This window comes from Halomonas sp. PAMB 3264 (assembly GCF_031954245.1).
Taxonomy (GTDB): Bacteria; Pseudomonadota; Gammaproteobacteria; order Pseudomonadales; family Halomonadaceae; genus Vreelandella.
Window position 1 is genome coordinate 1,369,991 of record NZ_CP134866.1, and the last position, 57,671, is coordinate 1,427,661.

45 protein-coding genes, 1 tRNA gene and 3 pseudogenes are annotated in these 57,671 nt (G+C 56.1%); 37 read left to right on the forward strand and 12 right to left on the reverse strand.

Translation table 11 applies throughout. The features are described from left to right. Positions 1 to 439: 439 nt before the first annotated feature. A complete protein-coding gene (gene nudE / locus RN347_RS06135; protein WP_263584475.1) occupies positions 440 to 1,024 on the reverse strand; it encodes an ADP compounds hydrolase NudE in 585 nt (194 codons plus the stop codon). Between the two features lie 83 nt (positions 1,025 to 1,107). Here nudE and yrfG point away from each other — a divergent pair, with 83 nt between their 5' ends. The 8 genes from yrfG (at position 1,108) to rsd (ending at position 10,413) form a co-directional block, all read left to right on the forward strand. Continuing rightward, positions 1,108 to 1,785 (forward strand): GMP/IMP nucleotidase, encoded by a 678-nt coding sequence (gene yrfG / locus RN347_RS06140; RefSeq protein WP_311960552.1) that lies wholly within the window; start codon positions 1,108 to 1,110, stop codon positions 1,783 to 1,785. Continuing rightward, positions 1,785 to 2,174 (forward strand): S4 domain-containing protein, encoded by a 390-nt coding sequence (locus tag RN347_RS06145; RefSeq protein ID WP_311960553.1) that lies wholly within the window; start codon positions 1,785 to 1,787, stop codon positions 2,172 to 2,174. The genes yrfG and RN347_RS06145 overlap by 1 nt, the downstream gene beginning before the upstream one ends. A gap of 87 nt (positions 2,175 to 2,261) precedes the next feature. Next, entirely contained in the window at positions 2,262 to 3,137 is an 876-nt protein-coding gene (gene hslO, locus RN347_RS06150) for an Hsp33 family molecular chaperone HslO (protein ID WP_311960554.1), read from the forward strand. Positions 3,138 to 3,480: 343 nt separating this feature from the next. Continuing rightward, positions 3,481 to 5,037 (forward strand): phosphoenolpyruvate carboxykinase, encoded by a 1,557-nt coding sequence (locus RN347_RS06155; RefSeq protein WP_311960555.1) that lies wholly within the window; start codon positions 3,481 to 3,483, stop codon positions 5,035 to 5,037. 168 nt (positions 5,038 to 5,205) lie between these two features. Further along, entirely contained in the window at positions 5,206 to 7,545 is a 2,340-nt protein-coding gene (locus RN347_RS06160) for a Tex family protein (RefSeq protein WP_311960556.1), read from the forward strand. A 124-nt stretch (positions 7,546 to 7,669) separates the two neighbouring features. Then, positions 7,670 to 9,310: a glutamate--cysteine ligase gene (gshA, locus tag RN347_RS06165; RefSeq protein WP_311960557.1), complete on the forward strand. Its 1,641-nt coding sequence runs from the start codon at positions 7,670 to 7,672 to the stop codon at positions 9,308 to 9,310. After that, positions 9,307 to 9,807 (forward strand): disulfide bond formation protein B, encoded by a 501-nt coding sequence (locus RN347_RS06170; protein ID WP_311960558.1) that lies wholly within the window; start codon positions 9,307 to 9,309, stop codon positions 9,805 to 9,807. The genes gshA and RN347_RS06170 overlap by 4 nt, the downstream gene beginning before the upstream one ends. 129 nt (positions 9,808 to 9,936) lie before the next feature. After that, the gene (rsd, locus tag RN347_RS06175; RefSeq protein WP_311960559.1) at positions 9,937 to 10,413 is read left to right on the forward strand and encodes a sigma D regulator; all 477 of its coding nucleotides are present in this window, start codon (positions 9,937 to 9,939) and stop codon (positions 10,411 to 10,413) included. Positions 10,414 to 10,505: 92 nt separating this feature from the next. Here the strand turns inward: rsd and RN347_RS06180 are convergent, their stop codons facing one another. After that, positions 10,506 to 13,586 carry an efflux RND transporter permease subunit gene (locus RN347_RS06180; RefSeq protein WP_311960560.1) on the reverse strand — a complete coding sequence of 1,027 codons (3,081 nt, stop codon included), beginning with the start codon at positions 13,584 to 13,586 and terminating at the stop codon, positions 10,506 to 10,508. After that, positions 13,587 to 14,702, reverse strand: a complete 1,116-nt coding sequence (locus RN347_RS06185) for an efflux RND transporter periplasmic adaptor subunit (RefSeq protein WP_311960561.1) — start codon at positions 14,700 to 14,702, stop codon at positions 13,587 to 13,589. A gap of 201 nt (positions 14,703 to 14,903) precedes the next feature. On the opposite strand from RN347_RS06185, the gene RN347_RS06190 reads away from it, so the two are divergent. Next, positions 14,904 to 15,878: a malate dehydrogenase gene (locus RN347_RS06190; RefSeq protein ID WP_311960562.1), complete on the forward strand. Its 975-nt coding sequence runs from the start codon at positions 14,904 to 14,906 to the stop codon at positions 15,876 to 15,878. Between the two features lie 426 nt (positions 15,879 to 16,304). Here RN347_RS06190 and RN347_RS06195 read toward each other — a convergent pair whose 3' ends face one another. Continuing rightward, complete coding sequence (locus RN347_RS06195) at positions 16,305 to 16,961, reverse strand: HAD family hydrolase (protein ID WP_311960563.1); 657 nt, start codon at positions 16,959 to 16,961, stop codon at positions 16,305 to 16,307. Between the two features lie 200 nt (positions 16,962 to 17,161). Between RN347_RS06195 and RN347_RS06200 the strand changes: the two genes are divergently transcribed. Together RN347_RS06200 and ptsP are read left to right on the forward strand one after the other, a co-directional pair. Beyond that, positions 17,162 to 17,653 (forward strand): RNA pyrophosphohydrolase, encoded by a 492-nt coding sequence (locus tag RN347_RS06200; protein ID WP_263584462.1) that lies wholly within the window; start codon positions 17,162 to 17,164, stop codon positions 17,651 to 17,653. 100 nt (positions 17,654 to 17,753) lie between these two features. Beyond that, positions 17,754 to 20,015, forward strand: coding sequence for a phosphoenolpyruvate--protein phosphotransferase (ptsP, locus tag RN347_RS06205; protein WP_311960823.1), 2,262 nt, complete (start codon positions 17,754 to 17,756; stop codon positions 20,013 to 20,015). Positions 20,016 to 20,023: 8 nt separating this feature from the next. Here ptsP and RN347_RS06210 read toward each other — a convergent pair whose 3' ends face one another. Beyond that, positions 20,024 to 20,794 carry an NRDE family protein gene (locus RN347_RS06210; protein ID WP_311960564.1) on the reverse strand — a complete coding sequence of 257 codons (771 nt, stop codon included), beginning with the start codon at positions 20,792 to 20,794 and terminating at the stop codon, positions 20,024 to 20,026. 214 nt (positions 20,795 to 21,008) lie between these two features. Here RN347_RS06210 and RN347_RS06215 point away from each other — a divergent pair, with 214 nt between their 5' ends. The 13 genes and pseudogenes from RN347_RS06215 (at position 21,009) to RN347_RS06275 (ending at position 35,766) form a co-directional block, all read left to right on the forward strand. Then, complete coding sequence (locus RN347_RS06215) at positions 21,009 to 21,806, forward strand: sulfite exporter TauE/SafE family protein (protein ID WP_311960565.1); 798 nt, start codon at positions 21,009 to 21,011, stop codon at positions 21,804 to 21,806. A 51-nt stretch (positions 21,807 to 21,857) separates the two neighbouring features. Continuing rightward, entirely contained in the window at positions 21,858 to 22,649 is a 792-nt protein-coding gene (gene lgt / locus RN347_RS06220; protein WP_263584459.1) for a prolipoprotein diacylglyceryl transferase, read from the forward strand. Positions 22,650 to 23,291: 642 nt separating this feature from the next. Continuing rightward, entirely contained in the window at positions 23,292 to 24,068 is a 777-nt protein-coding gene (locus RN347_RS06225) for a thymidylate synthase (RefSeq protein ID WP_311960824.1), read from the forward strand. Then, a complete protein-coding gene (locus tag RN347_RS06230) occupies positions 24,065 to 24,601 on the forward strand; it encodes a dihydrofolate reductase (protein WP_263584458.1) in 537 nt (178 codons plus the stop codon). The genes RN347_RS06225 and RN347_RS06230 overlap by 4 nt, the downstream gene beginning before the upstream one ends. Positions 24,602 to 24,621: 20 nt before the next feature. Beyond that, complete coding sequence (locus tag RN347_RS06235; protein ID WP_311960566.1) at positions 24,622 to 25,452, forward strand: ProQ/FINO family protein; 831 nt, start codon at positions 24,622 to 24,624, stop codon at positions 25,450 to 25,452. A gap of 261 nt (positions 25,453 to 25,713) precedes the next feature. After that, positions 25,714 to 26,835, forward strand: a complete 1,122-nt coding sequence (locus RN347_RS06240) for a porin (protein ID WP_263584456.1) — start codon at positions 25,714 to 25,716, stop codon at positions 26,833 to 26,835. A gap of 218 nt (positions 26,836 to 27,053) precedes the next feature. After that, positions 27,054 to 28,079, forward strand: coding sequence for a porin (locus tag RN347_RS06245; protein ID WP_311960567.1), 1,026 nt, complete (start codon positions 27,054 to 27,056; stop codon positions 28,077 to 28,079). 216 nt (positions 28,080 to 28,295) lie between these two features. Beyond that, complete coding sequence (gene pgm / locus RN347_RS06250) at positions 28,296 to 29,903, forward strand: phosphoglucomutase (alpha-D-glucose-1,6-bisphosphate-dependent) (RefSeq protein ID WP_409365773.1); 1,608 nt, start codon at positions 28,296 to 28,298, stop codon at positions 29,901 to 29,903. A gap of 109 nt (positions 29,904 to 30,012) precedes the next feature. Continuing rightward, positions 30,013 to 30,867, forward strand: coding sequence for a UTP--glucose-1-phosphate uridylyltransferase (locus RN347_RS06255; protein ID WP_263584454.1), 855 nt, complete (start codon positions 30,013 to 30,015; stop codon positions 30,865 to 30,867). A gap of 587 nt (positions 30,868 to 31,454) precedes the next feature. Further along, positions 31,455 to 33,440: a diguanylate cyclase domain-containing protein gene (locus RN347_RS06260; protein WP_311960826.1), complete on the forward strand. Its 1,986-nt coding sequence runs from the start codon at positions 31,455 to 31,457 to the stop codon at positions 33,438 to 33,440. A 72-nt stretch (positions 33,441 to 33,512) separates the two neighbouring features. Continuing rightward, positions 33,513 to 34,460 carry an AEC family transporter gene (locus tag RN347_RS06265; RefSeq protein ID WP_311960568.1) on the forward strand — a complete coding sequence of 316 codons (948 nt, stop codon included), beginning with the start codon at positions 33,513 to 33,515 and terminating at the stop codon, positions 34,458 to 34,460. A 60-nt stretch (positions 34,461 to 34,520) separates the two neighbouring features. Beyond that, positions 34,521 to 34,597: transfer RNA gene (locus RN347_RS06270), tRNA-Arg, on the forward strand. Positions 34,598 to 34,892: 295 nt separating this feature from the next. Next, positions 34,893 to 35,766 (forward strand): annotated as a pseudogene (locus RN347_RS06275) (IS5 family transposase). A 288-nt stretch (positions 35,767 to 36,054) separates the two neighbouring features. Here RN347_RS06275 and RN347_RS06280 read toward each other — a convergent pair. From RN347_RS06280 to RN347_RS06295, 4 genes are all read right to left on the reverse strand, one after another. Beyond that, positions 36,055 to 36,558, reverse strand: a complete 504-nt coding sequence (locus tag RN347_RS06280; RefSeq protein WP_311960569.1) for an opioid growth factor receptor-related protein — start codon at positions 36,556 to 36,558, stop codon at positions 36,055 to 36,057. A gap of 161 nt (positions 36,559 to 36,719) precedes the next feature. Next, positions 36,720 to 37,079: a gamma-glutamylcyclotransferase family protein gene (locus RN347_RS06285; RefSeq protein ID WP_311960570.1), complete on the reverse strand. Its 360-nt coding sequence runs from the start codon at positions 37,077 to 37,079 to the stop codon at positions 36,720 to 36,722. A 93-nt stretch (positions 37,080 to 37,172) separates the two neighbouring features. Then, complete coding sequence (locus tag RN347_RS06290; RefSeq protein WP_311960571.1) at positions 37,173 to 38,204, reverse strand: WYL domain-containing protein; 1,032 nt, start codon at positions 38,202 to 38,204, stop codon at positions 37,173 to 37,175. 40 nt (positions 38,205 to 38,244) lie between these two features. After that, the gene (locus RN347_RS06295; RefSeq protein ID WP_311960572.1) at positions 38,245 to 38,862 is read right to left on the reverse strand and encodes a DUF2201 family putative metallopeptidase; all 618 of its coding nucleotides are present in this window, start codon (positions 38,860 to 38,862) and stop codon (positions 38,245 to 38,247) included. Positions 38,863 to 39,550: 688 nt separating this feature from the next. On the opposite strand from RN347_RS06295, the gene RN347_RS06300 reads away from it, so the two are divergent. From RN347_RS06300 to RN347_RS06320, 5 genes are all read left to right on the forward strand, one after another. Beyond that, positions 39,551 to 40,711, forward strand: a complete 1,161-nt coding sequence (locus RN347_RS06300; protein ID WP_311960573.1) for a MoxR family ATPase — start codon at positions 39,551 to 39,553, stop codon at positions 40,709 to 40,711. Further along, positions 40,708 to 41,991, forward strand: coding sequence for a DUF2201 family putative metallopeptidase (locus tag RN347_RS06305; RefSeq protein ID WP_311960574.1), 1,284 nt, complete (start codon positions 40,708 to 40,710; stop codon positions 41,989 to 41,991). Before RN347_RS06300 ends, RN347_RS06305 begins: the two co-directional genes overlap by 4 nt. A 309-nt stretch (positions 41,992 to 42,300) precedes the next feature. Beyond that, on the forward strand, positions 42,301 to 42,504 hold the full coding sequence (locus RN347_RS06310; protein ID WP_311960575.1) for a hypothetical protein: 204 nt from the start codon (positions 42,301 to 42,303) through the stop codon (positions 42,502 to 42,504). Then, complete coding sequence (locus RN347_RS06315; RefSeq protein ID WP_311960576.1) at positions 42,501 to 43,055, forward strand: hypothetical protein; 555 nt, start codon at positions 42,501 to 42,503, stop codon at positions 43,053 to 43,055. Before RN347_RS06310 ends, RN347_RS06315 begins: the two co-directional genes overlap by 4 nt. Next, a complete protein-coding gene (locus tag RN347_RS06320; protein WP_311960577.1) occupies positions 43,052 to 44,548 on the forward strand; it encodes a DEAD/DEAH box helicase family protein in 1,497 nt (498 codons plus the stop codon). Before RN347_RS06315 ends, RN347_RS06320 begins: the two co-directional genes overlap by 4 nt. 356 nt (positions 44,549 to 44,904) lie before the next feature. On the opposite strand, the gene RN347_RS06325 is transcribed toward RN347_RS06320, so the two are convergent. Next, complete coding sequence (locus RN347_RS06325) at positions 44,905 to 45,327, reverse strand: DUF4113 domain-containing protein (protein WP_311960827.1); 423 nt, start codon at positions 45,325 to 45,327, stop codon at positions 44,905 to 44,907. A gap of 54 nt (positions 45,328 to 45,381) precedes the next feature. Next, positions 45,382 to 45,960 (reverse strand): annotated as a pseudogene (locus RN347_RS06330) (IS5 family transposase); the annotation flags it as partial. 1,235 nt (positions 45,961 to 47,195) lie between these two features. On the opposite strand from RN347_RS06330, the pseudogene RN347_RS17110 reads away from it, so the two are divergent. Both RN347_RS17110 and RN347_RS06340 read left to right on the forward strand, forming a co-directional pair. Next, positions 47,196 to 47,360 (forward strand): annotated as a pseudogene (locus RN347_RS17110) (hypothetical protein); the annotation flags it as partial. Positions 47,361 to 47,899: 539 nt separating this feature from the next. Continuing rightward, on the forward strand, positions 47,900 to 48,583 hold the full coding sequence (locus RN347_RS06340; protein ID WP_311960579.1) for a hypothetical protein: 684 nt from the start codon (positions 47,900 to 47,902) through the stop codon (positions 48,581 to 48,583). 524 nt (positions 48,584 to 49,107) lie between these two features. Here the strand turns inward: RN347_RS06340 and RN347_RS06345 are convergent. Further along, a complete protein-coding gene (locus tag RN347_RS06345; protein WP_311960580.1) occupies positions 49,108 to 49,542 on the reverse strand; it encodes a metallophosphoesterase in 435 nt (144 codons plus the stop codon). 108 nt (positions 49,543 to 49,650) lie between these two features. Between RN347_RS06345 and RN347_RS06350 the strand changes: the two genes are divergently transcribed. The 6 genes from RN347_RS06350 to RN347_RS06375 all read left to right on the forward strand — a co-directional run bounded on the left by RN347_RS06350 (position 49,651) and on the right by RN347_RS06375 (position 57,642). After that, positions 49,651 to 50,601 (forward strand): ADP-ribosylglycohydrolase family protein, encoded by a 951-nt coding sequence (locus tag RN347_RS06350; protein WP_311960581.1) that lies wholly within the window; start codon positions 49,651 to 49,653, stop codon positions 50,599 to 50,601. Positions 50,602 to 50,604: 3 nt separating this feature from the next. Beyond that, on the forward strand, positions 50,605 to 50,985 hold the full coding sequence (locus tag RN347_RS06355) for a hypothetical protein (RefSeq protein WP_311960582.1): 381 nt from the start codon (positions 50,605 to 50,607) through the stop codon (positions 50,983 to 50,985). Between the two features lie 137 nt (positions 50,986 to 51,122). Then, positions 51,123 to 52,775 (forward strand): AAA family ATPase, encoded by a 1,653-nt coding sequence (locus tag RN347_RS06360; protein ID WP_311960583.1) that lies wholly within the window; start codon positions 51,123 to 51,125, stop codon positions 52,773 to 52,775. A 71-nt stretch (positions 52,776 to 52,846) separates the two neighbouring features. Continuing rightward, positions 52,847 to 53,488 carry a hypothetical protein gene (locus RN347_RS06365; protein WP_311960584.1) on the forward strand — a complete coding sequence of 214 codons (642 nt, stop codon included), beginning with the start codon at positions 52,847 to 52,849 and terminating at the stop codon, positions 53,486 to 53,488. After that, positions 53,454 to 55,091, forward strand: coding sequence for an Eco57I restriction-modification methylase domain-containing protein (locus tag RN347_RS06370; protein WP_311960585.1), 1,638 nt, complete (start codon positions 53,454 to 53,456; stop codon positions 55,089 to 55,091). Before RN347_RS06365 ends, RN347_RS06370 begins: the two co-directional genes overlap by 35 nt. 4 nt (positions 55,092 to 55,095) lie before the next feature. Beyond that, positions 55,096 to 57,642: a DEAD/DEAH box helicase family protein gene (locus tag RN347_RS06375; RefSeq protein WP_311960586.1), complete on the forward strand. Its 2,547-nt coding sequence runs from the start codon at positions 55,096 to 55,098 to the stop codon at positions 57,640 to 57,642. The last annotated feature ends 29 nt before the right edge of the window (positions 57,643 to 57,671 follow it).

Here is a 57,671-nt window from a genome sequence, read left to right on the forward strand (position 1 = left end):
CGTGCCCGGTTTGAGCCGGGCAGTAAGGGTGTGTGTCCGGTTCGAGAGATCGCTAGCTGGCGCTTGCTCCTACCAGGTTTCGTAACCCCGTGCTTTGGGACATTTTGAAGGCTTGCCGTCCCCTGTAGGAGCCCGCTTCAGCGGGCGAATGGCGCCAACAGGCGCCTTGGGTTAGGCAGGAAGCAAGCGCCTGGGTGCCCGATGCGAGAGGTCGCTAGCTGGCGCTTGCTCCTGCCAAGTTCGTAACCCTGTGCTTTGGGACATTTTGAAGGCTTGCCGTCCCGTGTAGGAGCCCGCTTCAGCGGGGGAATGGCGCCAACAGGCGCCTTGGGTAAAGCGGGTGCCTAAGGGCGAATGCTCGGTTCGAGAGAGCGCGAACTGTGGCTGTTCCACCCATACTCATGTTCAAAACCCGCCTGCAAAAATTGTAATGTGGGGTTTAAATCAGTTCCGTGCTGTCAAAGCGCTTTTCGTCACGCAGTTTATCGCGGGCGATGTAGAGCGCGGCGATGGCGCGGGCTTCGTGGAAATCCTCGCGCAGCAAAAGCGCGGGCAGCTCTTCGAGGGCGTGCGTTTCCACAATCAGCGGCTCCGGCTCGTCGCCGGGCAGGCGCTTTTCATACAAGTCGGTGGCCAGCACCACCTGGATACGGTGGCGCATGTAGTTCGGTGCTAAAGAGAGCTCGACCAGCGGCTCCAGCTGGTGTGCCCCGACGCCACACTCTTCCATCAGCTCGCGGTTGGCGGCGGTGAGGATGTCCTCGCCCGGGTCGACCAGCCCCTTGGGCAGCGTCAGCACGTACTCCTCGAAACCGGCGGCGTATTCGCGAATCAGCAGCACGTGATCCGGGTCCGGCATCGCGACGATCATCACGGCAGGGCGGTCGCTGCCGCTCAGGCGCTCGAAGCGGCGCTGTTCACCGTTGGAGAAGCGCAAATCCAGCGCCTCGACGTGAAAGAGCTGGCTTTTTGCGACGCTTTCGCGGCCCAGAATGTGCGGTTTGATGGGATCTTGACGGGACATGAGGCCTCCATGGCTGGACAAAACGCCGTGCGCTACAATAGCACGCTTACCGTTTCGACTCTCTTTTCAACACCGGAGTGGCCATGATTAATTGGCGCGAGATCGACACCGTCCTGCTCGATATGGACGGCACGCTGCTGGACTTGCACTTTGACAGCCACTTCTGGCTCGAGCATCTGCCCAAGCGCTACGGCGAGCTACACAAGCTCGACCAGGCCACTCAAGACACGCTCAAGGCGCGCATCATCGGCGAGCAGGGCACGCTCAACTGGTACAGTCTCGCTTACTGGAGCCAGGAGCTCGATGTCGACGTCGTGGCGCTCAAGCGCGAGATTCAGCATCTGATCGGTTTTCGCAGCGACGCGCTGGATTTTTTGACCTGGCTCAAGAACGCGCACCCCAGGGTGGTGCTGGCTACCAACGCCGACCGGGCCAGTTTAGGTCTGAAACTGCCGCTGACGGGGTTGGAAAAGTACCTCGACGCCATCATCTCATCGGAAGACGTGGGCGCGGCCAAGGAGGAGCAGGCGTTCTGGTTCGCGCTTCAAGAGCGCGAGCCGTTCGACCCGCAGCGGACGCTGTTCATCGACGACAACCCGAGCGTGCTCGAAAGCGCCCGGGAGTTCGGTATCAAGTACCTGATGGGGATCAAACAGCCCGACAGCCAGCGCCCCGAAAAAGCGCTTCAGGAGTTCGTTGCTTTGGACCGATTCGCCCAACTGCTTCCCGATGACTTACCGGCACAGCAAGGAGAGCCTTAATGAGTGATAGCGTTCGCCTGGACAAGTGGCTCTGGGCCGCGCGGTTTTTCAAGACCCGGGCACTGGCTAAAAAAGCCATCGAAGGTGGCAAGGTGCACTACGACGGCGACCGCGTGAAAACCAGCAAGAACGTGGAAGTTGGCGCGCTGATTCGCGTGCCCCAGGGCTGGGACATTTACGAGGTCGAGGTGGTAAAACTCTCGGATCAGCGCCGCGGCGCCCCGGAGGCGCAAACGCTTTACGCCGAAACCGAGCAGAGCCAGGCCAGACGCGCCAAGGAGACCGAAGCGCGCCGCCTCAATAACGAGGTCATGCAGCACCCCCTGAAGCGTCCGGACAAAAAGCAGCGCCGCGAGATCCAGCGTTTTCAGCGTCATCAGGGCGAGTAGCCCCTGGCGGCGCTCGTCCGCCCATCTCACCCATTGACGCTCTACTCTCTTTTTCCACTGTTTTAACCACTCCTTCGATGGCCTTTTATGTCTGATCAGATCCAGCGTTTCATGTTCGACCAAACCAACGTGCGCGGCGAAATCGTGACCCTTGCCGATACCTACCACGAAGTGCTGAGCCGCCACGCCTACCCGGACGCGGTCAACGCGCTGCTCGGCGAGCTTCTGGCCGCCGTGGCGCTATTGACCGATACGGTCAAACTCGACGGTACGCTCAGTATCGAAGTGCGCGGTCAGGGCGATCTGTCGCTTTTGATGGCAGAATCCAACCCCGGCGGCGAGCTGCGCGCCATTGCGCGCTTGAACGAAGAGGGCGCGCTGCCCGATGACTCGGCCGGCTTTCGCGATCTGGTCGGCGAAGGCCAGATCGTCATCACGCTGGACCCGAAAGAGGGCAAGCGTTACCAGGGCATCGTGGCGCTGGAGTTCGACACGCTGGCAAAGTGCCTGGAAGCCTACTTCAGCCAGTCCGAGCAGCTGCCCACGAGGCTGTGGCTCGCCGCCGACGGCGAACGCGCGGGCGGGCTTTTGCTTCAGCGTCTGCCGGACGCTTCGCAGAATCAGGATATCGATGCCTGGGAGCGCAGCGTACATTTGGCCGACACGATCAAGCGAGAAGAGCTTCTAGGGCTCGAGCAGCGCGAGGTGCTCTACCGGCTCTATCACGAAGAGACGGTGCGTGTGTTCGACCCCAAGGCCCTGCGCTTTGGCTGCACCTGCTCGCGTGAGCGCATGAGCCATGCGCTTTACTCCCTGGGCGAGGCGGAGCTCAAGGATATTCTAAAAGAGCAGGGCTCGATCGAGACGCAGTGCCACTTCTGCCACACGAAATATCACTACACTGCGGCAGAAATCGAGGCGTTGATCGACGATCCCGGCAGCTCGGCGCCGGTCATTCACTGATCGTGTAGTCGCCGCGCTTTAAACGCGTTGGCTCGGTTGATCGGCGCCGGCCCAGTCAGCAAGCGGGGTTTGTGACCAGAGGCGAACGTGCGTTTGAAAAGTTACTGCAGTGCAGCACGAAAATGGCCCGGATTGTAGTAGTTTAACTACAAAAAAGGCATGCCAAGCCCCCGTTTGACGGGGGCTTTCTTTTTGCCATAATGCGCCGGTCTTCAGCGCTCGGCCCGCTCGCTGAGCGGCGACGCGACCCCTTTCAGCGCAAGGTCCAGCCCCCGTTGGCTGTGTATCGAGCACTCGCGCCGAGCATTCATATCGAGAATCGGCCCTTGGCCCAGGAACTGACATGACCACGACTCAAGCCGCCCCCCACGCCCACATCAACCTTGGCAGCGCCGAACTGATCGAGCGCGCCGTGGCCCGGGGTGAAGGCCGCCTCTCGGCGGACGGCGCCCTGGTCGTCAACACCGGCGAACGTACCGGACGCTCACCCAAGGACCGCTTCATCGTCGATGAGCCGACCACCCGCGATGACATCGACTGGGGCAGCGTCAACCGTCCCTTCGATGCCGACAAGTTCGACGCGCTCTGGGCGCGGGTGGAAGAGTACCTGGGCGGTGACGAGCACTTCGTCGCCGAGCTTCACGTGGGCAGCGACACCACCCACTATCTGCCGGTACGCATTACCACCGAAACCGCCTGGCAGAACCTGTTTGGCCGCACCATGTTCGTTCGCCCCACCGCCTACAACCCGGCGGGCAAGGAGGCCTGGACGATTCTCAACGCCGCAGGCTTCGAGTGCGACCCGAGCCGCGACGGTACCAACTCCGACGGCACCGTGATCATCAATTTCGCCCAGAAGAAGGTGCTGATCGCCGGCATGCGCTACGCCGGTGAAATGAAAAAGGCGATGTTCTCGGTGCAGAACTTCCTGCTGCCGGCCTCCGACGTGCTGCCGATGCACTGCTCGGCCAACGTGGGCGAGGATGGCGAGACGTGCCTGTTCTTCGGCCTTTCCGGTACCGGCAAGACCACGCTCTCCGCCGACCAGGGCCGCTACCTGATCGGCGACGACGAGCACGCCTGGGGCGACGACATCGTCTTCAACATGGAAGGCGGCTGCTACGCCAAGTGCATCGATCTCTCCGAGAAGAACGAGCCGGTGATCTGGAACGCCATCAAGTTCGGCACCGTGCTCGAAAACGTGGTGCTCGATGACCGCCGCACGCCTGACTATGCCGACGACAGCCTGACCCAGAACTCCCGCGCCGCCTACCCGCTGGAGCACGTCGAGAAGCGCGTGCCGGAGAATCTGGCCGGTGAGCCGAGCGCCATCGTGTTTCTGACTTGCGACATGTCCGGGGTGCTGCCGCCGGTATCAGTCCTCTCCAAGGAAGCCGCGGCGTACCACTTCCTTTCCGGCTACACCGCCAAGGTCGGCTCGACCGAGATGGGGTCTTCTGAGGGCCTGGCCGCGACGTTCTCCACCTGCTTCGGTGCGCCGTTCTTCCCGCGCCCGGCGCGTGAATACGCCGATCTTCTGATCAAGCGCGTCGAGAAGAAGGACGCTCAGGTCTATCTGGTCAACACCGGTTGGACGGGTGGCGCTTACGGTGAAGGCGGCTCGCGCTTCTCGATCCCGACCACCCGCGCGATCATCAGTGCGATTCAGTCCGGCGTGCTGCGCGATATCGAAACCCGCCACATCGACGGCTTGAACCTCGCCGTGCCTACCGCCGTTCCTGGCGTCGACTCGAGCCTTCTGAACCCGCGCGACACCTGGGAAGATCAGAGTGCCTTCGATCGCCACCAGCAGGAACTCGCCACCAAGTTCGTCGAAAACTTCAAGAAGTTCGAAGGCGTGGACGAGGCAATCATCAAGGCCGGCCCGCAGCTGACCTGATCGATGTGAGGTAGCGGTGTTGAGGTAGAAAAGGGGCAGCGCGCAGGCGCTGCCCCTTTTCGTTGGGCGCTTGAGAAGCCTTGCTCAGCGGCGCGACATTTCATGCCAGCGCCATGGCTTTGTGATACCGTGTCGGCATTTAAAAGCCGGCATGAGTTAGTGGCACGTATGGATGTGAATCAACGGATTATTTCGCGCCTGGCCGACGAGCTCGGCGTGAAAACGCAGCAGGTCAGCGCCACGGTGGCGCTGTTGGACGAAGGCGCGACGGTTCCCTTTATCGCCCGCTACCGCAAGGAAGTCACCGGGGCGCTGGACGACAGCCAGCTTCGAAATCTCGACGAGCGGCTTCGCTACCTGCGCGAGCTTGAGGAGCGCCGAGCCGCGGTGATCAGTGCCATCGATGAGCAGGGTAAGCTCGATGGCCCGCTGAAAGCGCGCATCGACGCCGCTGACACCAAGCAGCGCCTGGAAGACTTGTACCTGCCGTTCAAGAAAAAGCGGCGCACCAAGGCGCAGATCGCCCGCGAAGCCGGGCTCGAGCCGCTGGCAAACGCGCTGCTGGCCGACCCGACACTCGACCCCGAGCGAGAGGCGCAGGGCTATCTGCGCGCCGCCGAGGGCGACACGCCGGCCATCGAAGACGCCAAGGCCGCACTCGACGGCGCCAAGCAGATTCTCATGGAGCGCTTCGCCGAGGACCCGGAGCTGATCGGCCGGCTGCGTGAGCGGCTCTGGGACGAGGGCGAGCTGAGCGCGCGGATGTTGGACGGCAAGGCCAACGAAGGTGCCAAGTTCTCGGATTACTTCGAACACGATGAAAAACTGGCAAAAGTGCCTTCACACCGGGCGCTGGCGATGTTTCGCGGGCGCAACGAAGGCGTGCTGAGCCTGGCCATTCGCCTGCCGGGTGAGGAGGAGGCGCCGGTGCACCCGGCCCAGGTCGCCATCGCCAAACAGGTCGGCGTTCGTGACGAAGGGCGCGCGGCGGACAAGTGGCTGATGGAAGTAGTCCGCTGGACTTGGCGGGTGAAGCTCTACACGGCGCTGGAGACCGAGCTTCTGGGCCGGCTTCGCGAGCAGGCCGAGCAGACCGCCATCGACGTGTTCGCCGCCAACCTCAAGGACTTGCTGTTGGCCGCCCCGGCGGGCCAGAAGGTCACGCTGGCGCTGGACCCGGGCCTGCGCACCGGCTGCAAGGTCGCGGTGGTGGACGCCACGGGCCAGTTCGTCGACCAGGCCACCGTCTATCCTCATGCGCCGCAAAACCGCTGGGATGAGTCACTTTCCGAACTCACTAAACTGATCAAGCGCCATAACGTCGAGCTGATCGCCGTGGGTAACGGCACCGCCAGCCGCGAAACCGATAAGCTCGCCGGCGAGTTGGTGAAAGCCCTGGCCCCGGAGCAGCGCCTGAGCAAGGTGATGGTGTCCGAGGCGGGCGCTTCGGTCTATTCGGCCTCCGAGTACGCCTCCCGCGAGCTTCCGGATCTCGACGTCACCGTGCGCGGCGCGGTCTCCATCGCCCGGCGCCTGCAGGACCCGCTCGCGGAGCTGGTGAAGATCGAGCCGAAGTCGATCGGCGTGGGCCAGTACCAGCACGACGTGTCTCAGGTTCAGCTTTCCAGAAGCCTGGAGGCCGTGATCGAGGACTGCGTGAACGCGGTCGGGGTGGATCTCAATACCGCCTCCAGCGCGCTTTTATCGCGCGTGGCGGGGCTCTCGGCGGTGATCGCAGAGAACATCGTCGCCCAGCGTAACCAGCACGGGGCGTTCAAGAGCCGCAAGGCGCTTCTGGACGTCAGCCGGCTGGGGCCGAAAACCTTCGAGCAGTGCGCCGGCTTTCTGCGTATTCACGACGCCGAGAACCCGCTGGATGCAAGCGGCGTTCACCCGGAAGCCTACCCGGTGGTCGGGCGCATCGCGCGCGAAAGCGGGCGAGAGGTGAAGGGCCTGATCGGCGATAGCCAGACGCTCAAGGGGCTGAACCCGGCGACGTTCGCCGACGAGCGCTTCGGTGTGCCGACGATCAGCGACATCTTCAAGGAGCTGGACAAGCCCGGCCGCGACCCGCGCCCGGAGTTCAAGGCCGCGGAGTTCCGTGAAGGCGTCGAGAAACTCAGCGACCTGCGCCTTGCCATGGTGCTCGAAGGCACGGTCACCAACGTCACCCACTTCGGCGCGTTCGTGGATATCGGCGTGCACCAGGATGGGCTGGTGCATATCTCGGCGCTGTCGGATAAATACGTCGAAGACCCCAGAACCGTCGTGAAGGCCGGCGATATCGTCACGGTGAAAGTGATGAGCGTGGATATACCGCGCAAGCGCGTTGGGCTCTCCATGCGGCTAAGCGATGAAATCGAAAGTGAGGGTAGCGCGAGCGAGCTGCGCGATAAAAAAGCCTCGAGGGCGCCAAAAGGCGGGCGCAATCAACGCGATAAGCCTGACGCCGGGAATTCGATGGGGGCGCTCGGGGCGGCGCTCTTGAAAGCGAAGCAGGGCAAATAGTCGCGCGCCTTGAATAATTCGCGCATCGCGCCATATTCTTGGTGCTATTGAGGGCTAGCCTGATGGCAATACCCGTAGACTTTACTAGGGCCCGACTAGGGCCTTTTGACAAGGAGTGTTCGTTTTGGCTGAGCCACTCACTGTGCCTACCTCGCTGACCGCCCAGATCGAGCGCCTGCTGCCAAGCGCACGTTTGGGCCGGTTGGGGCGGCTGCGGCGTGGACTGGAAAAAGAAGGGCTGCGGGTCGACAAAGCGGGTCATATCGCCCAGACGCCGCACCCGGCCGGGCTTGGCTCGAAGCTGACCCACCCGCACATCACCACCGACTACTCCGAATCGCTTCTGGAGTACATCACGCCGGTCTATACCGAGCCGCGTGAGGCGCTGGCGTTCTTATCCGATCTGCATACCTTTACCTACCAGCATCTGGACGACGAATGGATCTGGCCGGGCAGCATGCCGTCCAGGCTCTCGGGTAACGACAGCGTCCCCATTGCCGATTACGGCACCTCGAACGTCGGCACGATGAAGCATGTCTATCGCAAGGGCCTCGATGTGCGCTACGGGCGTATCATGCAGGCTATTGCCGGCGTGCACTACAACGTGTCGCTGCCCGAGGACATGTGGCACGCGCTGCGCGAGCTCGAGAAAGCGACGAACATTCCGTTCAACGACTACCGCTCGACGCGCTACTTCGGCATGATCCGCCACTTCCGCCGCCACAGCTGGCTGCTCTTGTACCTGTTCGGCGCATCGCCGGCGGTCGACAAGAGCTTTCTGCCGGAGGGCAAGGTACCGGAGAAGCTGGCTCCGCTCGGCGACGATACCTATTTCGCCGAGTACGCCACGACGCTTCGAATGTCGGACCTGGGCTACCAGAACAAGGTGCAGGAGCAGCTCAAGATCTGCTTCAACTCGCTGTCGAACTACGTCAATACGCTGCGCCACGCGATCTCCTCGCCCTGGCCGGACTACGAAAAGCTTGGCGTGAACGTCGACGGCGACTGGCGCCAGCTCAATGCCAATATCCTGCAGATCGAGAACGAGTACTACAGCGATATACGCCCCAAGCGGGTGGCCAAACACAACGAAACGCCGAGCCAGGCGCTCGAAGCGCGCGGTGTCGAGTACATCGAGGTGCGCTGTCTGGATTTGAACCCCTTCGATGCCCTCGGCGTGACCGAAGACCAGATGCGCTTCGTCGACGTGTTCCTGCTGTGGTGTTTGCTCAGCGACAGCCCTTGGATTTCCGACGAAGAGTGCGACCGCCTTGACGATAACCGCCGGCTGGTGGTCGAGCGCGGCCGCGACCCGGCGCTAACGCTGACGCGCGATGGGGAAGCGATTTCTTTACCCGCCTGGGGCGAGCAGATTTTCGCCGAGATGGGCGAGGTAGCCCGCCTGCTCGACGCGGTGGAGGAAAACGCCCCGCATCAGGCCGCGCTGGATGCGCTGGCACCCCGGCTGCAAAACCCCGAGCTCACGCCGTCAGGCCAGCTTTTAGCGCGCTTGAAAGAGGGTAGCGGCTCTCTCAGCGATACGCTGCTGGCACTCGCAAAAGAGCAGAAACAGGCGCTGGATTCGAGCCGCATGCTGCGCTCGCGCGAAGCGCTGCTGGATCAGTTGATCGAGACCTCGCACCAGCAGCAGCGCGATATCGAAGCCGCTGACACCGAACCCTTTAGCGACTTCATCGATCACTACTTCACCAAAGCCCGTGAAATGCGAAGCTTTTCGTCCATCACCTCCGAGGAACTGGAATGACCCCCACCTTCATTCGGCCCACTGCCTGGGCCGGTGTGGCTTTTTGCGTACTCATGATGACCGTGGCGCTGATGCTGGAGCACGTGGCGGGGCTCGAGCCCTGCCCACTGTGCATTTTTCAGCGGGTGGCGGTGATCGCCGCGGGGCTAGTGCTGCTGCTGGCGGCGCTACACAACCCGAAAGGCGCGGTAGGCAAAAGCGTGTACGGCGTGCTGGGGCTTGCCGCCGTGGGTACCGGGACGTTCATCGCCGGGCGCCACGTTTGGCTTCAAACGCTTCCGCCCAGTGAAGTGCCCTCCTGCGGGCCGGGGCTCGACTACATGATGGACATTCTGCCAATGCGGGAGGTCGTCTCTATGGTGCTCACCGGCTCCGGCGAGTGTGCCAATATCGACTTCACCTTTTTGGGGCTATCGCTACCTGCCTGGACGCTCATCGGCTTTCTGATCCTCGCCATCGCGCCGCTGCGCATGCTGTGGCTGGCCTATAAGCGTTAAAATGGCTTTTGAGCACCATTTTATTGATGGGTGCTGGGGGATGAAATTACTACGCAGCGTGATTGACTTGCCTTGTAGGAAAGGTGAGTCTCTAGATCTGACTCAATGGCTACGGGCAAGGAGAACGCCATGCTGGAGAATTGCAAGAATGCCCAGGAGCGATGGGGCGGAGTGCACAGCCTGATCGATCGTTGGCTGGAGCAGCGCAGAACCTTTTTGATCAGTTTCATCGAGCTAAAGGAAGCGTGCGACTCGGAACTCGAGGCGGTCAGCAAGCCGCGCATCGACACGTTCAGCGAGCTATTGATGGATTACATCAGTGCCGGTCATTTTGAGATTTACCCGGAGCTTGCCCGCGAAGCCAAGGCTTTCGAGGACGATAGCGCCCTGGAAATCGCCAGCAAGCTGCTGGAGCGTCTGGAAATGTCGACTGCCATGGTGCTGGAATTCGATGAAGACTTCACCACCGTCGAGCACTGCCAGACGAATCTCAACCGGTTACCCGCCTGGCTCGACCGCCTGGCCAAGGGGCTTACAGAGCGTTTTGCGCTGGAAGATCAGCTCATTGCGCGCATGCACGCCGCCCACAGCCCGCAAAATGCCTGAGGGCCGTTAACGGCCCGACCCTTCTGTTTACAGGCGCTGCCCCGTAGTGCCTGCTCTCTCTAGTCTTTGTCCAAGCGCATCACACTGACCGCTTACGCCCTTTGATCCCGCTTGCGCAGCCGGCCGCCGATGACCAGCATGCAGGGGGTCAAGAACAGGGTGAGCAGGGTGGCGAAGGTGAGCCCGCCGGCGATCGCGCTCGACATCTGCGTCCACCACTGAGCCGAGGGCGCGTTGAACCCAAGCGCCGGGGCGAAAAGGTTGACGTTGATGCCCAGCACCATCGGTAAAAGCCCGAGTACCGTGGTGATCGCCGTGAGCAGTACCGGGCGCAGACGCAAGCAGCCCGCCTCCAGCGCCGCCTCACCGGGGGCCATGCCCTGGCCGCGCAGCTCATTGTAGGTATCGATCAACACGATATTGTTGTTCACCACGATGCCGGCGAGGGCGATCACGCCCATGCCGACCATGACGATGCCGAAGGCCTGGCCGGTGATCAGAAGCCCCATCAGTACGCCCGCGGTGGAGAAGACGATCGCGGAGAGCACCAGCGCGGCCTGGTAGTAGCTGTTGAACTGGGTCACCATGATCAGCGCCATCAGGCCGATGGCCACGAGAAACGCGCTCACGAGAAACTGCATCGACTCCTGCTGGTCTTCCTGCTCCCCGGCCACATTGACCATCAAGCCCTCCGGCAGCTCATTCTGGGCCTCGTTCATCAGCGCGCCCAGGCGCTCGTCGGCGAGGTAGCCCGGCGCCAGATCCGCCTCCAGCGTGATGGCGCGGCGGCCGTCGATCCGGTTGAGCGTGCCTACCTTCGGCGCCGGAGAAATCGTCACGAAATTCGAGATGGGCACCTGACCGCGCTGGGTGTTGATACTCAGGCGACCGAGCTGGTCCAGCGTGCGGTAGCGCTCCGGCATGCGCAGGCGAATGTCCACCTCGTCGCTGACCGTCGGTGGGCGGTAGCTTGCGACCTGAAGGCCGGTCGTCAGCAGCTGTACGGCGCTGCCGATGGTGGTGATGTCGGTGCCCATACGCGCGGCGGCTTCGCGGTCCACGTCGATCTGCCACTCCACGCCTGGCAGGCTGCGGTTATCCTGAATATCGGTGAAGCCGCCCAGGCGCTGCATCAGCTCACGTAGCTGGTCCACCCCCGCATCGGCGATATCCGGGTCGGCGGCGCTGATCTCGAGCACGATAGGCTTGCCGCCGCCGGGGCCCTGTTCCTGCTCCTGGAACTCCAGCGTAATGCCGGGGAGGTCGCGGGTGCGCTCGGCCATTTCGTTCAAAATGGTGCGCGCCGGGCGGCGCGCGTACCAGTCGATGAACTGGAACTGCAGCACGCCGACCACGTCGTCGCCCATCTGATCATCGGCCACGAACGAGCGCGCGTAGAGCGCTTCGACTTCGCTCATGGTGCCAAGGCGCGCTTCCACGCGCTGAAGAATCGCATCCGCTTCATGCACTGAGAAGTCGCCCCGCGCGTGCACCAGTACCTGAGCGCTGTCCGGCTCGACGTTGGGGAAGAAGTCGACGCCATGATTGAAGCGAGCATAGCCGGTGTATAAAAGCGCGATGACGAGTAGCGCCAGCGCCAGCACCCAGCCCGGGCGCGCGAGAAGCCTCGACAGCACGCGCCGGTAGCCGCGGCCAAGCGCGGTCGTTTGCCCAAGCGCGGCGGTTTGGCTGGCCGGGTCGCTCACCTGCCGGGTAAAAAGGCGGCCAAGCGTGGGGAGAAAGATGAGCGCCATGGCAAGCGATGCCAGCAGGCAAAGGATCACCGTGGCGGGCAAGTATTTCATGAACTGGCCCACTACGCCTGGCCAGAACAGCAGCGGCAGAAAGACCGCAAGCGTGGTGGCCGTCGAGGCGATGACCGGCCAGCTCATTCTGGAGGCGGCATCGAGCCAGGCATCGAACGGCGCCTTGCCCTCGCGCAGGTAACGATCCGCCAACTCGCTGACCACGATGGCACCATCCACCAGCATGCCCGCCACCAGAATCAGCGCAAACAGCACCACGATGTTGAGCGTGAACCCGAACGCCCACACCAGCATGATGCCGGTCAAAAACGCCCCGGGAATGGTTAGCCCCACCAGCAGCGCCATGCGCAGCCCCATGACGGCGACCACCACGATCAACACCAGCACCACGGCGGTCAGGACGTTGTTCAAAAGCTCCGAGAGCATGTCGGCGACGGTGGCCGACTCGTCCAGAATGGTGGTCACGTGGAGCTGCTCGGGTAAGAACTCACTCGCCTGGTCGAAGCGCTCGCGCACCGCATCGATGGTTTCGATGATGTTGGCGCCGGCGCGCTTGGAAACTTCCAGCACCACCGCGGGCTCGCCGTCGATGCGTGCAAAGCCCGTCGGGTCCTTGAACGTGGGGTGAATCCAGGAGACGTCGCCAAAGGTCACGACCCGGTCGCCGTCGATCTTGACCGGCATGTTCATGACGTCTTCGAGCGAGGTGATCACGCCGGGCACCTTGAGCGCCAGCCGTCCGGCGCCGGTATCGAGGCTGCCCGCCGCCACCAGCCGGTTATTGCGCGAGACCTGGTTGAACAGCGCGTCGAAATCGATGCCGTAGCTCTCCAGCACCAGCGGGTCGACCACGATCTCCAGTAGATCCTCCTGCTCGCCGGCGATCTCGACTTCGAGCACGTTGGCCACACCTTCGATCTCTTCCTTGAGCCGCCTTGCAATGGCAATACGCTCACGGGTGTCGAGCTGACCGGAAAGCCCGATGCTGAGCACCGGAAACTCGGAAACGTTGACCTCCATGACGCGCGGCTCGTCAGCTTCCTCCGGTATTTCCGCCCGGGCGATATCGACCCGCTCGCGCACGTCCGAAAGCGCCGTATTCGGGTCGAAGCCCGGGTCGAACTCCAGCGTCACCGAGGCGTGGCCTTCGCTGGACTGCGCGGTGAACTTGCGCAGCCCTTCGATGCCGCGAAGCTCCTGCTCCATGGGGCGTACCAGCAGCCGCTCGCCGTCCTCGGGGCTGACGCCCTCAAGCGTCAGCGAGACGTAGATCAGCGGAATGGTAACGTCCGGGTTCGCTTCCTTGGGAATCACCTGCCAGGCCGTGACGCCCGCAAGGAGCAGCCCCATCAGCAGTAGCAGCGTGGTGCGGGTATGGGTGAGCGCGGCATGAATCAGCGTGCGCATTCAGGAACCCGCCGCGATGGTGCCGGTGGCCGGCGTGCGTTGGTCGGTATCCTCCACGCGCACTGGCGTGACCGTTTCGCCCGGCTCGACCAGCCCGGCGCCCAGCGTGATCAGCTCCAGCGTCTCGGGTAGCCCCGCCACAAAAGCGCTTTGTAGCGTGGCACTGAGCAGCGTCACCGGCGTCTGTACGACGGTGTCGTTTTCCCCCAGATGCTTGACCGAGAGTTCGCCGTTGTCGTCCAGGCTCAAAAGCGCCGGCGACAGTGCGTGGGCCTGGCGCGGCGGCAGGGTCAGGGTGAACTCGGCGCTGCTGCCGGCCAGCCGCTTGCGCTCGGGGTTGTCCAGCGTCACTTCCATGTAGAACGAACGGGTCTGCTCTTCGGCGCGGCTGCTGATAAAGGCCACCTCGCCCTCGAGCGACTCACCGCTCAATAGCCGCGCAGTGACCGGCAGTCCCACGCTTAGCCGATTGATCTGCTGCTGGGAGACCCAGGCCGTTCCGGTCAGCGTGCGGTCGTCGATCAGCCGGCCCCACTCTTCGCCCGGCTGGAGCAAATCGCCTAGTTCGACCTGTACGCGATCGAGTACGCCTGCAAAAGGTGCGGTGGGGCGGGTGTCGGCCAGTTCACGTTCGAGCTGGGCCACCTGCGCGGTACTGGCGCTGACCCCGCTTTGCAGGCGCAGAAGGTCCGGCTGGGAGATGAAATTGCGCTGGCGCAGATCCTGGGCGCCGGCGTACTCGGCTTCGGCCACGGCGAGCTCGGCGCGGGCTTGGCGCAAGCGCTCCGGCAGGGCCTGGTTGTCCAACACTAAAAGCGTCTCACCCGATCTGACCGCGTCGCCCTGAGCGACGGGTTTCTCCACCACGTAGCCCGCGACGTTGGCGCGCAAAAGCGCCTCCTGGCGCGCTTCGAGCTGGCCCTGGAAGACTTCCTGCGGCACGTAAGGCGTGCTTTGCTGGCGGGTGACTTCCACCCGCGGCGCCTGTACGTCTTGCTCGGCGGCGGCGTCCGGCGGGGCACTTTGAAAGCGCTGAAAATCGCCAAACGCCAACCAAACGGTCAGCGCCAGCACGAATAAAAGCGCCAGCGCGTAGGAGAAGGGAATTCGTCGCATGGGTAGGGTCGGTCTCGATATCAAACAGGCGTTGGAATTGGCTCTTACCATAGCGTACTCGCGGCGCGGCAGCGAGTGCTGGCAGGCGGAGAGGCGGGCGAGCGGCGCATGTCTAATTGAGTTTTTGTCTCGCTGGGCATACCATCTTGGCGTCTTGAGTTCTGTCGACCCACCCCAAGGCGAATCAACCAAGGAGCAGTGATGAAAGATCCCGTACGTATTGCGATTACCGGCGGTGCCGGCCAGATCAGCTACTCACTCATTTTCCGTATCGCCGCCGGCGACATGCTGGGACCGGATCAACCCGTCATTCTCCAGCTACTGGAAATTCCCCAGGCCATGGACGCGCTCAACGGCGTGGTGATGGAAGTCAACGACTGCGCTTTTCCGCTGGTGCAGGACATCGTCGCCTCTGACGATCCGAACGTGGCGTTCAAGGACGCGGACTTCGCCCTACTCGTCGGCGCCCGCCCGCGCGGCCCGGGCATGGAGCGTAAGGACCTGCTCGAAGCCAACGCCGCGATCTTCTCGGTTCAGGGCAAGGCGCTGAATGACCACGCCAGCCGTAACGTGAAAGTGCTGGTCGTCGGCAACCCGGCCAACACCAACGCGCTGATCGCCTCCTGCAACGCGCCGGATCTCGATAAAGGTCAGTTCACTGCCATGACCCGTTTGGATCACAACCGCGCGCTGACGCAGCTGGCCCAGAAAACCGGTAAACACGTGACCGATATCGAAAACATGGTCATCTGGGGCAACCACAGCGCGACCCAGTACCCGGATATCGCCCAGTGCACCGTCGACGGCAAGGCCGCCAGTGATCTGGTCGAGCGCGACTGGTACGAAAACGACTTCATCCCGACCGTTCAACAGCGCGGCGCGGCGATCATCAAGGCGCGTGGTGCCTCTTCTGCAGCGTCTGCGGCGTCTTCCGCCATCGACCACATGCGCGACTGGGCGCTGGGTACTGACGGCATCGTCAGCATGGCGATCCCGTCTGACGGCAGCTACGGCATCGACGAAGGCATCATCTTCTCCTACCCGGTTCGCTGCAAGGGTGGCAACTACGAAATCGTCCAGGGCTTTGAACTCGACGAGTTCAGCAAGGAGAAAATCCAGGCGACCGAAAAAGAGCTGCGCGAAGAGCGCGCCGCCGTCGAGCACCTGCTCGGCTAATCGGACCGCCCGGCTTTAAGCAAAACCCCGCACATGGTTGCGGGGTTTTTTTTAGATTTCTCCGTAGGAGCTCACTCCAGTAGCGTTCTGATATTTCATTGAAGAGAGCTATGAGCCTTTCCGAGAGTGTGGTGCCAACGTTAAGAGATCGCTGGCTAGCGCCTGCTCCTACGGGATTGGTGGATACGTTTTGTAGGAGCCCAATTCATTGGGCGAAGAAAGGCGCCAGTCGTCTCGAGTGTGTGGTGCCACCGTTGAGAGATCGCTGGCTAGCGCCTGCTCCTACGGGATTGGTGGATACGTTTCGTAGGAGCCCAATTCATTGGGCGAAAGGAGGGCGTCAGCCCTCCCAAATTTGAGCAATACATTAAAAGTTACTAGCTGAAGCCTGCTTTTGCGGTGAGTGCCCTGCATTTGCTGCCGGCGTTAGTCTCGCAGGCTCATGATGCGCCACTGGCGCTCTCTAGCGACTCGGCGAAGCGTATCGTCCGGGTCGACGGCGACCGGGTTGTCGACGCGTTCGAGCAGCGGCAGGTCGTTGTGGGAGTCGCTGTAGAACCAGCTGCCTTCCATGGTGTGATCCTGCGTCTCTAACCACTCTTCCAGGCGGGTGATCTTGCCTTCGCGGTAGCTTGGGGTGCCGGTCACCTTGCCGGTGTAGCGCCCGTCGATCTTCTCGGGCTCGACGGCGATCAGCGCATCCACGCCCAAACGCTCGGCGATTGGGCCGGTGATGAAGCGGTTGGTGGCGGTGATGATCAACAGCGTATCGCCCTGGGTGCGGTGGCGGGCAAGCAGCTCCTCGCCCTTGGCCAGAATGTGTGGTTCGATCTTGCTGGCCATGAACTGCTGGTGCCAGGTCGCTAGCTGCTCCGGGGAGTGTTCGGCTAAGGGCTTGAGCGCCACTTCCAGAAATGCCGCCATATCGAGTGTGCCCGCTTCGTAGTCGGCCATGAAGCGGTCGTTGGCCTCGCGGTACGCGACCGGGTCCACGGCGCCCTGTTCCAGCAGGAACTCGCCCCAGGCATGATCGCTGTCAATCGACAGTAATGTGTTGTCCAAATCGAAAATGGCCAAGCTCACCGCGTTCCCCTTGTGATTTATGTGGTGCTAATAGTGTTGGCTGGGTAAAGCGCGGCGAATTATGTCAGAGACCCTCTCCCTTGCCCACCGTCCCGGGCGGGATTGCAGGCGTTATTGGCAGCGAGCGTTATATTGTATTGATACGCTTGTCTGCCTTGTGGAAAAATGGGGACAACTGAAAATTCAAGAAGGTGAAGTCCGTGATCGACGCTGACGGCTTTCGCCCCAACGTTGGCATCATCATTGTCAACGGCCAGGGGCAGCTGCTTTGGGCGCGTCGGGTAGGACAAAATGCGTGGCAGTTCCCTCAGGGAGGCATTAAAGCAAGCGAAACTCCACAACAAGCGCTCTATCGTGAACTGTTTGAGGAGATCGGCCTGACCGCCGACGATGTTGACATTGTCGCCTGCACCCGGGGGTGGCTGCGCTACCGCCTGCCACGACGCATGATTCGTACCCACTCGCGACCGGTCTGTATCGGTCAAAAGCAGAAGTGGTTTTTGCTCAGGATTCGGTGTCAGGAGAACCGGATCTGTATGACGGCAACGCCAAAACCCGAATTCGACGGCTGGCGCTGGGTCAGCTACTGGTACCCCTTGGGGCAGGTAGTGCCGTTCAAGCGCGAAGTCTACCGGCGAGCGCTGCGCGAGCTTTCCCCACGCGTTCAGCGCCTGGCCCTGGGCGACGATTAGCGAGAGGTGGGGCGCCATTGATCGCGCCCCGCTTTAAAATCTGAGCCGCCGTGTTGCCCACTTCTCAGCGAGGATAACAACAGTGAACTCTAAAGCATCCATGCTGGAGGTATTGAGGCGCGTCATTCAGGAGGTAAATGGCGCGCGAACGCTGGATGCGGCCCTGTCTACCATGGTGCGCCGTATTCGCAAGGCGATGCAGACCGATGTCTGCTCGTTCTATCTTTTCGATCGTGATCTTGAGTCTCTTGTGTTGATGGAAACCATCGGCCTGCGCACCCAGGCAGTGGGGCGGGTCGTGCTGCCGCTGGGCGAGGGGCTGGTGGGGCTGGTGGCTAAACGCAGTGAGCCGCTGAACCTGGAAGACGCCCGCGCCCACGCCCAGTTTCGCTATTTCGAGGCCACCGGCGAGGAGCGTTACTCGAGCTTTTTGGGGGTGCCCATCATCCATCAGCGCTTGATGCTGGGCGTGCTGGTGGTGCAGCAGGCGGAAAAGCGCCGTTACGACGACGAAGACGAAGCCTTTTTGGTCACCATGGCCGCGCAGTTGGCGGGGGTGCTGGCGCACGCGTTGGCCACCGGCAACCTGACGCGCCCGGCGCTGCCCGGCGGGCAGGCGATGTTCAAGGGCGTGGCGGCATCGCCCGGCATTTCCATGGGCGAGGCGGTGGTCATTAGTCCCCCGGCGGACTTGAACAGCGTGCCGGATCTGATCCCCAGCGACCAGGATTTCGAGGTGGCCCGGTTAAAGGAGGCGATCGCCCAAACCCGCCGTGAGATTCGCGCCGCCGCCGAGCGTTTGGCGAGCCGCATTTCCGCCCAGGAGCTGGCGCTCTTTGACGTTTATCAGCAAATGCTGGGCGAAACGGCACTTTCCGAAGAGGTCGAGAAGCGCATACGCGAAGGCCAGTGGGCCCCCGGGGCTCTGGCGGACGTGGTGCGCCGCCACGTGCAGTATCTCGAGCGCGTCGACGATGATTACCTGCGCGAGCGGGCCGCTGACATTCGCGATTTGGGGCGCCGGGTGCTTTCTCACCTGCAGCAGGATACGCCCTCGACCCCGGAAACCTACCCGGACAACGCCATTCTGGTCGGTGACGAAATCAGCGTGGCGATGCTCGGCGAGGTGCCCCGGGGCAAGCTCAAGGGACTGGTATCGGTGCGCGGTTCGAGCACGTCGCACGTGGCGATCGTGGCCCGTGCCATGGGAATTCCCACGGTGCTGGGCATGGTCGATTTACCGCTGCCACGGCTCAACGGCGCGCCGGTGGTGCTGGACGGTCATCGTGGGCGGATGTTCGTGCGTCCATCTGCGGAGCTCAAGACGCGCTACGCGAATTTGATCGCCGAAGAGCAAGCGCTAAGTGAGCTGCTCGAGCACGAGCAGGATTTGCCCAGCGAAACACCGGACGGCCATCACGTGCCGCTGATGGTTAATACGGGGCTGGCGGTGGACGCAAGCGGGCTGCTCAAAAGCCGGATCGGCGGGGTCGGGCTTTACCGCACCGAGGTGCCGTTCATGATCGCCGAGCGCTTTCCCGGCGAGAAAGAGCAGATGCGCATGTACCGCGAGCAGCTCGAAGGCTTCGCGCCGCTGCCGGTGGTCATGCGTACCCTCGATATCGGCGGCGACAAGGATCTTCCCTATTTCCCTATCGACGAAGCCAACCCATTTCTGGGCTGGCGCGGCATGCGGGTGACGCTGGACCACCCGGAAGTGCTGATGGTGCAGCTTCGCGCCATGCTCAAGGCTTCACAGGGCATCGATAACCTGTACGTGCTGTTCCCGATGATCACTAATGTCGACGAAGTCGATGAGGCGCTGAAGATTCTTGACCGCGCCATCCTCGAGCTCGGTGAAGAGGATATCGCGGTGACCCGGCCCAAGGTGGGCGTAATGATCGAAGTACCCGCGACCATCTATCAGATGGATGCGCTGGCCAAGCGGGTTGATTTCTTTTCGGTAGGCAGCAATGACCTGACCCAGTACCTGTTGGCGGTGGATCGCAACAATCCGCGGGTATCGAGCCTTTACGATGCGCTGCACCCGGCGCTATTGGGGGCGCTTCAGGAGATCTCCCATGACGCGAAGCGCTTGAACAAGCCGATTTCGCTGTGTGGAGAGCTTGCAGGCGACCCGGCCGGCGCGCTTTTGCTCATGGCCATGGGGTTTTCGAGTCTATCTATGAACGCCCCGAGCCTGCCGAAAGTGCGCGCGGCGATCCGCCGGGTGCCGTTTAGCGATGCGCAAACGCTGCTCGGCGAAATCATGGCGCTGGATACGCCCTCTCAGGTGCATCAGCACCTGAACCTGCGTATGGACGAGTGGCAGTTGAGTCATCTGCTGCCGCCCCGGGATTGAGCGAAACGTCAGGCTAGCGCGCGAGGCTGAGCGAGCGTGGTTTCGCCTTCAAAGCGACCCATCGGGCCAAAGCGCTGCTCGGTGATCTGAACGCGCCCGGAAGCCTCCAGGCTTAGCCAGCTCGTGGCGCGCGTGCCGTACTCTTGGCCAACGATGAACGCCGCCGAAAGCCGGCGCTCGAGTTCAAGCGCAATGCCGGTATCCGGCAGGGCGCTGTCCGGGGCAAGCGTTGGGTCGTGCAGCGCCCGTTTCGTGGCGCTCTGCCAATCGTCATTTGCCTCTTTTAGCGCCTTGCGCGCCGCACAAAGCTTGGGCCAGGGGGTATCGAGGCTTGCGTTGGAGAGACCGTGTACGCCCGGGGCCACGCGCTCGAGGTAAACCCTTGCGGCGCTCCGGTGAAGATGCCAAAGCGAGCGACCCTGGGCGACCAGCAGGTTGAAGCCGGCAAAGCGGGTGGCCTCTTTCTTGACCAGGCGTTCGAGCCAGGCCTCGATATCATCTTCACGTAACGCGCGCGCGATAAGCTCGCCGCGGCTGGGGGCTGGTGGAGGCAGGGGTGCTCCGGGTTCGCGCACGTTGGTCAGGGCGGCCACCACGCCCCGATCATTGGCCGCAAGCCAGGTGCCGCCGGCTTTCAGGTCGCGCCCGCCCAGAAGGCCGGGCGCCTCTTCCCAGTAGTGAAGCGGTGCCGTAGGGCGGGCGTGAAACTCGTCGCGGTTGCCGGCCAGTTTCAGCGGCGTAGCGCTGCCCGGAAACCAGGCGAAGGTGAGTAGGCACATGGGGTCGATACCTTGTGTGAATCAGAAACGACGCGTTCGTCAACCGGCCCATCGCCTGACCGCGCCCGCGCAAAACGATCCTTGATGTTACCATTAGGCGGGCATGGGCGACGCGCTGTGATACCTCAATGAGGCCGCGCTCCAGGGCGTTTCCGGAGCCTCGTCTTTCGCTCATGCACGTTTGCACGTTTAACCATCGCTGAGAACGCTTCATATGACTATCGCGATCACGCTACTGGGGTATCTCTCTCTTGGCGCCGCCGCCGGAACGATGGCCGGGCTTTTCGGTGTGGGCGGAGGCATCATCATCGTTCCCGTGCTGGTGTTTGCGTTCAACCTGCAGGGCGTCTCGCAGGAGATCGCCATGCACCTGGCCGTGGGGACATCGCTTGCCACGATCGTCGTGACCGGCGCTTCCTCGGCGCTGGGCCACTACCGCAAGGGCAGCATTCATCGGCCCTGGTTCATGACGCTACTGCCGGGATTGATGCTCGGTGCTATCGGTGGCGTGTTCATTGCCGGCAATCTTTCCGGCACCGTGTTGGGCACGCTGTTCGGGATGTTCGTGCTGATGCTGGCCGCCAAAATGACGCTTGGGCTTAAGCCCAAACCCGGATCGGTGGCGCCCGGTAAAGGCGCCATGGCCGTTGCGGGCGTCGTGGTTGGTGGAATATCGGCGCTGTTCGGGATCGGTGGTGGGGCGATGACCGTGCCCTGGCTTTCGCGCTGCGGCGCGACCATGACCCAGGCCGTGGGCACCTCGGCGGCCTGCGGGCTGCCGATTGCGCTGGTGGGAGCGCTCACGTTCATCGTGGTGGGGTGGGGCAACCCGCTGCTGCCGGCCTGGTCCACCGGCTTTGTGCTGTGGCCGGCCTTTTTCGGCATCATCGTGGCCAGCGTTCCTTTTGCCCGCGTAGGCGTTAAGCTGGCGCACGTCTTGTCAGCGCGCGTATTACGGTTATCCTTTGCGCTGCTGTTGGCCGTGGTGGGGCTTCGTTTCGTGTTGACGTAACGAGCCAGGCGAGGCCTCGGTGATTCCGGTTTGCTTACTTAGAGACGTTTGATGATCAACTATCCCACGATTGACCCGGTAGCGATTTCACTTGGGCCCTTGCAGGTTCACTGGTACGGCTTGATGTACGTGGTGGGCTTCGTCGCAGCCTGGTGGCTGGGCTGCAAGCGCGCCGCGCGTATCGGCCTGACCAACGATGACATCAGCGATCTGCTGTTTTACTGCGCCGTGGGTGTGGTGGCCGGCGGGCGCTTGGGTTATGCGCTTTTCTACGGCCTCGATCAGTGGCTCGCCGATCCGCTCTGGGTGTTTCGCGTCTGGGATGGCGGGATGAGTTTCCACGGTGGGCTGATCGGCGTACTGCTGGCGGCGTGGCTGTTCGCCCGTCGCAAGCAGTTGGCTTTTTTCACCCTGACCGATTTTATCGCCCCCCTCGTGCCGATCGGGCTGGGTGCCGGGCGCATCGGTAACTTCATCAACCACGAGCTGCCCGGTCGGCTGACCTCGCTGCCCTGGGGCATGCCGTTTCCCGGCATGGGGCCCGAGCCACGCCACCCGTCGGCGCTTTACGAGGCGTTGCTGGAAGGGTTGGTGCTGTTCGTGATTCTCTGGTGGGTGTCGGCTAAGCCGCGCGCTCGCGGGTTCGTGTCGGGGCTTTTTCTGCTGGGCTACGGGGTGTTCCGCTTTCTGGTCGAGTTCGTGCGCATGCCGGACGCCCACATCGGCTTCATTGCCTTTGGCTGGGTGACCATGGGCATGCTCTTGACGCTACCGATGATTGCGCTGGGCCTGGCGTTCATGGCGTGGTCGCGTACCCAGCCGGTAGATACCAAAGCAGCGTGACTTTTGCACCGCGTAAAGCCGAGAGCGGCACCTTCCCCCTGGTAGGAGCCCATTTCAGTGGGCGATGAACCAAACTCGGCGACGCTGACTACGTGCTTCTATCGATAGGTCGCTAGCTAACGCTTGCTCCTACAATTTGCATTCTGAACTCCATGCAGTATTAGGGCAGCATATTACCCCTCGTAGGAGCCCACTTCAGTGGGCGAAGGCGCCTGGCAAGGCGCCCGGATAGAGCCACCTCAGGCAAGCTCGGCAACGCTGACTACGTGCCTCTATCGTCAGATCGCCAGCTAACGCTTGCTCCTACGGTTTTGAATACCGAATGCCGTGCATAACGAGGGCAGTGTGTCGCCCCCGTAGGAGCCCACTTCAGTGGGCGATGGCGCCTGACAAGGCGCCCGGCTTAAGCCACCACAAGCGAGTTTGAATCAAAACCGGCCGGCCCCTCTTTGGCCAGTAGCGGGTTAAAACGTGTTGCAAAAGTAACGGCGTTGCCAGGTGCACGCTGCAGCCCTAGAATACAGCCTTTACTGACCTGCACTTTTAATCCGCAACTCTGGATGCGCCGTGACCGTTTCAACGCCTGCAACGACCGACCCGAAAGCCACTTCTAGCGCGCTGGAACAGCCCTATCTGGAATTGATGCGTACCGTGCTGGAGCAGGGAGTCGATCGAAGCGATCGCACCGGCGTGGGCACCCGTTCGCTGTTCGGTCATCAAATGCGCTTCGATCTGGCGCGGGGATTTCCGCTGCTTACCACCAAGAAGCTGCATTTGCGCTCCATCGTTCATGAGCTTTTATGGTTTCTCAAGGGCGATACCAACATCGGCTATTTGAAAGAGCACGGTGTACGCATCTGGGACGAGTGGGCCGACGAAAACGGCGATCTGGGGCCGGTATACGGCTACCAGTGGCGAAGCTGGCCCGACCCCAAGGGCGGGGAAAGTGTCGATCAAATCGCCAATGTGCTCGAGCAGATTCGCACTAACCCGCAGTCTCGCCGGCTGGTGGTGTCGGCCTGGAATCCGGCTCAGGTGGATGAGATGAAGCTTCCGCCATGCCACTGCCTGTTTCAGTTCTACGTGGCAAACGGACGGCTATCGTGTCAGCTTTACCAGCGCAGCGCCGATATCTTCTTGGGCGTGCCGTTCAATATCGCAAGCTACGCGCTGCTGACCTGTATGGTCGCGCAGGTAACTGGGTTGGTGCCGGGGGAGTTCATTCACACCCTGGGCGATGCCCACCTTTACAGTAATCACTTCGAGCAGGCGCAGGAGCAGTTGGCGCGCGCGCCTTACGCGCCGCCCGCACTTTGGCTGAACCCAAGCGTCACCGACCTTTTTGATTTCACCTTCGACGATATCCGTATCGACGATTACACCAGCCATCCTCACATCAAGGCGAAGGTAGCCGTATGAGCCAGTCGACCGACGTTGAACCTTTGGTACCCGTCGCCATGATCGTCGCCATGGCCAAAAACCGCGTCATTGGCGTTGAAGGCAATTTGCCCTGGTACTTGCCTGAAGATCTGAAATTCTTTAAACGTAAGACCCAGGCAAAGCCATTGGTCATGGGGCGCAAGACGTTCGCCTCGATTGGAAAGCCCTTGCCCAATCGGCTCAATATCGTGGTGACCCGGGACGAAAGTTTCGAGGCCGAAGGCGTACGCGTTTGTCATGATCTTGAAAGCGCGCTGGCGCTGGCCGACCAGCATGCCACGATCGAGGCGGCAGAAGAGATCATGGTGATGGGCGGCGGCGAGATCTATCGTCAGGCCATGGCTTACGCCCAAAGGCTTTATATTACCGAGGTGGATATAGAGGTAGAAGGTGACACCCACTTTCCAGCGCTTCCGCCCAATACGTTCGAAGAGGTACAGCGTGTCGCGGGGACGCCTCACGAGGGGCAGCCTCACTACGATTTCGTCGTGTTTGATCGCACCGCCGACTGATTAGCTCCAGGGAGGGCGCCATGGCCGCCAGCGTACAAGAACTCATCGAATCACTGGAAGCGCATTTGGCGCGTACCCAACACGAACTCCAGCAGCTGCGCGAGGAGAACGATCGGCTGAGACAAACGATTAGTGAACAGCGCTTGTCACTCGAAAGCTCTCAAAGTGAGCCATTAGCGCAAAACGCTGAAGACCCGCCGGTCGAGGCTCAAGCGCCACGTCCTTCGACGGCACTGGGCGCTGATTCAAGTGAAGAAGGTGTTCACTCTTCGGTAGCTAAGGCTCAGGCACAGACCAGTCCGGCCAACCTCGGAGATCAAAAGAGCGAAGAGGTTGCCGCAGCACTTACGCCTCCCTCTCCGCATGCGCTCTTGAAACAGTGGTACGAGCGCTACCCCAACGCTTTCTTTACCGGCCACACAAAGCCGCTCAAGGTAGGTATTCATCACGATTTGGCCGAACGCGAGCGCTGGTCAGGCAAGCTGATTCGCCGGGCGCTGGCCAACTACGTCAACCTGCCGCGCTATGTGAAGTCCATGCGCGAAGGCGCCGAGCGGGTCGATCTGGATGGCCGGCCGGCCGGCCTGGTGGACAAGGAAGCCTCGCAACACGCAAGTGAGCGGCGCCGGGAGCCCGTCAGTGAAAAGCCCTTCAAAAGGGAAGCCCGTGAGGAACGTGATAAAGCCGTCAGTAGGCCGAATCAGACACAACGAAAGCCGGTAAAGCGCGCGGAAGAACCTCACAAAGAGACACCTTCTTCAAACAATGCGCCTCAAAAACATGAAGATATGAAACCGCTCAGCATGGAAGAGAAGATAAAAGGGCTGCTGCAGAAATTCGAAGGCCGCTGAGACCTGCTTACGCTGCATGGGTTCCATAAAAAAGCGTAAATAGTAAAAGAACACTGTTTTTTTCTATTGCGTTCCCTCGAATCCCGGTATAGAGTTTGATTTGCGAGCATTGGACTATAACAAGGCCCAAGTGAGGACATGCCGCATACCACCGAATTACACGGTGTATGAGAAAAGAGCATGACCCATCGGCCAACCTGCAGGCTTATAAAAGCCCGGCAGATACGATCGAAACAGTAAGCTAGTAAAGGAACCTACCTCATGAAAAAGACACTTTTAGCGACTGCTGTCATCGGTGCTCTGAGCGCCTCTGCTGCCGCTCAAGCCGCTACCGTGTACGACGAAGACGGCACCAAAGTTGATCTGTACGGCCGTATCGCGCTTGGCGTTGCAGGCGGCGGCCCTGAGTACAACGGTGCTGGTCTGAAAATCGACAACGATCCTGAATTCGTTGACGTATTCTCACGTCTTGGTTTCCGTCTGAGCCAGGAAATTACTCGTGACTTGACTGCTTTCGGTCGCCTCGAGTGGCGTTTCCGTGCCGACGAGTCCGGTACACGTAACGGCAACGACTTCGACGCGTTCTCTGAAACCCGTCAAGCTTACCTGGGTGTGACCAGCAACCAGTACGGTACGTTCCAAGCTGGTAACTTCGACAGCTTCTATAACCAGTTCGTTTCACTGCCGTTCGATGTTTATATCGACCGCGGTTTCCGCTTCGCTGGTCACCCGAAGCAGTCGCGTGGCGACTCCATTGGTTACTACACGCCTGATCTCGAAGGCTTCACTGCTTTCTTGCAAGCCAAGCATTACAGCGAGCGCGGCCTGATCGACGAAGATTACTTCTTTGACCCGATCACCGGCGCACCGGCTGGCCGTGAAACCAGCAGTGATAGCAGTGAATTCGCCACTCAAGGTGGTGTTCGCTACGCTCAGGGCCCGGTCACTATCGGTCTTGGTTTTGTTGATGACGTCGTAGAAGGCGACGGCGGCAACGACGAAATGCTTTACGGTCTGGTAGGTTCCTACGACTTTACCGACAACTTCTCTGCACGTCTTGGTTATGAAGGCCGTGAAAACGGTGACGAAGATGTCAACGCGGCAATCGGCCGTGGCGGCTACGATAGCGTTGGTATCGGCGGTACTTTCACTACCGGTCCTTGGGCATTCAACGTCGATTACTACAACATCGATCGTGACGATGCTGAAACCAGCCGTTCCTGGGCGACTGGCGCTTACTACAACGTTTCCAGCAACTTCGACGTATTCCTTGAAGTGGCTAACGAAGACGCGCCGCGCGTTAACCGCAACAACTTCGTTGACGATCTGGGCGACCTGACCGACGACGTATACTGGCTGACAGGCGCACGTTACTTCTTCTAAGCTCGGGTTTAGATTCGATTTAGAACGTAATACTGCAGCAAATAGAACCGGCTCCTTTTGGAGCCGGTTTTTTTATGGGTTGTACTAATTTGTTTAGCAGAATTTATTAGTAATGGTTATCATTATCTTATTTACTTTTTTATTGTTATGTTGTAACATATCTTTTGGTAGCTATTTCATTATTTGAGCTTTATTAATTAAAAGAGCAAGGGCGGGCAATGAAGGTGAAAGCAGTATTTAGGGCGGCGCTTATGGGCGCAGGCGTTATGCTGGCAGGGGCGGCTAAGGCGACAACGACTATTTATGACGAAGAGGGCACTCAGCTAAGTGTTTATGGACGTATCTCTATCGGGGTAGCAGGCGGAGGGCCGGACCAGGACAGCCAAGGCCGTTTCATCGACAACGATCCCGAATTCGTGGATATTTATTCCCGCCTTGGTTTTCGCATGCGCCAACAGATTAATCCCGATCTGGCCGCATTTGGCCATCTGGAATGGCGCTTCGCCGGTGACGAGCGCATACGTGGGCAGGCTTTTAGAGAAACACGTCAAAGCTATATCGGACTGGAAAGCGAGCGTTTTGGCACGGTGCTGGCCGGTAATTTTAATAGCCTCTATTACCAGTTTGTTTCAGTGCCGTTCGATGTTTATCTCGACCGAGGTCTATTGTTCAACTCATCGGGGCTTCAATCCCGCGGCGATTCCATTGGCTACTTCACGCCCGAAACCAACGGCTTTACCAGCTTCGTTCAGGTGAAACACTATGGTGACCGGGGTATGACAGTTGCCGAGCAGAATCCTTCAGGTAGCGAAACTGCCTTTCAGGGAGGTATACGCTTTCGCCAAGGCCCGCTCTCTATTGGATTAGGCGCTGTTGAAAATGAAGTGCGTGGGGGGGGCAACGGTGAAACGCTTTACGGATTGATCGGCTCTTACGACGTGCGCGATAACTTCACCGCGCGTGCGGGCGTCGAAACGCAAAGCGATAGCAGTGAGTATGGAGGTGGCTTCGACTCCTATGGCCTTGGTGGTACCTTCACTACCGGTGCCTGGGCTTTCAACGCTGATGTCTATCGTGTCGAGCGCGATAATCAGGACGATAGTAACGCCTGGACTCTGGCAAGCTACTACACGTTATCGAGTAATTTCGATGTCTTCCTCGAGGTCTCTGAGGCGGACTCGCCGGCCATTCGAAGCTCGAGCGACAACGTGTACTGGATCACCGGTGCGCGCTACCTCTTTTAGATGACGGTTTAAACGCTTTTCGTCAGCTACGATTCAAGGCCGGAATTGTATTCGATTAAAGACGGCATGTGCCGTAGCTTTGAATGCTAACTTTCCGGACTTCCGTATCACTTGTCTTGAACGCTACCTCAATGAATTTTGTGTAGCGTTTGAAGAGCTACGCCTGTTTCTATAGTAATATCTTGAGCCATTTTATTTTCAGGGATGGACAAGTAAATGAACGGGAAGGCGCAAATAAACGTCATCGTCGAGGCATTTTATAACCACACTCCTGACGCGAAAGTGGCCGCCGAGCGCGTAGCGTTTGGCACCTCCGGCCATCGTGGTCGCGCTTTGGATCGCACCTTCAACGCTGCGCATATCTGGGCGATCACCCAGGCAGTGGTGGATTATCGGCGTGATGCCGGCTACCAGGGACCGCTTTTTTTGGGTCTCGACACTCACGCGCTATCGCGTCCGGCTTGGGAGTGTGTGCTACAGGTGTTGGCAGCCAATCAGGTCACTGTTTATATAGAAAAAGAGAAGGGCTACACGGCTACACCCTTGGTTAGCCATGCCATTTTGCACCATAACGCCGATACCAATGCGCCCCGGGCGGATGGATTGATCATCACGCCGTCGCACAACCCGCCGGAAGATGGCGGTATCAAGTACAACCCCTACCACGGTGGCCCAGCGGACACCGACGCGACCGGCTGGATCGAGGCGCGTGCCAACGACTATCTGACACGCCTTGACGATGTACCCCGTGTTTCGCTCGAAGAAGCGCTCGATCATGCTACGGAGTACGATTTCACAAAGCTTTACGTCGACAACCTGCCCCTGGTGATCGACATCGACGCGATCGAGCAGGCGGGGCTCAAGCTGGGTGCCGATCCCATGGGCGGCGCGGCCTTGCCGGTGTGGCAGGTCATTGCCGAGCGCTTCGCTATCGATCTCGAGATAGTGAATACCACCGTGGATGAAAGCTTTTCCTTCATGCCGCCGGACCATGATGGAAAGATCCGCATGGACTGTTCGAGCACGGCGGCCATGGCGAAGCTTTTGGAGATCAAGGACCGCTTCGATATCGCGTTTGGTAACGACCCGGACGCCGACCGTCACGGTATCGTCGATGCCAACGGGCTGATGAACCCCAACCACTTTTTGGCCGTCTGTGTGGACTATCTGCTGAGCTATCGTCCGCAGTGGCCGAGTCATGGGGAGGGCGCGCTCAAAATTGGCAAAACCCTGGTGTCGTCTTCGATGATTGACCGGGTCGTGGCGTCTCACGGGCGAGAGCTTTTTGAGGTGCCGGTGGGATTCAAATGGTTCGTCGATGGCCTACACAAGGGCTATCTGGGTTTTGGTGGCGAAGAGAGCGCGGGTGCGAGCCTGTTGACCCGAGAGGGGCGGCCCTGGTCGACGGACAAGGATGGCATCGCGCTTTGCCTGCTGGCTGCGGAAATTTTGGCGGTGACGGGTAAAACGCCGAGCGCTTATTATGCGGAACTTACCGAGCGTTTGGGCACCCCGCACTATAAGCGCCTCGATACCGCCTGTAGTGCGGAAGAGAAGGCCGCGTTCAAGCAGCTGACCAAGGGCAGCGTGACCGCCGACACCCTTGCCGGCGATGCGATTACGGCGGTGCTGTTCGAGGCGCCGGGTAATGGCGCTACCATCGGTGGTATCAAGGTGACCACGCAAAGCGGCTGGTTCGCCGCACGACCCAGCGGCACCGAGTCGCTTTACAAGATTTACGCTGAAAGCTTCAAAAGCGCAACGCATCTGGATGAGTTGATTCAAAGCGCCCAGGCATTACTCTCAAGTGTACTGAAGGGTTGAGCCAGCAGGTCCATTGATGCCAATTGGTATTAAAAGCGCGTCCATGGTACAGGTTGGCAACTCAAAGAAGGTTTAACGTTTCGAAAACCGTATTCAAAAGGACGATTAGATGACTCAGGTGCGTAAGGCCATCATTCCAGTAGCAGGATTCGGGACGCGTCTATTGCCTATCAGTAAGGCGATTCCCAAGGAGATGGTACCGGTCGTCGACCGCCCGTTGATTCAGCATGTGGTCGAGGAGGCACTGGCGGCGGGCATCAATGAAATTATTCTGGTGACACGCACGGGAAAATCGGCCATCGAAGACCACTTCGATGCCCACTTCGAGCTCGAGTACTCGCTTTCCAGTAAAGGCAAGGACGCGATACTCGAAACGCTTTCGGCCATCGCGCCGCCCAAACTCAGAATTACCAGCGTACGCCAAGCCAATGCCAAGGGGCTGGGTCATGCCATTCACTGCGCTGCCCACTTACTGGATGAAGGCGAGCCCTTCTCGGTGATTTTGCCCGACGTTCTAGTGAAGCCTCAGGTGGGCAGCCAGGAGTGCGATTTGGGTAGCATGATCGAGCGCTGGAACGCTCAGAGCGCCTCGCAAATCATGGTTGAAGCCGTGGCTCAGGAAGAGGTCTATCGCTACGGTATCGTCGATTGCGACGAGCCCAATGCGGGGGAGAGTGCCAACATGCGCGGTGTAGTCGAAAAGCCCAAGCCGGAGGAAGCGCCGTCACGGCTATCGGTCATTGGCCGCTACGTTCTGCCGTACCGTATCATGGAGCTTTTGGCCGACCAACCCCCAGGTGCCGGCAACGAGATTCAGCTCACCGACGCTATCGACCGGCTCATGCAGGAGGGCCAAACCGTTCAGGCATTTCGTATGCACGGACGTACGTTCGACTGCGGCCATATCGAAGGCTGGCTGCAAGCCAACACGACACTTGCTCGCGAAGCCGGCTTCGATATCTAAAGCGCTCAAAAACAGGCGTGCCGAGCGTTTTACAGGTATGGCCAGTTTTAAAAGCCGTCAATTTTCGCGAAGATGAAGGTCATCACATCTTCATGAATGATCTGCGTCGAGTATCTGAAAGGGCCGAGTGAGCGACTCGGCCCGGAAACTCACTCTTATTGACTGAGTATTGGGCGCGACCTCGCTGATTTTGTATCAGAAATAGCGACCGACTATCAGGAGAATGTAGCTCACTTTTTCATCTTTCAGGCTTGCGCGTCATCTCTATAGTTGTGCCATAAAATGGTACCAGCCGAATATGAAAAGCACCGGTAACGGTGTAATGTTGCGCAGTTTGGCTCTTTGAATGTCTGAAAATACATGACAATGAGAGGACAATCCCTTGAGCGGTTGCTCGGATAGTGACCTTTCCTATGTAAGTGATTAAGGTAGACGTCAGAAGGGACTAGAGTCAGCCGTGCTGACGAATGCCGGTCGTGAGTGCCAATACGCCGTTTCATATGGGCAAAGCAACTCTCTCGGCGGCGTTCAAAAAATACATCAATGAGCAGGAATTCCCGGTGCTGCCAGCCCCGTTACGAACAAGAATGATCCGCTTTCGCTCACTAAAAAGCCGCCTGCTGCTGGGGCTTTCCATCTTACTGTTGGTACTGGCTGCCGTTATGCTGGGGCTTACCTGGCAGGTGGGCAAGAACATGCTTCAGGCGTCCAACGTGACTCACTTGCGCTACGAGGCCAACATTCTGGCCGATGAGCTGACCCAGCAGGTCGAAAACCGCATCGATGCGCTTCAGCGGTTCAGCAGTGCCATTGGTGCCGCTGATGATGCTGCTTGGGTTCAGTATGAGTTGGCCAAAAATGACTCGCTGCTCTCCTGGTTCGATGGCGTCGTGGTCAGCAATGAAGCCGGCACGATCATCGCCGATTGGCCGAGCGTGATTGGCCGGGTGGGGCTCGAAACCGGCGACAGCGAAAACTTTAAAATGCTGCGGGGTACACGCACCCCTTACGTCAGCGAACCTTTTCTAGGGCGGGTCAGCAATGAACCGCTGGTGGTGATCGGTGTGCCGCGCCTGAACGGCGACGGTGAATTTCGCGGAACGGTCGGCGGTATCGTACGGCTGAATTCCGGCGGGCTGTTTAACCGGCTTGCCAAGATTCGATTGGGTGATGATGGCTATTCAGCCATTTTCACCGCTTCGGGGCGCATTCTTTTTCATCCGGATAAAACCCTTGTGAACACCGCCGTGAGTTCTCTGGACGATCACCCGTGGCTCGATTCGGCACTGGATGGCTGGGAGGGCGACGGTCTCGGTAATCTTCTCAATGGCCAGAGCGCTTATCAGTCCTATTCTCAGGTATGGCCCGCGAACTGGGTCGTAGGGCTCTATTTGCCGGTCGAGCAGGCGCAGGCGCCGCTTTCCGATTTCATCTATCGGCTGTGGTGGATCTGGTTGGCGCTGGCACTTTTGTTGATGCCGCTGCTCTGGTGGCTGTTGGCGCGTATTTTATCGCCGTTGAATCGGCTGGAAGCGCAGATCGATGAAGTCGGGCGCGCCGAGCGCTCCCACGTGAATCTCGCCACGAGCATGCACGAGCTGCAGGAAGTGGCGAACACCTTTAATCGCGTCGAGGACGAACGCCAGCAGCTGTTGAACAACCTCCATGAGCGCGAGGCGTTTTTGGACTCGGTGCTCAACTCGAGCCCGGAAGGCATGTTCGTGGCCAATTTCGATGGCGTGATCACGTACATGAACCCCGCGCTCTTGATGATGCTCGACATTCCCAAAGAAACGCTCATGGAGGCGTGGCTCAAACAGATTCACCCGGACGATTATCAGGGCGCCGTCGATCTTTGGCAGCATAGCCTCAAAAGCGGCAAGGATTACATCCGCCAGCTACGGTTCATCAGAAGCGACCGCGAAATCCTTTGGCTCGATATTCATGCCCGGGTGGTCATGCTCTCGCAAAGCGGCCACTCGCTGGGGCTGGTCGGCGTGGTCAAGGACATCACCGAACGTCGCCAGCAGGAGGCGCTGCAGCGTTGGGAAGCAGAGCACGACCCGCTGACGGGCTTGCTCAACCGGCGCGGATTTTTACGCCGCCTGGATGAAGCCTATGCCGACTTCCAGAAAACCAGCACGCCCTCGGCGCTGCTACTGTTCGACCTCGACCACTTCAAGCCGATCAACGATGAAGGCGGCCACGCGCTGGGCGATGAAATGCTTCGGCGAATCGCCCAGGTCATTGCCTGGGAAGTTCGCCGCAGCGACCACGTGGCGCGCCAGGGCGGTGACGAGTTCGGCGTCCTCTTGCCCAGCTGTACGCTGACGCAGGCTCAGCGCATTGCCGAGTCGCTACGTCAGGCAGTGAGCGAGGTCTCGGTCACCCACGCTGATAAGGTCTACACTGTGACGCTCAGCATGGGCGTGACACGCTTCAACGACGATGACGACTCCATCGAGGATGCGCTGAACCGTGCCGATGCTGCCAGTTATGAGGCCAAAAGCCGTGGGCGCAACGACGTGGTTGTCAACAGCCCAAGCGAATTCGACCCCATGACCCTTTTTTGATCGCCCCGGCGCGCTGGCCCGGCCGGCACCAAGGAAAACCGGGCCGCTACGCCGTTGGATTAGAGTAAATCCGTGAACCTGATAGAGCTATTCGCACGTACGCTGGATATAACCCTGCCGGTTTTCGCCATGGTGTTTTTAGGCATCGTGCTGAAACGCCTCCGGTTGATCGACCGTGCCTTCGTGTCGACCGCGTCCACACTCGTGTTTCGCGCCACGCTCCCCACGCTGATTTTTTTAAGCCTCATAAAAGCGGATATGGGCGTGGCGCTGGATATACCGCTGCTGCTGTTCTTTGCTCTGGCCACGCTCGCCCAATTTTTCGCCAGCTGGCTGTGGGCATACTACCGCGTGCCCTATGAAGAGCGAGGCATCTACGTGCAGGGGGCGTTTAGAGGCAATGGCGGCGTAGTGGGGCTGGCATTGGCCGCCGGCATGTACGGTAACTACGGTCTCTCGGCGGGCAGCCTTTTACTGGGGCTGGTCATCGTGCTCTATAACGTGCTGTCGGTATGGGTACTCTCGGCCTATCAGTCCGGCCAAACCACACGTTGGTCCAGTCTGCTCAAAAAAATCGCCACCAATCCCTTGATCATCTCTGTGCTGCTGGCGATTCCGTTTACGGCGCTGTCTGTGGAGCTTCCCCGCTGGGTCATGACCTCGGGCAACTACTTCGCCTCGTTAACACTGCCGCTGGCGCTGATCTGTATCGGTGCCACGCTGTCGGCGGCCAGCCTGCGCGACGGTCGGGCCGTTGCGCTGAGTTCGAGCGTAATGAAAATGATCGTACTGCCCGCGGTATCGACGTTCGCGGCCTGGCTATGCGGGTTTTCAAACGAGCAACTGGGCCTTCTATTCCTGTTCTTTGCAAGCCCCACCGCCGCCGCCAGCTTCGTCATGGCCAAGGCCATGGGCGGCAATGTGACTTTGGCCGCGAACATCATCGCGCTCACCACCATCATGGCGAGCCTCACCATCACACTCGGCATCTTCGCCCTGCGTCTATTGGGCTGGATTTAAGCGGGCTGGTTGGCCTCACTTCACCGGCGCGCTATACTACGCGCCGCTTTACCCGCCCACGTCCCTGTAGCTCAGTAGGATAGAGCAGCCGCCTCCTAAGCGGCAGGTCGCAGGTTCGACTCCTGCCAGGGACGCCAGATATATCAATAGCTTGGCGCTACTGTGTCTATTGCCCGAAAGCCAATTTTTTGTTTCGCCCCCACAAAAAACGCTCGCTGCAGCACCGCACCAGTTACCTATACCCGGGATATCAGAAGCCTACTTGCGAGACCAATAGCCGAGACCAGTTGCTTCGGCAAATGCATCGCTACCCATAGGTTGATTAAGTGATCGAGTATCTTCAGGTTTGGCGGCGGTCGAAAAATTTCGATTAGGTTCTGTCTGAAAAGTCATGAATGCTACGCTACTCCCGTTCATTGAACAGGAGGCGATATGACCGGCCGTTACGAGCTTTCTGACCATCGCTGGCAGATGATTGAGGACATTGTTTCTCCGCCACAGACCATGAGCCGCCCACGTCGTGACGATCGCCAGATGCTCCACGGTGTTTTCTGGATTCTCTGTTCCGGGGCACAGTGGCGTGATCTACCGGAACGCCATGGCCCATGGAAGACCGTCTATAAGCGCTTTCGCCAGTGGCGTGACGACGGCACGTTTGATCACATACTGATCCGTATTCACCCTCGTCTACGCGAAGATGGCAACATGGATCTGGACACATGGATGGTCGATTCAACCTCCATCAGAGCCACCCGGTCGGCCAGCGGCGCCGGTAAAAGGGGGACCGGTAGAACCCGCAGATCATGCGCTCGGCCGTAGTCGCGGCGGACTGACCACGAACATACATATGGTGTGCGATCGTCATGGTTTTCCACTCGCCTTTTGCCTATCGGCCGGCCAGCGCGCCGATTCGATTTATCTGACGGAACTGCTGGAAAAGGTCCGGCTGCCGGGTCTTTCTGGTCGACCCCGTAAACGCAGTCGCTACATCGTGGCGGATAAGGGGGTATGACAGTGACGCGTTACGGCGTTATTGCACACGTTACGGCATGCGTCCGATCATCCCGCAGCGCCGTATGCATCGACGCCCGAAACCGGGGCTTCCTCATCAGTTTGGCCGGCCGAAATACCGCCAGCGTAACGTGGTGGAACGCCTGTTTGGCTGGCTAAAGGAAAAACGTCGACTCAATGCTACGATAAGCTGGCCAGCAGCTTCAGGGCCATGGTGACGCTGGCCTGTATCGAGCGATGCATGAGAGCCAACTTTTCAGACAGAACCTGGGTACCCGAGGCCAACGTCGTGTGAATCGCTGAATTCAGGTCGAGAGGTGTGTATGCGTGTATTCCTGGGAAATGACTTGTTTATTGAACCACGCTCTCTTTCATCAAATGCCTCAAGATAGGGGCAGGAGGAAACACTCTCTACCCATGCAGCATTGTGGAAAAGAACCTATCAAGGTGGGGCTCTTGAAATTCGGCTAGCAATCAATCCTGATGGTGACGTGTGCTACCTATTGAAAGATGGCATATCAAAGACCCTATCCGAAATTAAGCGAAGATTTAGTGCGGCTAGGGCAACTATGCCATGACACCCCTAAAACGCCTCACGCCAATACTGGACAGACGAATTGGATACTAATCCGCGCTGGGTGCCAATTGTTATCACAGCATGTTGAAACATGCGGGCAAGTTCGGCCTGATGGCACAAGGCTAACGACCGAATCATCCGCGTGATACGTAAATGGTTATGGCCACCGGCTTTAAGCCAAATATGGGTTTGTATTGCCAGCGTTGGTTGAGCGACGATATCGCTCCCATCCCGAACGAGGCCAAAAAAGTCGAGCATAACGTCTAGCGAGCGCTGCTGATGCTGGCGCATAACGTCATTTCTCTCAAACGCAGCCTGTACTATGGGCGTCAGCAAGGGAGCAAAGGCGTTAAAACGACCCGCCTCAGGGATAGGAAACAGCCACTGAATATAGTCGTGGGTGTGCTCCAGCCAAAAAGGCGACAGCGCCCAAATATCTTCAAGGCACCGGCCTTTATGATCGCGGCCTTCACTGCAGTAAAACTCAATCAAGCGCTGATCATTATCCATTAAGTAGCACTCATCAGGGGTTCCATCGGGGCATATAACGCCATCTCTCGGGCATGGCGCTCGGCATTGTCATCCTGATGCGCCTCAATGCCTTCCAGCGCACGAAGGTAATAGGCGGGCAGGCCATGCTCGCTTGCCCCGGCAAGCACATGGTGCTTATCCTAGGTATATGTGCGCAGACCGAGTGCGGTGAGGTTGCCGATATACGCCTGCACCTCAAACTGCCGGTCAATGGCGAGATCCGTGACGGTAAGCCAAGTGTCGTTATACGCCGCGCCCAGTCTCTCATAGCGATCGAGCGTCGGCTTGTGATGAAACGCCATTTCCCAAATGACTCCATAGACAGCGGACTGCGCTAAGGCAGGCACAATATCGCATTTGCCTGAGCCTGAGCCGTCACTGCCGCGCTGGTGAAACGCTAGGCGGTAAGTGGGCAGAAGGGCCGTGGTCACAAAGCGTGCTGGAACGCGGGCCGCTAAGCGCTGGGTCGCCATATTGGAACCGTAGGCAAAATAGAGCATGGGAACCCTACTTGGTGTAGCAATGATAAAGTCGTCGCGTTTTTCCGCATGCGGAAAAAAAAGGGTGTGTCAGACCATGGGGCTAGCGGGTGTTTATGAAGTCACAGGGGATTCAGTGGCATAGTGTGCCAACATCTGTTCTGCGTTCGTTTTGATCGTCTCTCGCCATGCGTGAGGCGCGGTGACCTTGATATTTGGCCCCATACCCATCAACCACCACAGCGTCTGCTGATCATCCGGGACATGGGCGGTTAGCCGATACCAGCCGTCAGTGTCCGGCAACGCCTCTATCGACTGTGTGTCAGATAGCGGTGTTTCCTGTAGTAGCCACGCCACCGGCTTAGCAATCTCGGCTTCCAACACTACATCGCTAGGCCCTTGTCGATACCCAAACGCTCCGCCTTTGATGTAATCATCAATGTCAAAATCGTGCTGCTCTTGCCAGGGCTGCTGACTGAGTGTTGCCTGCTTCACGCGGTGAAGGGCGAACTGACGCAGATCCTTAAAGCCATCCACATGAGCTAACAGATAAGTGGCACTGTGGCGGCTCACAATGCCTTGAGGGTGGAGGGTAAACGCCTTTTCAGAGTGACTCGTGCGTGATAGATAAATAACGTCAACGGCTTTCTGCTCAAGGAGCGCCTGCGAGATGGTCTGCCAAGTTGCCTCGTTAATCTCTGCGGGAATCAGCGCCTTGCCATTAGGAATTGCGCGAACTTTACGCGCCCATTGACTCAGCCCGTTTGCACTCATCTCATCCAAGAGCTTCCGAGCATCGGTAAAGTGGGGCGAGAGCTGGCCGATCACTACCGGAGGCAGCAACCCCTTCAAATACTCTTCCGCTAATACTAGCGTTAGCGCACTGGGTACATCCAACGCGGGTAGCTGGCACTGGAATTCACGATCAAAATACCAACGGTAAGGTTTTTGACTATCGTCACAGCCAATCGGAAACTGTGTAGAGAGCTTCTGGCTTAAATCCCGTTGCAGTGAACGCGTATCAATATTAAACCCTCGTTCAGCAAGCTTCTCTTTCAGCACAGGCGTCGCGATACGCCCTGGATAACGTGGGATTAGCTGCAGCATCGTGAGATAACGGAAAAGCGTATCGCGGGATTCGGACATAGTAAGGCCAACCTGGGCTGTGCTAATGAAAGCGACGAGTTTAGCGTGCCTCACAAAACTTAGCGACCCGTGCTGGTAAAGCGCCGGGTTCTTTGGCTATAAGGTGTGCACGCTGCCGCCACATGGCAACGGTACTGTGGTCTATACAGGTATTGGGCAACTCATGCCATAAAGCGGCGGGGTGTATGTCTAAAGACGCCTCTACCGCAATATTGGGGTGACCTTCTAACCAGCGATACACACTCATCGCGCTGCGTCCCACGCAGACTGGAAAGAGCAGGCCATCGGCGGGGAAAGGAACGTCAAGCGCCAAGAGCAATGCATTCACCTCATGGTCACAAGCGAGATGCCAACGACGATTGTCGGCAACCAGTGGTGCGCTCAGATGACCTGCCACACAGTGCCAAATGAGGTGCGCTTGTAAAAACTGGCGGGATGTATCAGACAATGTGGCACTATAATCTGGACAAAAAAAGATCGACTTGCCATCCGTGCTGGCGCTATGGAATCGTGAGTCAGTGACAGGAGTAAGGGCTAGAAATTGGCTGAAAAAGTCCATAGCAGGCAAGGTGCATGCCCATCTTTCGCGATCAGCCTGCCACTTGGCCATTTCCTGTTGAGCATGATTATTTGCCATTACGCAGTTATGTATAGTCATTTTAAGCCCTACCTTCCCTGAGAAGAGGAGGGAGTGTATGGAGCTGATGCGACATTATGTGTCGTGTTAAAGCACTCCGTACAATGATTACTGTTCGCCAGATCTGAGTAAACTGAGATAGCTGCCTGATGCACATGTTCGGTTTTTGCAATTCTAGGAAGCAAGCCACCATGGACTCTGTAGGTTTATGTAGGCACTAGATTCTCTTTGTGTATCTTGCAGCACGGCTGCTGGCTTCTAGTCTTGAACGCTGGCGGAATATCCTGCCAAATCGACCTGGCTCAATACTCAATCCTGAGGGTAAAAATATGGTACTGTCTGCTCTCATCGTTATATTGATGTCGGTATTATTTAGCGGTCTTATTGCCTTGCTCATTTATGTGGCTAGACGGATGGATAGGAACGAAGAATCAAGCGTAGATAATTTTGAAAAAGATAGTAAGCGCTTACACTGCGGTGCTGATAAACGCTAAGTAATTGCTGAATGATTCATCGTTACAGAAATAAAAAGGCTATGGTAAATAGCAAAAAATTTAGCGGGGTTTTTTGTTAGCCATCGATGGATTTATCGCTCTAATTTTACCAGCACTGCTACTAATCAGGCAGAGTAAGCTAATCGCATTCCCAAAGTAAGGTTGCGACGCTAAGTGTCGCATAAACGTAGCATACTTGCTCCCAACGACCTCAGATGGGAGTCATTTCTATGTATGCAACGCCTGATCAAACTCAACAGCTGATTTCTCATCATGTACAGCAGCTAGATAGCGATCCCTCACTCGCGGACCAGTTGCCACCTTTGATGCTGTGGGGGCCGCCAGGTGTGGGCAAAAGTTCGGTGGTGCGCCAAGTGGCTGAGCAGCTTGGCATTGGTTTTATTGATATACGCTTAGCGCAGCGAGAACCTATTGACCTGCGCGGCCTGCCAGTGCCCAACCACGATCGTGGTGTGGTGGATTGGTTGCTGGCCGGTGAGTGGCCACGAGATCCCCATAGCCGCGGCATTCTGTTATTTGATGAACTCACTGCTGCTGACCGAAGCCTGCAGGTAGCCGCTTATGAGTTAATTTTAGATCGACGCTTAGGTGACCTTTATCGTCTGCCGCCTGGCTGGTTAGTGGTGGGAGCCGGAAACCGCAGCCAAGATCGTGCCGTCACTCAGACTTTCTCTAGTGCATTGGCCAACCGCTTCTGCCACGTCAATATCGCACCTGACTTAGACACGTGGATACGCTGGGCGGCCGGAGGCGGGCTACATCCGGATGTATTAGCTTTTTTACGTTTTCGGCCAGAATGCTTTTTCGATATGGAGGGAAATGTAGAGCAGGGCTGGCCCAGCCCCCGTAGCTGGACGCGCGTGGCAATGTCGCTTAGCCACACTCAAGGGCTTTCTAACGCCACTCAAGCCTTGATGATTCACGGCTTAGTCGGGCAGGGGGCTGCCACAGAGTTCCTGGCTTTTCGTGACTGGGCGCTCAAGTTGCCGGATATCCCCGCTATGCTCGCCGGGAAAGCGCCTATTTTGATCCCGGAACGGGCCGATCAGCGTTATGCGTTTTGTGCTGGGCTTGCTCATGCGCTATGGCAGAACGCTTCTGACGAGGCGCTCTACGATGCCAAAACTCAGCAACGTATAGCGCGTTTTTTTCAAATTAGCCAAGCCCTTAGTGCGGATTTTGCCACCTTGGCGCTGATTGATGCTATGCAGGGCGCTAATGACGCTCAGCAGCAAGCACGTACGCTAGCTTTAATGAGCCATGCTAGTTTTGATGCCTGGAGCGCACAGCACGGTAGTGTGTTTCAAACGCATCTGGTAGGCCACATGGGCGCTTCATTAGAGGAAACTCAATGATTGGCCAGCGTGGCCCCGATGCCGCTGAGCAAGTGCTAAAGCACCAAATACAGCGTCAATGCGAGGCAGATCGTGCGGTGCTGATGTCCGCACAGCCGTTTACTGCTCGATTACTTATGCAGTTGTCGGTTGTTGCTGTGGTCGATGACCGCCTGCCCACGGCTGGCACTGATGGCGACACAATCTTCGTAAACGCCGAGTTTATGACACGGCGTAGCGATGCCGACCGCCGTTTTATTTTGGCTCATGAAGTTTGGCACTGCGCCCTGGGTCATCATGCTCGTCAATTCGGGCGCCACCCCCATGATTGGAACCGAGCCTGCGACTATGAAGTGAACGGCATTTTGCGTGACGAGTTACAGCACTGCCCGGACGATGCGCTCTACCACCGTCGCTATTTAGGGCTCTCTGCCGAACTTATCTACGCCGACCTGCGCCAGTATCCCCACCGCCGCGAGCGGGGCCATGTTCTGGATGAACATGCGATCAACGTTGCTTTTGCGGCCTCGGGCAGCGTGATAGACCCAGACTTCTCACCTCAGCCCGTTACCCCAGAGAGTGCTCGCGCCTGGCAGCAGCGTTTAGTAGCCACTGCCCAGCAGCATCAGCGTCAACAAGGGCAGCTACCAGGTCACTTGCACGCGCTCGTAGAGCGCTTGCGCCAACCCCAGGTACCTTGGCAGAAGGTGTTAGCTAACCATATCCAGCGCAACTTAACGGGTAACCGGCAGTGGCTACAGCCGTCACGTCGCCATCTTCACCGAGGCCTATATCTACCCAGCCAGCGTAGCCAAACACTTTCTGTTGCGGTGGCCATTGATACCAGCGGCAGCTGCCAGCAGGTGTTGCCGTATTTTCTGAGTGAGCTTAGTGGTATGTTAGGGGCTTGCGACCGTGTCGCGTTGGACGTGATCGAGTTTGATAGCCGTATCACTCAACGACGCACGTTGAACGAAGGTCAGCTCCATGAACTCAATCATTGGCAGTGCCAAGGCGGTGGAGGGAGCGATATTTGCCCGGTTTTTGATATGCTCGCGAATAGCCCACCTAATGTGCTCGTCGCGTTAACGGATGGGTTGATTAAGGCTCCCCAGCACTCTCCAAATTACCCTGTGATTTGGTGTCTAACCGCTAACCACCGGGCCCCCGTGCTCTGGGGAGAAGCGCTGTCTATGGAGGGTAGCCCCGTCTCTGCGCTAGCGGGCTCTCACAGAAATACTACTCTTTCAAATGGCCGTTACGTTGATCTTGATGCATCGGGGGACATGCGGAGGGTGTAACGTTTGCAGCAAATTGCAGCTGTCCTGTTACTTGTAAGGGTTTACAGCATTTTTTTGTCAAGGTAATCTAAAAACGTTAAAGAGACACCTTTAACCAGGTTTGGCGACCTGAAACTATCCAAGGCGCATAAGCGCCACTGTCCATAGTAGGCGTTTTTTTGTGCTTGCTATGACTATGGTGGTCGTGCGTGGGAGACCTTAGGGTCTGCCGGTTTTTCCTTGGATACCGGTTCGCCAACCTGCGTACGGCCGCCTCCCTCCTGTTTGGCGACAGCGGAGACGGCTCTGATAAATCCAAGGAGCTGTTTGATGCGTTTCAAACCCTTCCCCAATTTTAGACTTGCTAGTCGCGCCGCTGCTCACCGTGCCATGGCACGTGCCGCACTCTTCTCCGATAGTAGCCTTCGCATTCGCTATCAGCGTTATCAACAGCATATGCAAAAAGCCCGTGATTTGGACGCCAAAGCTGCTTTCTCAGTACAGCCTTGTGCTGTTCAGGAGGAGCAGTCATGAGTCGCCGTCAAATTCATCCTGTGGCCGTTGAGCCGCTTAACACACTGTTAGCGGAGAAGGCGGTGGCAGATTCACCGTTTACTGTGTGTGAGCTGCGCGATCAGCTACTAGAACAGCCCAACCTAGCGGTATACGGTCAAAAAACGCTACGTCTTTATGTCCGCGATCAGATTAATCAACGTGTAGAAAAAGGCGAAGTAGAGCGGGTGGGGTTACATCCAGGCTTTAAGCAGCGTGACTTATTTAAGGTGATGGGTGCGGTACGAGTTGTGGATGAGCGTCGTTGTGTAGACAGTGCCCAGGCCTACAGCGACGGCGAGCCGTTAACCACCAAGCTTCGTCGTGATAGCGAACAGCTACGTGCGCAAATGGAGGCTAGCCATCTTCAGCTTCAGGCTTTACAAGAAATCGCTGATAAATATCCCGATGCACGGGATAAGATCACGTCATTGTTTGACCAGGAAAAAGAGCAGGCACGTGCGTTGGGCGAAAAGCTAAAGGCCTACGCCAAAGTGCAGCAGATGTTGGCCGAGGAAGGGAGTGACGCATGAAGCAGAGCGAAAAGCCAGCTCACTTGGCACAGCATCCACCTCTTCGTGACTGGCAGCAGCGCTGCCTTACGAAGGCGCTTGCTCAGCTGTCTCCCGAACAGCTCCACTTTCTCTGCCAAGCCACCCCCGGCGCGGGGAAAATGCTGATGGCAGCGGTGTTAGCCAACTACTTGCTCCAACGTGGGGAAGTTGATTTTGTGCTTTATCTGGGACCGAGTTGCGAGGTGGTTCGCCGTGCAGAAGAGACCCTTGCCGATGTAACGGGGCTGGCTGTAGATGGTGAACTTGGCGCACGTGGTGGGTGTTACACGTATCAATCACTCCGTACGCGTATACATGCGTTACAGCAGTTAGGTGCTAAGTATCGAGTACTGCTAGTCTGGAATGAGAGCCATCACGCTGGGCGAGTGGCCGGTGCGCAGAAAGGCGCGAATGAGTGGGGCCAAGCGCTGCTGTTGCTGGAGCGTTATATGACATACACCCTGGCTCTATCGGGCACACCATGGCGCACCGATGGCAGCTGTTTACCACTACTACGCTATTTGGATATACCGGCAGACGAAGACCTACCGCTTAAGCAACGCTTGGTGCCGGATTTTGTTTACACACTCCAAGAGGCCGTGCGCGATGGAGTGTGCCGACTGCCCTATATCAAGCTGATCGATAATCGACATATCGAGCTGACGATCAGCCATGCGAAGGGCAAACAGCGACCCAAGCAAAAGCAGTTTTCAAGTATTCCGCGCTTACTTCGCCATCTTGGCATCAGCTATGCCGATTTGTTACGTCATGAAACGGCAATGGAAGCACAGTTAACAAAAGGCGTCCGCCAGCTGAATGTATTACGCAAGTCGCAACCTGGGGCAGGAGGGGGGCTAGTGGTCGCTTCTGACATCGAACACGCTGAAGAAATTACCCAATGGCTGGTGGATCAGGGCGAAGACGTTTGCCTAGTGACTAGTAAAACGCCTAATGCGCACTCGAAGCTGCAGGCGTTTCGTGATTCGGTGCAGGCATGGATTGTGTCCGTGGGGATGATCAGCGAAGGCGTAGATATCCCGCGTCTACGCGTCTGCTGTTACTTAAGTCATATACGTACTGAACAACACTTCCGCCAGGTATTAGGGCGCATCATTCGACGTATTGGCCTACATGACGCTGACTGCTACTTATTTATGCTTAATGAGTCGCTCTTACGTCACTATGCACATCGTATTGCGGACGACCTTCCGGATGAAAAGGCTGTTGTTACAGTAGTTTCACCTGCATCAGCGCCTGATGTACACGGGTATGGCAACACCGCTCTAGGCGTACAGCTGGATAATATCACGTTGCCTGCGGCAGAGACCGTAGGGGAGGCGGGAACAGTAGTGTTTGGGGGATCGTCTATTACGGCCGCTGCTAATAGTGGAGCGAAGCCCCAGCCTCAGTGGGAACACGACATGGCGTTTTCACAGCGATTTATAGAGCACCTTGCCACGCTGAAACTCTAAACATGACATTGCCACATGGAAAATTGGATATGTCGATGCTAACGAGAAGGCGGATATCGATAGCGTAGTGCTTGCATCGTCCTTGCGGTGCCACAGGCATATTCATGTCCCTATGCGCTCTGCATAATTTTACTGTGTTTAGCTCCGCTTTCTGTACCGAATTTAAGGTCTCATAATGATATATAATTCAGTGGCTTATGTGGTTTTTTTAATAGTATGTGTCAGGTTAACGTGGTTCCACGAGTCTAGCTACAGTTAATGCGTTAGCTCTGAGGCTTGTTAGCGGATGCTTCCTCTGGGAGACATGCGCAATAGCGATCATCTTTGTAACCTCGGGGTGATCACTTTCCTCTGAATTATGTGTTTCTTCGTACGTGAACTAACTCATTCCAGCGCGTGGTGTAGCGTGGAGTGCAGTGTTCTGAGCGTAATTTCCAAGCATTGCCCATACGGGGAAGCCCTAGTTGGATTGTGCCTCGTCCTAGCTTACGATTGAGTTGGTCCATCGTGGCCATAAGCCGCTCGCTGCGCTTTGCTTCAGCTTCTGTTTGCGGTGTTTCTTCCAGTGTCAGTTGGCGGCTGGCTTTGGGAGTGAGGTCGAGGAGCATGGCGCCGGCTTTGTGGTACTTATAGCCCTTACGCCATAGCTGTCGCAGTCCTTGGATAGCGGCATGAATCAACGCGCGGCTGTCGTCCGTCGGGCGCTCTAAGGTCATTACCACACGATTACGATACTGCGGTAAGTCAGTTCTAAACGCATTCGTGCGCACAAAAACCATCACGGCGCTGGTAACGCTGTGCTGCTTGCGTAGCTTTTCACCTGCCCGAGCAGCAGTTAGTCCAGTCACAGCATCGACACCAATATGGGCCTTCATCCCGAAAAACCACTGGTTTCCCTTACGGGTTTGCTTCATCTCCGGATCACGTTGTTTTGCCTTGTTCTTAGTGGAAGGCGCCGCCGCCACAATGGTGGCGTCAACGATAGTGCCTTCTCGCATGAACAGACCCTGTTCGGCCAGACTGGCATTGACCTCCTTGAAGATTCGCTGGGTCAGAGCATGCTTCTCCAGCAGGTGGTGAAAGCGAAGTAACGTGGTCGCATCGGGAACACTCTCGATGGCAAGATCGATACCGATGAAGTCACGTATGGCCTGACTGTCATAGATGGCATCTTCAAGCGCTTCGTCGGCCAGACCGTACCATTGCTGCAAGAAATAGACCCGCAACATCCGTTCCAGACCAATCGGTGGCCGACCGCGCTTGCCCGACGATTTAGGGAAGTAAGACGGCGACAACGCCTCGATTAGGCGTTGCCATGGTATTAGGGCATCCATCTGTGCCAGGAACCGTTCCCGACGAGTGACCTTCTTCTTGTTTTGGTGCTCAGCCTGAGCAAACGAGATCTGCTTCATCGGAAACTCTGTCAGATAGTGGAAAGCTGTATTTTACTCTGCCGATAGCACTTAAGCAGCTACGGCAGTATTTATGCAGCGTTTCCTTAACCAATTTTCAATTTTTAATAGGTTATGTGTGATGAGTAAAATATAATATAGTCGTGTAGCGCGGCTAACTAAAAGTTAGCCAATTCCGTTGAGGGGGCGTAACAGGCTTTTGTATATCTTAATAGTTAATAGACTGTTTTGATTTGTATTATCAGAAAAGAGGTGATGAAATGTTTGGTTTTTTTAATAAAAGAAAAAAAACAGCTGTGGAAAAATCCATTGATAAAGATGGTGTTGAGCACGTTGCACACGTAATTTCAGACACTCTTTTAAGCAAGATGCCGAAAAGAGAAATAGCATACCAATTTATTCTGGAAGAATTAGATGCGGCAAGTAAAGGTGGTGATGTTGCTATTTATTTTGCCAAGAATAGTGGCATAAGCCCTGTGGAGTATAAAGGTGCTCTTAACAATTCTATGCCCGAGGTTGACGGCGAAGATGGGCCTCAGCAGTTGCTGGTTAAGATATGCTCTAATCTATTGTCAAATCCGGAAATGATGATGGATCTACGTATTCGGGTTGACGAAAATATTATGAAAGCATGGTCTTTTGGTAAATATACTTCCAAGATTAGTTTCGCTACTGACGGTATAAGGCTAGGGCATGTAGGTGTAGATGTTTTGTTTATCGTAAAAAATGATGATGTTATTTATATTAATAATAATGCCGGTCATTTATTTAAAAAAGAAGAATATGATGCCGTGGAATTGAAGGGTCGTGTCGTTAATATCGTTTTTGAAGACCAGCTGGATGGCACTAAGATTGAGTTTTTTGTTGCTTTTAATGAGAGTGATGCTTATTCCTTATTTACCCTTAGGGACGGAATGCGAGAAAGGTTAGACAGTGTTTCGAATTTTATTTTTACATACCCTGAGTTTGGTAGTCTGTTTTCTTTTTCAGAGTCTTATGCAACTCAATATCTTTATACATTTAAGTTGTATGGTAAGGAAGATAAGTTTTTTATGGTTAATTATAGCCAATCTGAAGCTTACCTTATTTCTGGGAACAAAATTGAAAGGGAGAATGTTGACGAAATTAAGGCTAATTTCTGGGATGCATCGTTATCCGATGAAATGTCAGCTAATGCTAATAAGAAACGACAACCATCTCAAAATGCTACATTCATTAAAGCGGGTTATTCATCAGATACGCGCTTTTACCCTGGCCAGCGGCTTCATCATGCGGTGTTTGGGGAAGGCGAAGTAGCCGCAGTAGAAGGGGATCCTAGCGATCCGGTGATTGATGTGCGTTTTGAACAAGCCGGACGCAGGCGGCTAATTGCCAGCCGTGCGCCGATAAAGCTATTGTAAAACACTCAAGTGCCGCTGTAAGCGCGTTTGAATGAGGGGGTGGGCGTTAAGGCCAGCTGGATATTGCTATCGGCTGGCCGTAAACCCGCCTCATTCATCGCGGCGGTGGTAGTACCATTATTTAGCGCTTTACGACTGCATGGTGGATGCGTTGAGGCTATTTAACGTCTTTTCGACGCGATGATGATGCGAGGTAGGTTTTTAATGTCCCGTTTTTATCGCGTTTTTTGCATAGATAGCCGTCTCTTACCGTTGATTACGTGAAAGGATTCATTTGTTCTCGATAAGGCATTATCGATTAGGGTGCCCACTGCCATATCAAGGTCTCTATTAAGTGACGCTGAGGCGTAGGACACGACGCCTAATCAATTATATGTACTTTTTCTGAAAGGCCGCTTTTGGCCGATAGTTGATGTTTAAAAAAAACGCTTGTTTGTTGCCGTCACATGATCTTTATAGAGCTGATAGAGTCAGCGAAATCGTTTCTGCCATGGTAATAGATTGTGTTAATCATACGGCCTAAGCCAAGGAGATTGTGAATGAAAAAAGTCACCCATATAGAAGAGTACGTTGTACCGCAGCTGTTCACGACAGCGTTTGAAGCTTATGAGTTTGAGCATCGGGCTAGTGAGCGCTCAAAAGGCTACATGAAATTGGAAACCTTTGGTCTACTGTGGGGCTACTCTATACCTGCAAAGGGTGATTTACCTGCACGAATCGTCGCTACTATGTCTACGGTTGAAACGTCAGCAACTAGGCATGAGGATTGGGTTAAGCCTAATTTCGACTCTATTATCGCCAAAAAGCAGTTTTTTGAACGGTATTGGCAAAATATTGAGCTGGTAGGCACCTTCCACTCTCACCCCTACGATAACCTGGATGACGTAAAGCGTAACAAAGGCTGGCAAGGCTCACCCGATGATCAAGAATTCTGGCCTTGCTTTCATCAGCTGGTGGCTCCTGAGCAAGAGCTTATGACTCATTTGGTGATTACGATCGCCAGCATGTCAAAGCGGGGCTGGGCATTACCTGCTCGGTTAAGGGGTGGCGAGCATGACAAAGGGTATGTGCTAAGCGCAGACGAACGTAAATTTTGGTTGCGTGCTTACGCGACGAATCAAACGTCAGGTGGCGAGTATGAGTTTTCAGATGACATGGGCCTGCAGGTTCCCGCGCTGCACGATTTCATGAAGTGGTCGTCGCTATACCCCACACATTTGTGAGTGCTTCTCTACTGTTTAATTGCGAACACCCTGTGTTCGCAATTGAGATAACGGCAGTCTTGTCTGCTAGCTGGCAGCTATGACCGTAAAGCCTTCAGATTCCAAAGGCTGCCCTGGCAAGTGTGTATAGGCTACTAACGCACCCTCATAAGCCGCCGCGTAATCTAAGCATGCCACGTTACGGCCCAAGCGGAGTGGGATGCCTGTCAGCGCATAATGACCAAAAAAAGCAGGATGGGCATTGATGGGGTGGCCATGCTCACGCGACAGGGTGGGTATGAGTTCCTTGGGGTGAGTCATACCTACGTCGTTAGGCCACCACCGAACACGCTTACGGGTGGTGCGAAATCCCGACATCGATGCATCGGGGCGAACAGTGTGTTCACAGCCAGCAACAATGCGGTCCATCGCGAAATAGCTCGTCGAGTATGTATCTTCATAGGCAGCCATCGCGGCATCATCCAAACAGCGAATGCCTGTTGCTTTGAGGTGCTGAATCGAGGCTTCATGCCACCAAGCATGTACTACACGACACTGTTCCAGTTCCAGAAAGAGAGGCTGTGTGCGTAGCCACTGAAATGTTCGAGCAGTAGTGCTAGGCCATCTTCCTCAGCGGCAAACTCATCGACCAACCGTTGGCGATCATAGTGCTGGCGCGTTGCCTTGATAAAGTCGCGTGGATTGTATTGATACTGATAAGCGTCTCGTACCCAGTTCAATTCGTGATTACCCACGACCATAAGGGCTTGGCCTGTATCGACCATTTTGCGTACCAAACGAAGTACCGCACCTGGCCAAGGTCCTTTATCAATAATATCTCCAACAAATACCGCTACATGCCCCGGTTGCTGCCAACCTTGCTGCTCTTTGCGATACCCCAGTTGGGCTAGGAGTGCCTCCAGCATATCTAACTGACCATGCACATCCCCAATGATGTCGTAATGTGTTGTATCACCCATGCCTTCTCTCCTTCCTTGTTGAGGTTTAACAGCATGCCATCCTGATGCGACGCTTGGTGTCGCAAGCAGGCGATAAGGTGTGGGAACAACCCGATGTAGAGGTGCTTAATGTCGCTCAATAACCGACTACCGCAACAACCGTTGGCCACTGTGAATGAGCAAGATCGCTATCGGGGAGCTCTATTGGGTTTAGCCGTTGGGGATGCGTTAGGCACCACGCTGGAGTTTTGTATTCGAGATCAAAACCCATACCATAAGGATATGCTGGGAGGCGGTGCCTTTAATGTTGGCCCTGGAGAGTGGACGGACGATACCGCCATGGCGCTATGTTTGGCTGAAAGCCTAGTGAATCGTCAGGCGTTTGATGCGCACGATCAGTTAAGCCGCTACGTACGCTGGTGGCGAGAAGGTTACATGGCCTGCCAAGGCCGCTGCATTGATATTGGTGGCACTACCTTGGATGCGTTGCAACGTTTTGAACGGACACAAGATATCAACGCGGGCGGCACCCAGGCGTATCAAAGCGGTAATGGCGGCATTATGCGTCTCGCACCAGCCGTTATGGTGGCGAATCGCGAGCAAGAGGCAGTGACGTTAGCCGTGCGTAGCAGTGTCACCACGCATGCCAGCCCCGACTGCCTGGATGCGGCTGCGTTAATGGGTGCGGTACTTTGGCGATTGTTGCAAGGCGAGCCTCTTCGCAAGGTGCTCGCACAGATGCCGACCACCCCTGTCCAAGGAAATCGTATCTTAGCGCTTCAGGCAGGGCTGTTTTGTGAACTGTCGCGCGAGGAGGTGTCTTCCAGTGGCTATGTCATCGATACCCTTGAAGCCGCGCTATTGTGCTGTTGGCAGGCACTTTCGTTAGAAGAAGCACTAGTGCTGGCCGCCAACTTAGGCGATGACGCCGATACCGTTGCTGCAGTAACGGGCCAGCTGGCAGGTGCCGCCTGGGGGGTTAAGGCATTGCCGGAGCGGTGGTTAACGACGTTAGCGTGGCGAGACAAAATAGACCAACTGGCAAGAGCGCTATACGCCCTCAAGCAACGTGGAGAATGAAATATGCCGCGCTTAGTTAAGACCACGATGGAGATTGGCCTCCAAGCACAGCGGGATATCCTATTTTTAACCTTTAAAAATGAGCGCCATGACGACGATATTTTTGGCACACACTGGGAGGAACACCAGGAGCGCCAACACGTCGTCGCGTGGCTAGAGGCCAACGATATTCCATGGGATCCTTGCGTGCATGTACGTCCTGGGATGACTCCTGATTTGTATCGTGGGGCTATTTATTTGGCGGTGGCACCTGATGAAGACAGCCCAACCTATCAAAAGGTGTTGTCATTTTTGGAGGATGAGACGGGAGAGTGCCGTTTTCCTAGTGTAGATTTTTGGCTGTACCGTCTGGAAACCATCAAAAAGCACAACAGAATGGCGTAATAGCGGCAATCTGCAACAGACTATGTCTAACCAGGTGCTAGGCCTAGCGTCTTTGAGTAGAATGCTAGTCAAATTGGCTTAGCCTGGTTGAGCCCCAGAGTGGCAAAGCAGCCACCGCACGTTAACAGGGAGGTAGCATGGCCACGATTTATCCACGCCTGAGCGACGCTGAGTTGGAAGCATTGCCTTCACGCGCCGAGGCAAATGTGTATCGCCAGCTGCGAGCGCTGGATTTTCTTGGCCTTGAAGTCATGCATAGCCTTGCCACACAAACCCGTAACGATAAGGGAACGTGGGTAGGTGAGATCGACTTCCTGCTATTTCATCCGCAATACGGTATTCAGCTTTGGGAAGTCAAAGGTGGTGGCGTGTGGCTGGATGGGGAAGGGCAGTGGTGGTCACAGGGCAACCATGGAACCCATAAGCTGACGACTACGCCGCTTGAACAGTTAAAAAAGCAGACAGGCAGCCTTGTGCAGGCGCTGAACCGAGTGTTGCCAGGTATCAAGTTACCCATTGCACCGGTGTTAGTATTTCCTGATACCCGTGAATGGCAAGGAACGTTTCCTGAACTCACCCTGAACCGCGACCACGTCTTGCTGAAAGGCGATATACAAAGCCTAAACGCTGAGCAGCTTACCGCACGTTTTCAAAACACCGCCTGGGCGGGCCGAGGTGCTGTCAATTCGCTACCGCTTACCAAACAGCAAACCAGGCTGATACAACACCATCTGCTACGCCCTGCGTGCGCGCTGACGACCAGCGTGGCTGAGCAAGCCCGTGATGTAGAAGCAGCGTTGTTTCGCCTGAGTGAAGAGCAGCAGTGGGTACTGCGCCTGTTAGAGCACATTCCCCGTATGGCGATTTATGGGGGAGCAGGCACTGGCAAAAGCGTGCTGGCGCGAATGCGTGCCGAGCAACAGGCAAGAGAAGGCAAGAAAGTGCTGCTGCTGTGCTTCAATATTGCCTTGGCAGACGCTCATCGCTATGCCATGGCCGATACTCAGCTCGGTATGATCGAGATAGCCACCTTTCACGAGCTCTGCCAAACACGGGCAGAGCAAGCTGGTATCAGTTGGCCAGTGCCGGAAGCGCCGAATGAACTACCTCGCTTTTACAATGAAACAGCACCGGACTTGCTCATTGAAGCCTTGCAGAAAGCCCCCGAACATTGGGATGCCCTCATCGTTGATGAAGCACAAGACTACGTGCCCGAGTGGTGGCTGCCGCTTTATGAAATGCTAGCAGAAGACGCCAGCGTGACGCTTTTAGCAGACCCTGCCCAAAATCTTTACGCACGGGATTATCACCTGCCTGTAGATGTATTCGAAGGCATGGTGCCGTACCCATTTACCCTGCATCGCAACTACCGCAATGCGTATGAAATTGCCTGCTGGCTAAAAGAGCGACACAGTGCAGCCGCAGAGCCAGGTGAACACCTGCCCAGCAGCCAACATGCAGTGGCTGTTCACACCTGGAAAAAGCCCGAGGATCAATGGCCGCTGCTAAAAAAAGCCATTGCCGAGCTGGAGCGAGACGGCTTCCAACCGCAAGATATTTTGTTGCTTACCCCCTTCAAGGTAGCTAACAGCCAAGTGCTGCAAGCGCTCATGGAGCATAGCCCGCAGTATAGCGAGCGTATGTTCAATGTCGCAGCGGTAAAGGGCTTGGAGGCACCGGTGGTGGTTCTGGTTGATATGTGTGCCAGCGTTTGGGCGGCGAACCCAAAGGTCGAATATGTAGGGGGCTCCAGGGCAAGAGTTAAATTACTTGTTTTTACCATGTTGTAAAGTTGATGCTTTTAGCAGACTTGTTGGTTTTTATAGATATTCATTAGACCTATAACTCTTTGAGGCAATACATGATGCAAACCAAGTCAAGAGAACGCATCAGGAATTTGGCCGAAGTATATACCAACGAGCGTGAGGTCAAGGCCATGCTTGATCTTATCCCGATGAAAACGGTAGATGATATAATTCGGTATAAATACCTTGAGCCGGCGTGCGGTAACGGAAATTTTCTTATTGAAATACTTAGGCGTAAGCTAGCAAGAGTTAATGAAAAATATGCACAACGCTCAATGCGGGAATTTGAGTTTTTCCATGCTCGGGCACTTTCTACGCTCTATGGAATTGATATTTGCTACGAAAATGTGTCTGAAGCAAGGGAGCGGCTATACCGAGAAGTTAAATCGAATATTGACCTTCACAAAGGAAGTTTTTTTTATTCGGAAGGTTTTTTTCCTTTGATTCGCTACTTGTTAGAGAAAAATATTGTTCATGGTGATGCCATTAATGGGGCTGAACGAATTACATTCACCGAATATAAAGTGAAAGGGAAAGCCTTTGAGCAGTTGCGCTACCGTTTTGATTCGCTAACGGATAAAAATCCACAGCCCATCAACGCTATACCCAGCAAACATTTTTTGGTCATTGGGATGGAATATCAAATTTTAACAGGATGCGATGATGAAAGAATCCAGAGACATTTTGAGCTTGTTTGAGGCTCTAAACAATCATGAAGTGTTTACGCCGCCCAGAGTGGCTAGGAATATGCTGGATATGCTGCCTGATGATATTTGGCAAAATCCAAATATTCGGATATTAGACCCTTGCACCAAATCAGGGGTTTTTTTGCGTGAATCGTTTTACCGATTGTTTGATGGGCTAAAAGAAAAAGGGAAGCATAAAGGGGCAGATGGCAACACCTATGATTTGAATGACCCCCAGCAGCGCATCACCCATATTTTGAAAAACATGCTCTTTGGGATCGCCACCAGTGAGCTTACGAGTTATGTAGCACGTCGCACACTTTATGGCGTAAAAAAAGCAAATACGGATAAGCAGCTTGCTGCCCTAGATAGCTTTGAGCAGTCTTCTAATTTCCACGACTGGAATGAGGATGAAAAATACCGTTTTGTCGGGCGAAATGCGTTTAACAACTATTATGACCACCGTATGTTCTGCACTCCTGAGTACGCTGGGTTTGAGTCACAGGGAAATATCTTTTATCCCGTTGATGAAGTGACGTTAAAGGTTATCGAAAGCGACAGCTATGAAATTGAGGATATGTACTATCCCTTTATCGAACCTGATACGCAGCACCAAAAAATTCTAGATATTCGAGGTGGGAGCATGAAGTTTGACGTCATTATAGGAAATCCGCCGTATCAGGTTAAAGCAAGTAGTGGAACTCGGGATATTCCAATCTATAATCATTTTGTTGAGCAGGCAAAAGAAATAAACCCTCGGTATATCAATATGATTATTCCATCACGGTGGATGGCTGGAGGCTTGGGCTTATCTACATTTAGACAAAATATGTTAAGTGATAAAAGGATTCGTCAATTGAATGATTATCCATCATCACGTGATGCTTTCCCTGGTGTCGATATCAAGGGAGGTGTTTGCTACTTTCTATGGGATAGAGACTATAGCGGCAATTGTGAGGTGACAAGCTCACGAGGCAGCGAAGTGTTTGGCCCCATAAACAGAGATCTTAGTGAGTTTGATATATTTGTTCGTGACAGCCGATCTCTAGCTATTCTCAAAAAAGTCATTAGTAAAAATGAAAAATCTATCATCAAATGCCTTTCTGTAGACAAAGAGTTTGGATGGACATCTAATTTTACAGGCTTTGATAAAGATAAGAAAAAGGGGCAAGTGCCTCTGTATTATATTCGTAAAGGAAAGCGCGGGAATGGGTGGATTTCACGAAAATGCGTTACCAAAAGCGCTCATATGATTGATACCTGGAAAGTAATGATTCCAGCAGCTGGTTCCGACGGCGGAAAAAAAATACCGGATATAGTGCTGGGTAAGCCGATGATTACTTCAGCGCCGTCAGTTTGCACTCAGTCATTTCTGTTTTTTATGACAGATACAGAAGAAAGTGCGAAAAGTATAGAGAGTTACTTAAAAACACGTTTTTTCCGATTTTTAGTGTCACTAAGAAAGATGACTCAGCACGCGACTCGCTCAACTTATACATGGGTGCCTGCCCAAGATTGGTCTGAGTTTTGGACCGATGAAAAGCTTTATGAAAAATACCAATTGAACAAAAGTGATATCGCATTCATTGAGTCTATGATCAAAACAATGGAATAAAGTTATGCGCTATATTTATATCTACGAAACCCCCGAGTCTAAAGCCCAAGGCCTTATTAAGATAGGTGAGGCGAATGACGTTGAGCAGCGAATTCAAGGGCAGCTTAATACGGCGTCGGCGTTTGACGCAGCGAGCCTTGCCTACGAACTGCTTTATAAAACGGCAGCCGTTCGGGATGAGTGTGGTACTGCGTTTACAGATCACCATATTCATGACATTCTCGTGACAAAAGGGTATCACAAGCACCAAATCACAGAGGGAAGCGAGGTACTTAAAGGAAGCACTGAGTGGTTTGAAGTTAAGCCTGAAAAGGCCATACACTTAATTGAGCAGTACAAAAGTGGTCGACGTGCTGAGGAAATCGATATCGAGCGGTTTCAAGACTTCCCGATGCGCCCTGAACAAGCGGTAGCTGTAGAACAAACCCGCACCTACTTCAACTCCCAGCCCGCCTCCAACGCCCCCATCGAAATGCTATGGAACGCCAAAATGCGTTTTGGCAAAACCTTTACCGCCTACCAGCTAGCAAGGGCGATGGGGTTTGCCAAGGTGTTGGTGTTGACCTATAAGCCAGCAGTGGAAAGCGCCTGGCAAGAAGATTTAGAGCAACACGTTGATTTTAAAGATTACGTGTTTTTGCGCCGGGAAACCCTGGGGTCTATCAATGACTACCTCGATAAAAAGCGCAAGGTCGTCGCGTTTGCCTCCTATCAAGATATTCTCGGTACCCAAGATGTTGATACACAGATCAAGAGCCGGCATCGCCAGCTATTCGACACCCACTGGGATATCGTCATTATTGACGAATTTCACTATGGCGCGGGCACCAAGAAAGCCATGGAAATGCTCGCCGATGAAGTGGAGGCTGAGAAGGGCACTAAAAAGGAGCTGACTGAACGCGAAAAAGAGCTGTTTGCTGAGGAAGAGGAAGAGCTGGCTGAGGTAGAGGCGAGTGACGCCATTTTAGAAGCTGTTGAAAAATCTATTTCGTCTCTATATCGACTTTATCTGTCAGGGACCCCTTTTAAAGCGATGGCAGACGCTCGTTTCGACAGTGAGGCTATCTTTAATTGGACGTATACTGACGAGCAGAAAGCGAAAGAGGCCTGGGCAAAGGCTCACCCTGACGCGCTAGCATCCAACCCGTATCGATCGCTACCTCAAATTCAAATGTTTCTCTATAAGGTGTCAGAGGATCTAATTAAGGCGGGCTTGCAGGAGGGCAAAGACGAATTCAGCCTTAACCACTTTTTTAAGGCAAAACGACGCGCGTTTTTAAATGAAACCGCTGTGAAAAAGTGGTTAGATCTCATTAGTGGTGTCATTCGACCATATACCGAAGTTGCTGACGAGCTCCTAGATGAAGTGCGTATTCAGCCATCGCAGTACCCCTTTGATCATGATAGTGGCCTATTTCAAGAGCTTGATCATACGCTCTGGTATCTAAACCGCGTCGATAGTGCCTATGCGCTCAAACAAGCACTTGAGACTCATGCTGTCTTCCGCCACTTCCACATTATCCTGGCGGCAGGCACCGAGCTAGGCTCCGGGGTAGAGGCCGTTAAGCCAGTCCGCGACGCTATCAAAAGGCATCCTAAAACCATTACTTTATCGGTAGGTAAGCTAACAACAGGCGTTTCCATCCCCGAGTGGAAGGCCGTTATGTTTTTGCGTGACGTGGCTTCGCCTGAAAACTACTTCCAAACAGCGTTTCGCGCTCAAACGCCTTACACCGATCCAAAAACAGGGAAGATGAAGGAAACTTGCTATATCTTCGACTTTTCGCCGAATAGGTCATTGAAGCTGCTCACTACCTACAGCGAAAAGCTGTCCACCGATAGTCATTTGACCACTTCAGAAGAAAAGCTGTCTGAGTTTATCCATTACCTGCCAGTCTTGAAGGTAGCAGGCAATCAGATGGTCAGCATGGATGCCCGTGAGGTAATGACGTTCGACCTTAGCGGAATCGACGCTAAAGGGCTGGGTGAGCGCTTTCAGGAGCGTAAAAATGTTGTGGTCACACGCGACACCATCAACGCTATTAATGCCACTGAGCAGTCACAGGCGCGCTGTCAGGCTATCTTTGATCGTATCAAGATGTTCCGTAAATATAATGGTGCCTCAGACAAAGATATGACCGACGCTGACGCTAATGTGATTGATCTGGATGCCAACGATAAAAGGATTAAAGAGCTTAAGACCAAAGAACCCACTACGCCTAAAGAAGAAAAAAAACGCGACAAGGAACTAGGCGATGCTGAAAAGCAAATGAAGAGCGAGAGGGAGAAAGTGAGGGAGCTTTTGCGCACGCTTCTTTCACGGATACCCATTTTTATGTACTTAACCGACGCGACGGAAGAAAACCTGGAACAAGTATTGGTGGAGTCCGAGAACGATTTGTTCCGCAAAACTACAGGGATTGAGATAGGTGACTTCCGCTATCTCGTTGCGATGGGATTATTGAAGATCGAGAGCCTTGACGGGTATATCCTGAAGTTCATTCAGCTTGAAAATCAAAATTACGAGGTGGTGAACAGGATGGAAGATTAAACTTTGGTGGGTTAGATAGAGTCCTATAC

Coding starts and splice junctions, on each gene's coding strand:
- nudE (WP_263584475.1), bottom strand. CDS start 1,024: ATGTCCCGTCAAGATCCCATCAAACCGCACATTCTGGGCCGCGAAAGC.
- yrfG (WP_311960552.1), top strand. CDS start 1,108: ATGATTAATTGGCGCGAGATCGACACCGTCCTGCTCGATATGGACGGC.
- RN347_RS06145 (WP_311960553.1), top strand. CDS start 1,785: ATGAGTGATAGCGTTCGCCTGGACAAGTGGCTCTGGGCCGCGCGGTTT.
- hslO (WP_311960554.1), top strand. CDS start 2,262: ATGTCTGATCAGATCCAGCGTTTCATGTTCGACCAAACCAACGTGCGC.
- RN347_RS06155 (WP_311960555.1), top strand. CDS start 3,481: ATGACCACGACTCAAGCCGCCCCCCACGCCCACATCAACCTTGGCAGC.
- RN347_RS06160 (WP_311960556.1), top strand. CDS start 5,206: ATGGATGTGAATCAACGGATTATTTCGCGCCTGGCCGACGAGCTCGGC.
- RN347_RS06170 (WP_311960558.1), top strand. CDS start 9,307: ATGACCCCCACCTTCATTCGGCCCACTGCCTGGGCCGGTGTGGCTTTT.
- rsd (WP_311960559.1), top strand. CDS start 9,937: ATGCTGGAGAATTGCAAGAATGCCCAGGAGCGATGGGGCGGAGTGCAC.
- RN347_RS06180 (WP_311960560.1), bottom strand. CDS start 13,586: ATGCGCACGCTGATTCATGCCGCGCTCACCCATACCCGCACCACGCTG.
- RN347_RS06185 (WP_311960561.1), bottom strand. CDS start 14,702: ATGCGACGAATTCCCTTCTCCTACGCGCTGGCGCTTTTATTCGTGCTG.
- RN347_RS06190 (WP_311960562.1), top strand. CDS start 14,904: ATGAAAGATCCCGTACGTATTGCGATTACCGGCGGTGCCGGCCAGATC.
- ptsP (WP_311960823.1), top strand. CDS start 17,754: ATGCTGGAGGTATTGAGGCGCGTCATTCAGGAGGTAAATGGCGCGCGA.
- RN347_RS06210 (WP_311960564.1), bottom strand. CDS start 20,794: ATGTGCCTACTCACCTTCGCCTGGTTTCCGGGCAGCGCTACGCCGCTG.
- RN347_RS06215 (WP_311960565.1), top strand. CDS start 21,009: ATGACTATCGCGATCACGCTACTGGGGTATCTCTCTCTTGGCGCCGCC.
- lgt (WP_263584459.1), top strand. CDS start 21,858: ATGATCAACTATCCCACGATTGACCCGGTAGCGATTTCACTTGGGCCC.
- RN347_RS06225 (WP_311960824.1), top strand. CDS start 23,292: ATGCGTACCGTGCTGGAGCAGGGAGTCGATCGAAGCGATCGCACCGGC.
- RN347_RS06230 (WP_263584458.1), top strand. CDS start 24,065: ATGAGCCAGTCGACCGACGTTGAACCTTTGGTACCCGTCGCCATGATC.
- RN347_RS06235 (WP_311960566.1), top strand. CDS start 24,622: ATGGCCGCCAGCGTACAAGAACTCATCGAATCACTGGAAGCGCATTTG.
- RN347_RS06240 (WP_263584456.1), top strand. CDS start 25,714: ATGAAAAAGACACTTTTAGCGACTGCTGTCATCGGTGCTCTGAGCGCC.
- RN347_RS06245 (WP_311960567.1), top strand. CDS start 27,054: ATGAAGGTGAAAGCAGTATTTAGGGCGGCGCTTATGGGCGCAGGCGTT.
- pgm (WP_409365773.1), top strand. CDS start 28,296: ATGAACGGGAAGGCGCAAATAAACGTCATCGTCGAGGCATTTTATAAC.
- RN347_RS06255 (WP_263584454.1), top strand. CDS start 30,013: ATGACTCAGGTGCGTAAGGCCATCATTCCAGTAGCAGGATTCGGGACG.
- RN347_RS06260 (WP_311960826.1), top strand. CDS start 31,455: ATGATCCGCTTTCGCTCACTAAAAAGCCGCCTGCTGCTGGGGCTTTCC.
- RN347_RS06280 (WP_311960569.1), bottom strand. CDS start 36,558: ATGGATAATGATCAGCGCTTGATTGAGTTTTACTGCAGTGAAGGCCGC.
- RN347_RS06285 (WP_311960570.1), bottom strand. CDS start 37,079: ATGCTCTATTTTGCCTACGGTTCCAATATGGCGACCCAGCGCTTAGCG.
- RN347_RS06290 (WP_311960571.1), bottom strand. CDS start 38,204: ATGTCCGAATCCCGCGATACGCTTTTCCGTTATCTCACGATGCTGCAG.
- RN347_RS06295 (WP_311960572.1), bottom strand. CDS start 38,862: ATGACTATACATAACTGCGTAATGGCAAATAATCATGCTCAACAGGAA.
- RN347_RS06300 (WP_311960573.1), top strand. CDS start 39,551: ATGGGAGTCATTTCTATGTATGCAACGCCTGATCAAACTCAACAGCTG.
- RN347_RS06305 (WP_311960574.1), top strand. CDS start 40,708: ATGATTGGCCAGCGTGGCCCCGATGCCGCTGAGCAAGTGCTAAAGCAC.
- RN347_RS06310 (WP_311960575.1), top strand. CDS start 42,301: ATGCGTTTCAAACCCTTCCCCAATTTTAGACTTGCTAGTCGCGCCGCT.
- RN347_RS06315 (WP_311960576.1), top strand. CDS start 42,501: ATGAGTCGCCGTCAAATTCATCCTGTGGCCGTTGAGCCGCTTAACACA.
- RN347_RS06320 (WP_311960577.1), top strand. CDS start 43,052: ATGAAGCAGAGCGAAAAGCCAGCTCACTTGGCACAGCATCCACCTCTT.
- RN347_RS06325 (WP_311960827.1), bottom strand. CDS start 45,327: ATGGTTTTTGTGCGCACGAATGCGTTTAGAACTGACTTACCGCAGTAT.
- RN347_RS06340 (WP_311960579.1), top strand. CDS start 47,900: ATGAAAAAAGTCACCCATATAGAAGAGTACGTTGTACCGCAGCTGTTC.
- RN347_RS06345 (WP_311960580.1), bottom strand. CDS start 49,542: ATGGGTGATACAACACATTACGACATCATTGGGGATGTGCATGGTCAG.
- RN347_RS06350 (WP_311960581.1), top strand. CDS start 49,651: ATGTCGCTCAATAACCGACTACCGCAACAACCGTTGGCCACTGTGAAT.
- RN347_RS06355 (WP_311960582.1), top strand. CDS start 50,605: ATGCCGCGCTTAGTTAAGACCACGATGGAGATTGGCCTCCAAGCACAG.
- RN347_RS06360 (WP_311960583.1), top strand. CDS start 51,123: ATGGCCACGATTTATCCACGCCTGAGCGACGCTGAGTTGGAAGCATTG.
- RN347_RS06365 (WP_311960584.1), top strand. CDS start 52,847: ATGATGCAAACCAAGTCAAGAGAACGCATCAGGAATTTGGCCGAAGTA.
- RN347_RS06370 (WP_311960585.1), top strand. CDS start 53,454: ATGAAAGAATCCAGAGACATTTTGAGCTTGTTTGAGGCTCTAAACAAT.
- RN347_RS06375 (WP_311960586.1), top strand. CDS start 55,096: ATGCGCTATATTTATATCTACGAAACCCCCGAGTCTAAAGCCCAAGGC.